The 56,822-nt window shown below is 71.2% G+C and carries 55 protein-coding genes (2 of these 55 cut by a window edge); 18 read left to right on the top strand and 37 right to left on the bottom strand.

From position 1 onward, the window contains the following. The 3 genes from ACFQ46_RS23230 to ACFQ46_RS23220 all read right to left on the bottom strand — a co-directional run. On the bottom strand, positions 1–722 hold the 5' portion of the coding sequence (locus ACFQ46_RS23230) for a hypothetical protein (RefSeq protein ID WP_380262520.1). It extends 166 nt beyond the left edge of the window; only the first 722 of its 888 coding nucleotides appear in the window; its start codon is at positions 720–722; the stop codon falls past the left edge of the window. Between the two features lie 94 nt (positions 723–816). Then, positions 817–1,443, bottom strand: coding sequence for a DedA family protein (locus tag ACFQ46_RS23225; protein WP_380262518.1), 627 nt, complete (start codon positions 1,441–1,443; stop codon positions 817–819). After that, positions 1,440–2,279, bottom strand: coding sequence for a hypothetical protein (locus ACFQ46_RS23220; protein ID WP_380262516.1), 840 nt, complete (start codon positions 2,277–2,279; stop codon positions 1,440–1,442). The genes ACFQ46_RS23225 and ACFQ46_RS23220 overlap by 4 nt, the downstream gene beginning before the upstream one ends. Positions 2,280–2,391: 112 nt before the next feature. On the opposite strand from ACFQ46_RS23220, the gene ACFQ46_RS23215 reads away from it, so the two are divergent. Beyond that, positions 2,392–3,870 carry an ATP-binding protein gene (locus tag ACFQ46_RS23215; RefSeq protein WP_380262514.1) on the top strand — a complete coding sequence of 493 codons (1,479 nt, stop codon included), beginning with the start codon at positions 2,392–2,394 and terminating at the stop codon, positions 3,868–3,870. Here ACFQ46_RS23215 and ACFQ46_RS23210 read toward each other — a convergent pair. From ACFQ46_RS23210 to flgB, 17 genes are all read right to left on the bottom strand, one after another. Beyond that, positions 3,860–4,519, bottom strand: coding sequence for a response regulator transcription factor (locus ACFQ46_RS23210; RefSeq protein WP_380262716.1), 660 nt, complete (start codon positions 4,517–4,519; stop codon positions 3,860–3,862). The genes ACFQ46_RS23215 and ACFQ46_RS23210 overlap by 11 nt on opposite strands. Before the next feature lie 143 nt (positions 4,520–4,662). Next, the gene (fliL, locus tag ACFQ46_RS23205; protein WP_380262512.1) at positions 4,663–5,175 is read right to left on the bottom strand and encodes a flagellar basal body-associated protein FliL; all 513 of its coding nucleotides are present in this window, start codon (positions 5,173–5,175) and stop codon (positions 4,663–4,665) included. 33 nt (positions 5,176–5,208) lie between these two features. Then, positions 5,209–6,225, bottom strand: a complete 1,017-nt coding sequence (locus ACFQ46_RS23200) for a flagellar motor protein MotB (protein ID WP_380262510.1) — start codon at positions 6,223–6,225, stop codon at positions 5,209–5,211. Further along, the gene (locus ACFQ46_RS23195; protein WP_380262508.1) at positions 6,225–6,998 is read right to left on the bottom strand and encodes a motility protein A; all 774 of its coding nucleotides are present in this window, start codon (positions 6,996–6,998) and stop codon (positions 6,225–6,227) included. Before ACFQ46_RS23195 ends, ACFQ46_RS23200 begins: the two co-directional genes overlap by 1 nt. 3 nt (positions 6,999–7,001) lie before the next feature. Further along, positions 7,002–7,313: a flagellar FlbD family protein gene (locus ACFQ46_RS23190; protein WP_380262506.1), complete on the bottom strand. Its 312-nt coding sequence runs from the start codon at positions 7,311–7,313 to the stop codon at positions 7,002–7,004. 212 nt (positions 7,314–7,525) lie between these two features. Continuing rightward, a complete protein-coding gene (locus ACFQ46_RS23185; RefSeq protein ID WP_380262504.1) occupies positions 7,526–8,947 on the bottom strand; it encodes a flagellar hook protein FlgE in 1,422 nt (473 codons plus the stop codon). Positions 8,948–9,003: 56 nt separating this feature from the next. Then, a complete protein-coding gene (locus tag ACFQ46_RS23180) occupies positions 9,004–9,756 on the bottom strand; it encodes a flagellar hook capping FlgD N-terminal domain-containing protein (protein WP_380262502.1) in 753 nt (250 codons plus the stop codon). 88 nt (positions 9,757–9,844) lie between these two features. Further along, on the bottom strand, positions 9,845–11,752 hold the full coding sequence (locus ACFQ46_RS23175) for a flagellar hook-length control protein FliK (RefSeq protein ID WP_380262500.1): 1,908 nt from the start codon (positions 11,750–11,752) through the stop codon (positions 9,845–9,847). Next, positions 11,749–12,825: a transglycosylase SLT domain-containing protein gene (locus tag ACFQ46_RS23170; RefSeq protein ID WP_380262498.1), complete on the bottom strand. Its 1,077-nt coding sequence runs from the start codon at positions 12,823–12,825 to the stop codon at positions 11,749–11,751. Before ACFQ46_RS23170 ends, ACFQ46_RS23175 begins: the two co-directional genes overlap by 4 nt. Further along, positions 12,822–13,274: a hypothetical protein gene (locus ACFQ46_RS23165; RefSeq protein ID WP_328291720.1), complete on the bottom strand. Its 453-nt coding sequence runs from the start codon at positions 13,272–13,274 to the stop codon at positions 12,822–12,824. Before ACFQ46_RS23165 ends, ACFQ46_RS23170 begins: the two co-directional genes overlap by 4 nt. Next, positions 13,271–14,632, bottom strand: a complete 1,362-nt coding sequence (locus ACFQ46_RS23160) for a FliI/YscN family ATPase (RefSeq protein WP_380262496.1) — start codon at positions 14,630–14,632, stop codon at positions 13,271–13,273. The genes ACFQ46_RS23165 and ACFQ46_RS23160 overlap by 4 nt, the downstream gene beginning before the upstream one ends. After that, positions 14,629–15,384 carry a FliH/SctL family protein gene (locus ACFQ46_RS23155; protein ID WP_380262494.1) on the bottom strand — a complete coding sequence of 252 codons (756 nt, stop codon included), beginning with the start codon at positions 15,382–15,384 and terminating at the stop codon, positions 14,629–14,631. The genes ACFQ46_RS23160 and ACFQ46_RS23155 overlap by 4 nt, the downstream gene beginning before the upstream one ends. Then, positions 15,368–16,393: a flagellar motor switch protein FliG gene (gene fliG / locus ACFQ46_RS23150; protein ID WP_380262492.1), complete on the bottom strand. Its 1,026-nt coding sequence runs from the start codon at positions 16,391–16,393 to the stop codon at positions 15,368–15,370. Before fliG ends, ACFQ46_RS23155 begins: the two co-directional genes overlap by 17 nt. A gap of 3 nt (positions 16,394–16,396) precedes the next feature. Beyond that, entirely contained in the window at positions 16,397–18,007 is a 1,611-nt protein-coding gene (gene fliF / locus ACFQ46_RS23145; protein WP_380262490.1) for a flagellar basal-body MS-ring/collar protein FliF, read from the bottom strand. After that, on the bottom strand, positions 18,007–18,456 hold the full coding sequence (gene fliE / locus ACFQ46_RS23140; protein ID WP_380161808.1) for a flagellar hook-basal body complex protein FliE: 450 nt from the start codon (positions 18,454–18,456) through the stop codon (positions 18,007–18,009). The genes fliF and fliE overlap by 1 nt, the downstream gene beginning before the upstream one ends. 2 nt (positions 18,457–18,458) lie before the next feature. Beyond that, the gene (gene flgC, locus ACFQ46_RS23135; protein WP_380262488.1) at positions 18,459–18,854 is read right to left on the bottom strand and encodes a flagellar basal body rod protein FlgC; all 396 of its coding nucleotides are present in this window, start codon (positions 18,852–18,854) and stop codon (positions 18,459–18,461) included. A 49-nt stretch (positions 18,855–18,903) separates the two neighbouring features. Then, positions 18,904–19,254 carry a flagellar basal body rod protein FlgB gene (flgB, locus tag ACFQ46_RS23130; protein WP_328291727.1) on the bottom strand — a complete coding sequence of 117 codons (351 nt, stop codon included), beginning with the start codon at positions 19,252–19,254 and terminating at the stop codon, positions 18,904–18,906. 433 nt (positions 19,255–19,687) lie between these two features. Here flgB and ACFQ46_RS23125 point away from each other — a divergent pair, with 433 nt between their 5' ends. Together ACFQ46_RS23125 and ACFQ46_RS23120 are read left to right on the top strand one after the other, a co-directional pair. Further along, a complete protein-coding gene (locus ACFQ46_RS23125) occupies positions 19,688–21,853 on the top strand; it encodes a hypothetical protein (RefSeq protein WP_380262486.1) in 2,166 nt (721 codons plus the stop codon). Beyond that, positions 21,850–22,434, top strand: coding sequence for a hypothetical protein (locus ACFQ46_RS23120; RefSeq protein WP_380262484.1), 585 nt, complete (start codon positions 21,850–21,852; stop codon positions 22,432–22,434). The genes ACFQ46_RS23125 and ACFQ46_RS23120 overlap by 4 nt, the downstream gene beginning before the upstream one ends. A 62-nt stretch (positions 22,435–22,496) precedes the next feature. On the opposite strand, the gene ACFQ46_RS23115 is transcribed toward ACFQ46_RS23120, so the two are convergent. Together ACFQ46_RS23115 and ACFQ46_RS23110 are read right to left on the bottom strand one after the other, a co-directional pair. Then, entirely contained in the window at positions 22,497–23,426 is a 930-nt protein-coding gene (locus ACFQ46_RS23115) for a M56 family metallopeptidase (protein WP_380262482.1), read from the bottom strand. A 21-nt stretch (positions 23,427–23,447) separates the two neighbouring features. Continuing rightward, a complete protein-coding gene (locus ACFQ46_RS23110; RefSeq protein WP_380161805.1) occupies positions 23,448–23,843 on the bottom strand; it encodes a BlaI/MecI/CopY family transcriptional regulator in 396 nt (131 codons plus the stop codon). Positions 23,844–23,956: 113 nt separating this feature from the next. Between ACFQ46_RS23110 and ACFQ46_RS23105 the strand changes: the two genes are divergently transcribed. The 5 genes from ACFQ46_RS23105 to ACFQ46_RS23085 all read left to right on the top strand — a co-directional run bounded on the left by ACFQ46_RS23105 (position 23,957) and on the right by ACFQ46_RS23085 (position 31,257). Continuing rightward, positions 23,957–25,399, top strand: a complete 1,443-nt coding sequence (locus ACFQ46_RS23105) for a cytochrome ubiquinol oxidase subunit I (protein WP_380262480.1) — start codon at positions 23,957–23,959, stop codon at positions 25,397–25,399. A gap of 10 nt (positions 25,400–25,409) precedes the next feature. Beyond that, positions 25,410–26,435 (top strand): cytochrome d ubiquinol oxidase subunit II, encoded by a 1,026-nt coding sequence (gene cydB, locus ACFQ46_RS23100; protein ID WP_380262478.1) that lies wholly within the window; start codon positions 25,410–25,412, stop codon positions 26,433–26,435. Continuing rightward, a complete protein-coding gene (gene cydD / locus ACFQ46_RS23095) occupies positions 26,432–29,752 on the top strand; it encodes a thiol reductant ABC exporter subunit CydD (RefSeq protein ID WP_380262476.1) in 3,321 nt (1,106 codons plus the stop codon). Before cydB ends, cydD begins: the two co-directional genes overlap by 4 nt. Before the next feature lie 89 nt (positions 29,753–29,841). Then, positions 29,842–30,561: a hypothetical protein gene (locus ACFQ46_RS23090; RefSeq protein WP_380262474.1), complete on the top strand. Its 720-nt coding sequence runs from the start codon at positions 29,842–29,844 to the stop codon at positions 30,559–30,561. Between the two features lie 9 nt (positions 30,562–30,570). After that, positions 30,571–31,257 (top strand): M15 family metallopeptidase, encoded by a 687-nt coding sequence (locus tag ACFQ46_RS23085; protein ID WP_380262472.1) that lies wholly within the window; start codon positions 30,571–30,573, stop codon positions 31,255–31,257. Positions 31,258–31,259: 2 nt separating this feature from the next. Here the strand turns inward: ACFQ46_RS23085 and ACFQ46_RS23080 are convergent, their stop codons facing one another. Next, positions 31,260–31,826 (bottom strand): Uma2 family endonuclease, encoded by a 567-nt coding sequence (locus ACFQ46_RS23080; RefSeq protein ID WP_380262470.1) that lies wholly within the window; start codon positions 31,824–31,826, stop codon positions 31,260–31,262. Positions 31,827–31,914: 88 nt separating this feature from the next. After that, complete coding sequence (locus ACFQ46_RS23075) at positions 31,915–32,466, bottom strand: hypothetical protein (RefSeq protein WP_380262469.1); 552 nt, start codon at positions 32,464–32,466, stop codon at positions 31,915–31,917. A gap of 188 nt (positions 32,467–32,654) precedes the next feature. Between ACFQ46_RS23075 and ACFQ46_RS23070 the strand changes: the two genes are divergently transcribed. Then, positions 32,655–34,769: an EAL domain-containing protein gene (locus tag ACFQ46_RS23070; RefSeq protein ID WP_380262467.1), complete on the top strand. Its 2,115-nt coding sequence runs from the start codon at positions 32,655–32,657 to the stop codon at positions 34,767–34,769. On the opposite strand, the gene ACFQ46_RS23065 is transcribed toward ACFQ46_RS23070, so the two are convergent. The 9 genes from ACFQ46_RS23065 to ACFQ46_RS23025 form a co-directional block, all read right to left on the bottom strand. Next, entirely contained in the window at positions 34,755–35,285 is a 531-nt protein-coding gene (locus ACFQ46_RS23065) for a hypothetical protein (protein ID WP_380262465.1), read from the bottom strand. The genes ACFQ46_RS23070 and ACFQ46_RS23065 overlap by 15 nt on opposite strands. A gap of 294 nt (positions 35,286–35,579) precedes the next feature. Continuing rightward, the gene (locus ACFQ46_RS23060) at positions 35,580–35,825 is read right to left on the bottom strand and encodes a hypothetical protein (RefSeq protein WP_380262463.1); all 246 of its coding nucleotides are present in this window, start codon (positions 35,823–35,825) and stop codon (positions 35,580–35,582) included. A 235-nt stretch (positions 35,826–36,060) separates the two neighbouring features. Continuing rightward, the gene (locus tag ACFQ46_RS23055; protein WP_380262461.1) at positions 36,061–38,940 is read right to left on the bottom strand and encodes a S8 family serine peptidase; all 2,880 of its coding nucleotides are present in this window, start codon (positions 38,938–38,940) and stop codon (positions 36,061–36,063) included. Between the two features lie 634 nt (positions 38,941–39,574). Continuing rightward, a complete protein-coding gene (locus tag ACFQ46_RS23050) occupies positions 39,575–39,934 on the bottom strand; it encodes a hypothetical protein (RefSeq protein WP_380262459.1) in 360 nt (119 codons plus the stop codon). 32 nt (positions 39,935–39,966) lie between these two features. Further along, positions 39,967–40,395: a flagellar export chaperone FliS gene (gene fliS, locus ACFQ46_RS23045; RefSeq protein ID WP_380262457.1), complete on the bottom strand. Its 429-nt coding sequence runs from the start codon at positions 40,393–40,395 to the stop codon at positions 39,967–39,969. 139 nt (positions 40,396–40,534) lie between these two features. Further along, positions 40,535–42,109, bottom strand: coding sequence for a flagellar filament capping protein FliD (gene fliD, locus ACFQ46_RS23040; protein ID WP_380262455.1), 1,575 nt, complete (start codon positions 42,107–42,109; stop codon positions 40,535–40,537). A gap of 124 nt (positions 42,110–42,233) precedes the next feature. Beyond that, entirely contained in the window at positions 42,234–43,721 is a 1,488-nt protein-coding gene (locus tag ACFQ46_RS23035) for a flagellin (RefSeq protein WP_380262453.1), read from the bottom strand. Between the two features lie 323 nt (positions 43,722–44,044). Beyond that, on the bottom strand, positions 44,045–45,580 hold the full coding sequence (locus ACFQ46_RS23030; RefSeq protein WP_380262451.1) for a glycosyltransferase family 2 protein: 1,536 nt from the start codon (positions 45,578–45,580) through the stop codon (positions 44,045–44,047). Positions 45,581–45,954: 374 nt separating this feature from the next. Next, positions 45,955–46,851 (bottom strand): sigma-70 family RNA polymerase sigma factor, encoded by an 897-nt coding sequence (locus ACFQ46_RS23025; RefSeq protein WP_380262449.1) that lies wholly within the window; start codon positions 46,849–46,851, stop codon positions 45,955–45,957. 242 nt (positions 46,852–47,093) lie between these two features. On the opposite strand from ACFQ46_RS23025, the gene ACFQ46_RS23020 reads away from it, so the two are divergent. After that, positions 47,094–47,438: a hypothetical protein gene (locus ACFQ46_RS23020; protein ID WP_380262447.1), complete on the top strand. Its 345-nt coding sequence runs from the start codon at positions 47,094–47,096 to the stop codon at positions 47,436–47,438. On the opposite strand, the gene ACFQ46_RS23015 is transcribed toward ACFQ46_RS23020, so the two are convergent. After that, complete coding sequence (locus ACFQ46_RS23015; RefSeq protein WP_380262445.1) at positions 47,439–47,969, bottom strand: Uma2 family endonuclease; 531 nt, start codon at positions 47,967–47,969, stop codon at positions 47,439–47,441. A gap of 132 nt (positions 47,970–48,101) precedes the next feature. Between ACFQ46_RS23015 and flgN the strand changes: the two genes are divergently transcribed. From flgN to ACFQ46_RS22975, 8 genes are all read left to right on the top strand, one after another. Beyond that, positions 48,102–48,593: a flagellar export chaperone FlgN gene (gene flgN / locus ACFQ46_RS23010; RefSeq protein WP_380262443.1), complete on the top strand. Its 492-nt coding sequence runs from the start codon at positions 48,102–48,104 to the stop codon at positions 48,591–48,593. A 13-nt stretch (positions 48,594–48,606) separates the two neighbouring features. Beyond that, entirely contained in the window at positions 48,607–49,989 is a 1,383-nt protein-coding gene (gene flgK, locus ACFQ46_RS23005; protein WP_380262441.1) for a flagellar hook-associated protein FlgK, read from the top strand. Between the two features lie 37 nt (positions 49,990–50,026). Then, a complete protein-coding gene (locus ACFQ46_RS23000) occupies positions 50,027–50,929 on the top strand; it encodes a flagellin (RefSeq protein ID WP_380262439.1) in 903 nt (300 codons plus the stop codon). A 75-nt stretch (positions 50,930–51,004) separates the two neighbouring features. Next, positions 51,005–51,406, top strand: coding sequence for a flagellar assembly protein FliW (locus ACFQ46_RS22995; RefSeq protein ID WP_380262437.1), 402 nt, complete (start codon positions 51,005–51,007; stop codon positions 51,404–51,406). Between the two features lie 196 nt (positions 51,407–51,602). Continuing rightward, positions 51,603–52,013: a flagellar assembly protein FliW gene (locus tag ACFQ46_RS22990; protein WP_380262435.1), complete on the top strand. Its 411-nt coding sequence runs from the start codon at positions 51,603–51,605 to the stop codon at positions 52,011–52,013. Between the two features lie 95 nt (positions 52,014–52,108). Further along, the gene (locus ACFQ46_RS22985; protein WP_380262433.1) at positions 52,109–52,624 is read left to right on the top strand and encodes a YbhB/YbcL family Raf kinase inhibitor-like protein; all 516 of its coding nucleotides are present in this window, start codon (positions 52,109–52,111) and stop codon (positions 52,622–52,624) included. Next, positions 52,621–53,169 (top strand): YbaK/EbsC family protein, encoded by a 549-nt coding sequence (locus ACFQ46_RS22980; RefSeq protein WP_380262431.1) that lies wholly within the window; start codon positions 52,621–52,623, stop codon positions 53,167–53,169. Before ACFQ46_RS22985 ends, ACFQ46_RS22980 begins: the two co-directional genes overlap by 4 nt. After that, complete coding sequence (locus tag ACFQ46_RS22975) at positions 53,166–53,531, top strand: SRPBCC family protein (RefSeq protein WP_380262429.1); 366 nt, start codon at positions 53,166–53,168, stop codon at positions 53,529–53,531. The genes ACFQ46_RS22980 and ACFQ46_RS22975 overlap by 4 nt, the downstream gene beginning before the upstream one ends. On the opposite strand, the gene ACFQ46_RS22970 is transcribed toward ACFQ46_RS22975, so the two are convergent. The 3 genes in view from ACFQ46_RS22970 to ACFQ46_RS22960 are tightly spaced (at most 26 nt apart) and all read right to left on the bottom strand, a layout consistent with a single transcriptional unit that may run on beyond the window. Continuing rightward, a complete protein-coding gene (locus ACFQ46_RS22970; RefSeq protein WP_380262427.1) occupies positions 53,490–54,449 on the bottom strand; it encodes an NAD(P)H-dependent glycerol-3-phosphate dehydrogenase in 960 nt (319 codons plus the stop codon). The genes ACFQ46_RS22975 and ACFQ46_RS22970 overlap by 42 nt on opposite strands. A 10-nt stretch (positions 54,450–54,459) precedes the next feature. Continuing rightward, entirely contained in the window at positions 54,460–55,278 is an 819-nt protein-coding gene (locus ACFQ46_RS22965) for a TrmH family RNA methyltransferase (RefSeq protein ID WP_380262425.1), read from the bottom strand. A gap of 26 nt (positions 55,279–55,304) precedes the next feature. Continuing rightward, positions 55,305–56,822 carry the 3' portion of a methyl-accepting chemotaxis protein gene (locus ACFQ46_RS22960; RefSeq protein ID WP_380262423.1) on the bottom strand. The gene runs 54 nt beyond the window's last position, so only the last 1,518 of its 1,572 coding nucleotides appear in the window; its start codon lies off the right edge, out of view; the stop codon is at positions 55,305–55,307.

Raw genomic sequence — 56,822 nt, 5'->3', positions numbered from 1 at the left:
ATCACGACGAGGGCGACGAGCGTCACCGGGCCGTCCCCGAAGCCGACACCCCCACCGACGGAGGGTTCCTTCGCCAGCCAGTCCGCGAAGGAAGCCCCCAGCGGGCGGGTCAGCACGTAGGCCACCCAGAACGTCGCGACCGGGTTCGCTCCGAGTCGCCACGCCACGAGGGGAACCGCGATGGCGACCGCGAACAGCAACCCCGAGGGCAGGAAGCCGAGGTGCATCGTCAACCCGGTCAGGTCCCCGACCGCCGTCCCCAGCGCGAAGGTCGCGACGACGGTGGCCCAGTAGAACCGCTCCCGGCGGGCCGTCGTGATGCTGTGGATGTCGAGGGTGCCCTCGCTGCGCCGCCACCAGGCGAACAGGACGATCACGACGACCCCGTAGAACGCCGAGGTCACGTAGTACGACAGTCCGGTCACCACGTGCAGCACGTCGGCGACGATCGTCCCGAAGACGGCGATCATCGCGACGGCGAACCAGTAGCGGAGCGGCTGGTAGCGCGTCGCGCGCAACTGCCACCACAGGGCGAGGGCGAACCCCCCGACGCCGACCACCCCGCCGAGGACCAGGTTCGTCGTGCCGAGGAAGTCCGAGGCCGCCTCCCCCATGCCGGTGGTGAGCACCTTCACCACCCAGAAGAGGACGGTGATCTCGGGAACCTTCGCCGCGACCGGGGGACGCGCGCGGGGGAGCAGCTTCAGGGGCGTGCGGGCCATGGGGCGTCGTCTCCAGACGTCGGGGTGGGGCGCGGCGGCGTTCGGGGGTCTCCCCCATGCTGCCTGCGAGTCGCTGAACCGCGGCTGAGAGCGGTCAGCGGCGGGAGGTGGTTCCTCGCCGCGACCTCAGCAGCTCCACCAGCACCGGCAGCAGCGAGACCACCACGACGACGGCGATGATCGGCAGCAGGTAGGCGTCGATCCCGGGGATCTGCCCACCGAGCACGTGTCCGGCGAGGGTGACCCCGAGGGCCCAGAGGAGCCCCCCGACGCACTGCCACAGGGTGAAGGTGCGGGCCGGGACGCCCACCGTCCCCGCGAGGGGGTTCATCAGCGTCCGGACCACCGGGATGAACCGCGCGAGGACGATCGCCTTGCCGTGCCCGTAGCGTTCCAGGACGGCGCGGGCGCGCTGCACCCCCGCGTGGCGGCGCCGGTGCTCAGGACGCTCCAGCAGCGCCGGACCCGCGGCCCGGCCGATGAGGTATCCGACCTCCGCCCCCAGCAGGGCCCCGCCGGCCGCGGCCAGGAGCACCGGGACCAGGGACAGGTGGACCGAGGAGCTGACACCCGTCGCCGTGAGCAGCCCGGCCGTGAAGAGGAGCGAATCACCGGGCAGGAAGAACCCCACGAGCAACCCGGTCTCGGCGAAGAGGATCACGAAGACACCCAGGGTCCCGAAGGACGACAGCAGGTGCTGGGGGTCCAGCAGCGCGCTCACGACGGCATCGACGACGACGAGGCGGCCGGGACGCCGCGACGGTCGGGGGCGTCGACCCGGCTGAGGCTGAGGTGCGCCACCACCGCCAGGATCGCCGCGAGGAAGAGGACGCTGGTCACCGTGGTCCCCAGCCCCAGACCGCCGTCGGCCCGGTCCTGCGACAGCAGGTCACCCAGGGACGCGCCCAGCGGGCGGGTCAGGACGTAGGCCGCCCAGAACGTCCCGACGGCGTTCAGGTGCAGCCCGAAGCGCAGCACGGCCACCACGGCGATCGCGACGGCGAACAGGACGACGGAGGCGAGGTACCCGATGCCGGTCGTCTCGGCCACGAAGTCGCCCGCGGCGGTGCCCAGGGCGAAGGTGAAGAGGACGGCGAGCCAGTAGGAGGCTTCCCGCCGGGGGCTGTCGATCGCGTGGATGGACAGCGTGCCCTCGACCCGGTGCCACGTCAGGAACGTCGCGGTCAGCAGGACCGCGAAGACGATCGTGGAGGCCAGGAGCGGCACCCCGAGGCCGTCGGTGAGGTTGTCGGTGAGCAATGTCCCCACCACGCTGATCAGGACCACGGCCAACCAGTAGACCGGGGGCCGGTAGCCGCGGCGGTGGAACTGCGCCACGAGCACGACCGCGAGCAGCACCGTCATGACGATGCTGCTCGCGGTGAGACCGAAGCCGAGGGTCTCGTCGAGGTAGTCCGCCGCGGTCTCCCCCACCGTGGTGGCCAGCACCTTGACGATCCAGAAGAACGCGGTGACCTCGGGAACCTTGTTCGCCGCCGTGCGCAGGGCGGCACCGGCGCCGCCCCGGGGTCCCTGGCGAGCAGGAGTCTCTGTCACGACCCCAGCGTGGCGAAGGCATGCTGAACCTCTGCTGAGCGGCCCGGTGCGCACGGTGGTGCGCGACGATCGGAGCCGGGACAGGCCGTTCCAGGTGAGAGAGGTGGATCCAGTGCTCGCAACCCCCCGTCGGGTGCTCGGCAGGGTTCTCGACTGGTGGCGGGCGGCCGGGGTGCAGATCCGCTCCACGATCGCCGCCACCGTCCTGCAGGCCGTGGTCGTCGCCGCCGCCGGTGCCGTGCTGCTGCTGGCCGTCAGCAACAACCTGGACAACAGCATCGACGCCGGCAACCTCGCCACCGCGCAGGGGGTCTCGGCCCTGGTGGACGGGGACATCGCGAGTTCCACCGCCGTCGCCACGACCGAATCCCCGAACCGCGAGGACCTGCGCGACGCCATCTCCGCCGCCGCCCGGCGACGGGCGGTGGTCCAGGTCCTCAACGCCGACGGCACCGTCATCGCCGCCAGCGACGACCTGCGTGGTTTCACCCCGCTCGCCCGGGAACTGCCGGCCCCGGGGAGGACCCTGATGCTCGAGAGGGCCCTGCCCTTCGACGACGACCCGTACCGGTTCACGGCGCTGGGCGGCGAGGTCGACGGCACCCGGTTCACCGTGCTCATCGGGCAGTCGCTGGGCACGGGCGAGGACACCCTGCACGCCGCGGAGGTCGCCCTGACCGTCGCCGGCCCGCTGCTGCTGCTGGCCGTGGCCGGGGCCACGTACCTGTTCATCGGGCGGTCGCTGCGTCCCGTCAGCGAGATCCGCACGACCGTCGAGGGGATCAGCCTGCGCGACCTCTCGGAACGGGTTCCCGTCCCGCCGGGCGACGACGAGGTGTCCCAACTCGCCCGGACGATGAACGCGGTGCTCGCCGACCTCGACCGGGCGACGACGGCGCAGCGGCAGTTCGTCTCCGACGCCAGACACGAGCTGCGCAGTCCGGTCGCCACCCTGCGGGCCGCCGCCGACATCGCCCTCACCGTCCCCGACCGCGCCGACCGCGGGGACCTCGCCGTCCTCGTGCGGGGTGAGGCGCAACGACTGGACCGGCTCGTGTCCGACCTGCTGCTGCTGGCCCGGGTCGACGAGCGCAGCCGCGGTTCCGCGGGTACCCCACAGCGCGACGAGGTCGACCTCGACGATCTGGTGACCGCCGAGGCCCGCCGGTTGCGGACGGCCACGACGCTCGACGTCGCCGTGCACCGCGAACCGGCCCGGGTCCTGGGCGACGGGCACGCGCTGTCGCGGGTGCTGCGCAACCTGACCGACAACGCCGCCCGGCACGCCGTCTCGACGGTGTCCATCACCTTGCGCCGCAACGGCTCCACGGCCGTCCTGGACGTGGTCAACGACGGCCCGTCGATCCCCGGTCCGGACCGCGAACGCGTGTTCGACCGGTTCGTGCGCCTGGAGGAGAGTCGTGCCCGCGACCTCGGTGGCACCGGCCTGGGGCTGGCCATCGTCCGCGAGATCGTCCTGGCCCACGGCGGGAACGTCCGCGTCCTCGACCCCGACGACGGTCCGGGGACGTGCTTCCGGATCGAACTCCCGATCTCGGAGTTCCCGGACACCCCGGAACTCACGGAGTGACGAAGCGGTACCCCGAACCCCGGATGGTCTCGATGAACTCGCGACCGACCTTGCGGCGCAGGTACCCGACGTAGACCTCGACGAGGTTCTCGTCGCCGTCGTAGAACTCGTCCCAGACGTTCTCGAGGATGTTCGTCTTGGTCAGGACGTCGCCGGCGTGGCGCATGAAGTGGTGCAGCACCTGGAACTCCCGCGCGGTGAGGCGGACCTCCTCGCCGCGCAGGTGGACCCGCTGCTGGGCGGGGTCGAGGGCGAGTTCCCCCGCGCTCAGCGTCGCGGGTCGCTCGGGCGCACCGCGCCGGACCAGCGAACGCAACCGGGCGACGAGGACCTCGAAGGAGAAGGGTTTGCGCAGGTAGTCGTCGGCGCCGAGGTCGAACGCGTCGGTCTCGTCGTACTCCCCGTCCTTGGCGGTCAGCACGAGGATCGGGGTCCAGACCTCGCGCTCCCGCAGCGTCCGGCAGACCTCGTAGCCGTTGAGCACCGGCAGCATGATGTCCAGGACGACGACGTCGAACGACCCCTCGGTGGCCCGTTCCAACCCGGAACCCCCGTCGTGGACGACCTCGACGCTGAACCCGACCCCGGTCAGCCCGGACGACAGCGTCGCGGCGAGCGTGACCTCGTCGTCGACCAGCAGCACCCGCACCGTCATCCCCCCTGGACCCGTGGTCACGCGAGTTTGCCACGACTCCTCCCGCCGTACCGTCCCGACCACGAGAGAGGGGTGAGCGGGGACGCGGAGAGGCCCCGGGCACGGGTACCCGGGGCCTTCCTGGTGGAGGGTTCAGCTCACTGCATGACGAAGGAGGTCAGGTAGATGCCCATGACCCCCTCGACCTCCTCGCCCTTCTCGTCGTGCGTCTTGTACGCCTCGATGACCTTCTCCTGCAGCTCGTCCTTGAAGTGGTTGCGCTGCTCGGCGTTCTCCAGCTCGGTCATCGACACGTTGGAGAACTCGGCGATGATCAGGTCGTAGGCCTTGGAGCCGTCGAGGGCGGTGCTGCCGCCCCCGTGGCCGCCACCGCCGGCGGCCAGGACGCCCTGCAGCGCGACGCCGATCTTCAGGTAGTGACCGTCGGCGAGGTTCACGCTGATCGGGTCGAGCGCGGTGACGTCACCCGGGGTGAGGGTCGGCGTCGGGGTCGCCTCCGCCGCGGAGGCGCTGTCGCTCTTGGTGAGCATGAAGACACCGCCGCCCACGCCGCCGGCGAGCAGCACGGCCGCGCCCGCGGCGATGATGATCATCTTCTTCTTGCCGCCGGGCTTGGCCTCGCCGTCGCCCTTGGTCTTGTCCTTGGCCATGGGGAACTCCGTTCGGTCGTGTTCGTCAGGGGGTCAGTGAGCGACGTTCGCGGCGAGGTTCGGCGCGATGCCGGTGGCGAGGTCGGTGGTGGAGGTGACGCTCGAGGTGTTCTCGGCACCCGCGGTGTCGGTGGTGTCGGTGAGCTCCTTGGGTCCGGACCCGGTGTCGGTCTGGGCGGCGACCTCGGGCAGGAGGGCCTTGACGGCGTCCGAGCTCGGGGAGGCGATGACCAGGTCGACGCGACGGTTGCCCGTCAGGGCCTTGGGGTCTTCGTTGGGGTACAGCGGACGGCTGTCGGCGTACCCGGTGCCCGAGAGGTGGTCGCCGGGGATGCCGGCGGCGATGAACCGCTGGACGACCGTCATGGCGCGGGCTGCGGACAGGTCCCAGTTGTCGCGGTAGCGGGTGGAACCCTTCAGCGGCAGGGAGTTCGTGTGCCCCTGCACCGCGACGTCGTTGGGCAGCTGCGCCAGGATCGGCGCGATGACGTCCAGCACCTCCCGGCCCTTCTCCTCGACCTCGGCGGAGGCGTTGGCGAAGAACACGTTGTCGGCGACCAGACCGACGATGAGCCCGTCGGAGGTGATCCGGTAGGTCACCTGGTCCTGGTCGTCCTTCGCGGTGAGGGCGTCGTTGATCTGCTTCTCGATCTCGCGGTAGTCCTGGACCTCCTCCTTGGCGTCCTGGAGGTCCGACTGCGTCTGGGCGGTCTGCTGACGCTGCAGGACCTGCTTCACCTCGGAGGAGATGCTCTGCTGCAACGGCTGACCGGTCGAGTTCGGGCTGATGTCGATGGGCATGTCGCCGTTGGCCGCGTCCATGATCCCGGAGTTCCCGGAGACCGCCTGGTTGGAGGCGGCGGTCCCCTTGGTGAGACCGTCCTTGAACTGCGCGAACTTCAGCTGGTCGACCTGGCTGAGGGCGAAGAGGACGATGAAGAGGGCCATCAGCACGGTGAGCATGTCGGCGTAGGCCACCAGCCACCGTTCGTGGTTGGCGTGCTCCTCGTGCTCCTCGTGCTTGTGACGCCGCTTGTGCGCCGCCGACATCAGGCCGCCTTCTTGTCCGGAACCGCGGTGCCCGGGGGCAGCAGGCTCTCGAGCTTCTTCGCGACCGAGCGGGGGTTGGAGCCCGCCTGGATGGCGAGGATGCCCTCGACGACCAGTTCCATCTGCGCGGTCTCGATGGCGGAGAGGCGGGTCAGGCGGCTCTGCAGGGGCAGGTAGAGGATGTTCGCGCTGGCGACACCCCAGAAGGTCGCGACGAACGCGCCGGCGATGAGCGGCCCGAGGGCCGCCGCGTCGGTCAGGTTCGCGAGGACGACGGTGAGGGAGATGACGGTGCCGCAGATGCCGACGCTGGGGGCGTAGCCACCCATGTCACCGAAGATCTTGGCGGCCTGCTTGTCCGCGGCCTTCTTCGCCTGGATCTGGGCGCTGAGGATCTCGTAGAGCTCGTCGGGGTCGGTGCCGTCGATCGCGGTCTGCAGGCCGTCGCGGAGGAACTCGTCGTCCACTTCCTTGATGGCGTCCTCGAGGGCCAGGAGGCCCTCACGGCGCGCACGCTCGGCCATGCTGACGATGACGCCGACCGTGGCGCCGGAGTCCTTGGGCTTGCCCAGGAAGGCCCGCTGCAGGGACTTGAAGGCCCCGATGCCGTCCTTCAGCGTCCCGCCCATGAAGCCGACGCCGAGCGTCCCGATGATGACGATGACGAGCGGGCCGGGCAGCAGGAGGTCCGTGGGCGAACCACCTTCGTGGTTCTGCGTCCAGAGGATGGCGGCGACGGTGACGATGAGACCGCCGATGGTTGCGAAGTCCATGGCTCAGGGCCTCCTGCGGTGCAGCGGGACCGGGGCCGGCAGGTCGCCGTCCGTGTCGCGGTGGGTGGATTCGGTGGTGTGGTGCGGGAGCTCCAGGACGTCGGCCGTGCCCGTCTCCTCCAGGGAGTGCGCGGTCGCGACGACCCGCGCGCGGAACGCCATGACGCGCTCGATGATCTCGGCCAGCGGTTCGGTGACGACGAACTTGGCGCCGTCCACGAGCGTGATGACCGTGTCAGGGGTTGCATCGACACGCTGGATCAGGTCGGGGTTCACAGCGAACACCGATCCGTTGAGGCGAGTCACGAGGATCACAGGGTTTCCATCCTTGGCGGTGGAGTGGGGCGCCCGTCCGTGGGCTGGTTCATCCAGTCCATCGGCGTGCACGTGGTGGATCTGAGAGAGGGTTGCGCGGTACACCCGTTCGTGCTAATGGCCCGCACATCGTCACTGGCTGCAACCAAAACACCCTCCTGGAGCGTTGCTCCAGGAGGGTGTTCGGCAGTTCTACTGCTGCGCTTGACCTATCAGCGCTTCAGGTTGACCAGGTCCTGCAGGATCTCGTCGGAGGCCGTGATGACCTTCGAGTTCGCCTGGAAACCGCGCTGGGCGAGGATCAGGTTGGTGAACTCGCTCGAGAGGTCGACGTTCGACATCTCCAGCGAGCCGGCCAGGATGGCGCCGCGGCCGCCGCCACCGGCGATGCCGAAGACGGGCTGTCCGGAGTTGGTCGAGATGCTGTAGAGGGAGTTCCCCTCCTTGCGCAGACCGGCGGCGTTGTTGAACGACGCGATGGCGATCTGCCCCAGGGTCTGCTTGTACCCGTTGGAGTAGTTGCCGGTGATCACACCGTCGGTGCCGAAAGCGAACCCGGTGAGGGTACCGATCGGGGCGCCGTCGGCGACGGGGTTGACGGAGCTGGTGCCCGTGGTGCCGACGAAGCTGGTCAGCCCCGAGAGGTCCAGGGCCATCGAGTACCCCGCGTTCGTGCCGAACGGCGCGATGGTGGCCGTCATGTTGTTCGCGGCGTTCGCCTTGCCGTCCGGGTCGAAGTTGACCGTGGTCTTGCCGCCGAGGTTCACGGCCTTCCCGTTGGAGTCCTTGCCCGCGATCTTCCAGTCGTTGCTCGGCTGGTACTTCGCGGCGACGGCGGGGGTACCCGGGATCGCGGCGACGTCGTCGGCGTTGCCAGCGATGGTGTCGGGTCCGGCGTTCCCCGGTGTACCGGCCCCGGCTGCGACCGGCGGTGTGTACTTCACCTGGTTGGTGAAGGTCATGAAGACGGTGGTCGCAACGCCCTGGGCGTCGTAGCTCGTGAACGACGAAGTGACCGTGGTGCCGTCGATGGTGTAGTCACCGTTGGCGTCAGCGGTCTTGCCGGTCAGGTCCGGGGTCGTCGTCGGCGCCTTGTACGTGCGGTCGATGTTCCCCTTGAACTGCGCCTTCGTCGTCTCGACCGCCGGCATCACGGTGTCGGAGGGGATGACGAGCTTGCCGATCTGCCCGTTCGTGTTCACATCGCCGGTCGCGTCGGCCTTCCAGCCCATGACGTAGCCGCCGTCGTTCGTGACGACGGAGCCGTTGGCGTCGAGGGTGAAGGAGCCGTTGCGCGAGTAGAAGGTCCCGTCGCCCTGCTGGATGGCGAACATGCCGTCGCCCTGCAGCATCAGGTCCGTCGCCTTGCCGGTCGCCTGCGCGGAACCCTGGGTCATGTTCTGGGTGATCGCGTCGACGCGGACACCGAGGCCGACCTGGGCGGGGTTGGTACCTGCGGCGGCGTCGGTCGGGGCACCGGCGGCCTTGGTGAGCTGGGACAGCGTGTCGGCGAAGACGACGCTGGAGCTCTTGAAACCGGCGGTGTTGACGTTGGCGATGTTGTTGCCGACGACGTCCATCATCGTCTGGTGGGAACGGAGGCCGCTGACACCGGAGAACATGGAGCGAAGCATGCTTCAGACCTTTCGAGGGGCTGACGGGGAACTGTGGTGGGACGAGTGGGAGCGGGTCAGGCAGGGGTCGTCGGGCTCGACGAGCCCGACGGGGTGCTCCCGGTGGAGCCGGACACGGGGGTGTTCCCCGTCGTGGGGCTCGAAGTCGATCCGGTGACCGGGGTCGACGTGGGCGGAGTCGCGGTGGTGCTCGGGGCGGTCGGGCTCGTGGTGGGCGGGGTCGTGGTGGCCGAACCCTCTGCGGCTTTGGCGTCGGCCGCTGCCTTCGCGTCCGCCGCCGCCTTGGCCGCCGCAGCGGCAGCAGCGGCCATGGCCGCTGCCTCACCGATGCCCGAGACCTTGGAGAGGACGACGTTGGTCCCGTCCACGTTGAGGACCGGTTCGCCGTTGGTGCCGCCGACCGAACCCTGCGTGAACGAGACCGACTTGACCTCACCGCTCTTCAGCGTGCCGTCCGGGGCGGTGTAGGACACCGTCTGCCCGACCATGGTGCTGGCCTGCAGCTTGTTCTGCGCCGCGACCATCGTGCTGGACTGGGTCGCGACGTCCTGCATGGCTTCCAGCGCCGAGAACTGGGCGGTCTGGGCCATGAAGGCCGTGGTGTCCGCCGGCTTCGACGGGTCCTGGTAGCGGAGCTGGGCGACGAGGAGCTTGAGGAACATGTCCTTGTCGTCCTTGGTCTTCGCCTTCGCCACAGCGGAGGTGTCCGTGGCCTTCGCGTTCTTGTTCGCCGCGGCCGCCGTCATCGCGTCGGAGTTGGCGATCAGGGACGTGTAGGCGTTGGAACCGCTTGCCGCGTCGATGGTCATGCCTACTCCTTCGGTCGAACGGGTGACGTCCTTTAACCCAGGTGAGGGATCCACAGCGTCCTGGCAGGTGAATCCCGCGCTGAACGCTTCAGATGCTGAGGTCGAGGCGCCCGTCGGCGGCCGCGGCGGCGGTACGGGCCGCACGACGTTCGTCGGCGGCCGCGGCGAACAGGGACCCACCCGAGGAGCGGCCGGACCCGGACTGCTGCCCCTGCTGCCCGCTGGAGGAACCCTGCTGTCCCGCACCGAACTGCGCGTCGGCGGAACGGCCCTGCGGCGAACCGGAGCCGGTGCTGACGTCGACGGTGGTCTGGGTGAACCCGGAGCCCGACAGTTCCCGCTGCAGGTCACCGACGGCGGCCTTCAGGGCGTGGCGGGCGGCCTCGGAGGCACCGGCGAGGGAGACGTGCAGCGCTCCCCCGCTGACCTCGGCGGTGATCTTCACCGGCCCCAGGCCCTCCGGGCTGACCTCGACGGTCATCTTGTGCACGGCGTCGGCCTCGGGGAGGTCCTCGAGGCGGCCGGCCACCCCGTGCGCGAACGCGGCCGGGTTGGTCAGCGGCAGCGGGACGGGTGGGGTCGAGGCCGCGGCGACCGTCGGGGCGGCGGTGGCCGCGGTGCCGGTGGGCGTCGGGACGGCCGTCGCCACCGCGGTGGCGCTCGGGTCGACGGCCTGCGGGAGCGGCCTCGCCGCAGCGGCGGTCACCGGAGCGGCGATCGGCTGGGCGACGGTCGGGCTCGCGGCCATCACGACGGGCTGCGGCACGGGTGCCTCTCCCGCGGCGGCGCGCGGTGCCGACGCGACGACCTGGGGGGCGGGCTGCTGCTGCCCGGTCTGACCCTGCTGCTGGCCGGGCTGACCGCTGGTGTCGGCGCCCGACTGGCCGGTGGCGACGGTCGGGACGGCCACGGCGGGCGCCCCGGAGGTCGGGGCGGTCGGCGCCGGAGCGTCGGTCGCGACGGGTTTCGCGGTACCAGCGGTGGCGACGGCCGGGAGGGTCTGCGCCACCGCGGTGGCGGCTGCAAGCGGCTGCGTCGCAATGGAGGTGATCGCCTGGCCGGCGTTCTGCGCGGTGGGCTGGTCGGTCAGCACGGCGTTCTTCACGACGTTCTGCGGCAACCCGGTGACGGCGGTCTGCACGGGAGCGGGCACCACGGGCGGGGTCACCGGCGCCGCGGACGTCGAGGTGACGGTGGCAGCGGTGAGCGCCGCGTCGCCCGGGGTGGCGGGGGCGGCGGCTGCGGCCTGCGTGGGGACGGGCACCGCGACGGGGGTGGCGGTCTGAGCCGGCACGGCCTGGGCGGCGACGGGGGTGGTGGGGACGGCGACAGGAGCCGGAGCCGTGGTGACCGACGGGGTCGACGTCGGGAGCTGCGCTGAGGTGGGGGTGGTCTCCCCCACAACGAGGGCGACGACGGGTGTCGCGGCGGGCACGGGCTGCGCGGTGGCCCCGTCGGTGGCGGTGACGGTGGCCTGGGTGGCGGGCTGGGTCGTCGCCTCGGTCCTGGGGGTGAGCACGGCGCGCAAGGCGGCGGGCAGACCCAGCAGGGACGGGTCGACGGGGATGGTCGGGACGGTGACCTGGTCGGTGTCCGCGCTCGCGTCCTCGGTCGCGTCCGTGGCCTCGTCGGTGGCCTCGGGGCGTTCCCCCGTGGCGGCGTCCTTCTTGCCCGTCTTCGCGGGGTTCTTGTGTCCGGGTTCCGGACGCTCGGGGCGTTCGGTGCGCTCGGACCCCTTGGTGATGCGGTCGTCGGCGGGGCGGTCGGTGCGGGTGTCCTCGCCGGTCGAGGTGCGCTCGGGGGAGGTCCGCGCGTAGTCGTCCCGGGCGTCCCGGGAGTCACGGGCGTCCCGCTGGTCACGGGCGGTGGTGCGCAGGTCCTGCACGGCCTGCCCGAAGGAGTCCGCGAAGCTGGAGTCCGACGAGGACGAACGGGAGGGTTCGCGCGGCGCGCCGGTCGGGAAGGGCAGTGTCGTCACGGACAGGTTGTTGCTCACGCGGCACTCCCGAGGTCGGCGGTGATCTTCTTGACGTAGTTCTGGGTCTCCGTGAACGGCGGGATGCCGCCGTACTTGCTGACGTTGCCCGGGCCGGCGTTGTAGGCGGCGAGCGCCAGCGACACGGAGCCGAACTTCGTGAGGTTCTGCCCGAGGTACTTCCCGGCCGCGTCGATGGAGGCGAACGGGTCCTTCGGGTCGATGCCGAAGCTCTTGGCCGTGGCGGGCATGAACTGCATGAGACCCGTTGCTCCGGCACCGCTCCTGGCGTTGGCGTTGAACCCGGACTCCTGCTTGGCGACCGCCTTGAGCAGCCCGCTGGGCAGGCCGTACTTCGCTTCCGCCGCGGTGAAGGCGGCTTCGTACGGGGCGGACTTCGACGCGGTCGACGACGAGCTCGAGAGCGAGGCGGGGCGCACGTAGCTGGAGGTGTCGGGGGTGGCCACGCCGGAGAGCAGCGTGGCGGCGGCGACGCCGATCCCGGCCGCGGTGGTGGCGGCGGTCGTCCCGAGGCGGCGGATGGTCATGGGGGTCTCCCAGACCTTGGAGATCTTCACGACGTCACCCGTCTTCGGCGCGTGCAGCATCTTGCCGTCGCCGACGTAGATCCCGATGTGGTGGCCGTTCTCGAGGACGACGAGGTCGCCCGGCTTGGCTGCGGCCAGCGAGGGCACCTCGGTGCCGACGGTGGCCTGCTGGGCCGCGGTGCGCGGCAGGTTGACGCCGATCTGCTGGGCGGCGTACTGGATCAGGCCGGAGCAGTCGAACCCGGAGGGCGTGGTGCCGCCCCACTTGTAGGCGGTGCCGGTGTACTGCTTGGCCGCGGCGAGGAGCTTCTCCCCCGTGTCGCCGGAGCTGAGGGTGCGCAGTCCGCGGCTGACGACGCCCGAGGCGCGTGAGCCGGAGGTGGAGAGCAGGTCGGCGAAGTCGGACGACACCGAGGACGAGGCGGAGGAGGCGGTGGAGGAGACCGACGACGCGGCCTTGGTGGCCTGCACGGCAACGGTTCCGGAGAACTGCGCGATGCGGGCCTCGATGTCGGAGATGCGGGCCTGGATCTCGGCGACGCTCATTCGGAATCCCCTTCCCGGGCGGCGCGGCGACGTGCCTTCGCGGCGAACTCGGCGACGGTGCGGTCGTCGAGGGACTTCTGGTCGGCGTGCAGCGCGGCCTGTTCCTGGGCGATCTCGTGGCGTTCGACGATGCGTTCCAGGGACCGTTCGGCGCGGCGGGCGCGGGCCCACGCGGCCTGCTTCTCCCCCAGGTCGATCTCGGCGCGGGCGACGAGGGCCCGGGTGTTGTCGAGGTCGGAGACGAGGGCGGCGCGGCGGGCGACGGCGGCGGTCCAGGCGGCCATCGTCTCGTCGGAGAGGTGGGCCTCGCCGAGTTCGTGGCGGACGCGGGCGGCTCGCTTCTGCTCGTTGCGCAGCACGGCGTTGGCGGCGGCCACGTCGATCTTGATCTGTTCCTGCTGCACCTTGCGCAGCTTGAGCAGCGCCATGATCGCCTTGGTGGCACTCACTGCAGTCCTCCGAAGGTCGAGACGAGTTGCTGCAGCTGCGCCCACGCCTGGGGGGCGGGGGTGATGTCGTGGATGTCCTGGCGCAGGAACGCGTTGATCGCGGGCAGCTGGGCCACCGCCGCGTCGACCTCGGGGTTCGCGCCGGGCTGGTAGGCGCCGACGTCGATGAGTTCCTTGGCGTCGCGGTGGGCGGCCAGCACCCGGCGCAGGGCCGTCGCGGCGGCCTTCTGCTCGGGGGTGGTGACGCGGCCGGCCACGCGGGACACCGACTCGAGGACGTCGATGGTCGGGAAGTGACCGGCCGTCGCGAGCCGGCGGTCCAGCACGACGTGACCGTCGAGGATGGACCGGGCGCTGTCGGCGATGGGTTCGTTGTGGTCGTCGCCGTCGACCAGGACGGTGTAGATCCCGGTGATGGACCCGGTCACGCCGGGGCCGGCGCGTTCCAGCAGGCGCGGCATGAGGGCGAAGACGCTGGGCGGGTAGCCCCGGGTCGCGGGCGGTTCGCCGACGGAGAGGCCGATCTCCCGCTGGGCCATGGCGACGCGGGTGAGGGAGTCCATCATGAGGACGCAGTCGGCGCCCATGTCGCGGAACGACTCCGAGACCGCGGTCGCGGTGAGGGCGGCGCGCAGGCGCAGCACGGGGGCCTCGTCGGAGGTGGCGATGACGACGACGGAGCGGGCGAGGCCTTCGGGGCCGAGGTCGTCCTCGAGGAACTCGCGGACCTCTCGGCCACGTTCACCGACCAGCGCCAGGACGGAGACGTCCGCGGAGGTGCCGCGGGCGATCATCGAGAGCAGCGAGGACTTGCCGACGCCGGAACCGGCGAAGATGCCGAAGCGCTGACCGCGACCGGCAGGCACGAGGGTGTCGAGGGCGCGCACCCCCAGGGACAGGGGTGCGTCGACGCGGCCGCGGGTCATGGCCGGCGGCGGGGTGGCGTGCAGCGGTGCGCGGGGCGCGGCGTGCAGCGGCGGGCCGCCGTCGAGGGGGTTGCCGAGCGCGTCGACGACGCGACCGAGCAGGGCCGCGCCGACGGGGACGTCGGAGGGGCGGCGGGTGGCGGTGGCGGGGGCACCGGCGGCGAGGCCGGTGAGGTGGCCCAGCGGCAGGCAGCGGAGCTTCCCGCCCTCCGCGGCGACCACTTCGGCGGGGATGGAGTGCGTGGCGTCACCGAGGCGGATGGTCTCGCCGACGGCGGCTTCCAGACCGGCGACCTCGACGGAGAGCCCGACGATGGCCGAGACCCGGCCGCGGATCTCCGGGGCGGCGGCGCTGACGGCCCGCGCGACCTGCGGCGCGAGGATCTCGCGCACGCCGGCCGCGAGGCGGTCCGACACCAGGGAGGCGGTCATGCCAGGACTCCGGCAGGCCCTTCGTCACCCACGAGTGCGGCCAGGGCCCGGGAGACGCTGGCTCGCAGGCCGGCGTCCACCTCGGTGTCACCCTGGCGCGCGACGGCGTCACCCGGTTGGACGGTGGGGTCTGACTGGTAGCTCACGAGGTCTGCATCGGCCAGAGCGTGGCGACCCTTGAGGCTGTCACCCATCAGGGCGCTCAAGTCGGCGGGGTTGACGCGCACGGTGACGGGTTTCTCGCCCTCCAGCGGCCGCAGCGACCGCAGGACGGCCTCCTGGACCGGGGAGTCCATGGCGCTGACCTCCCGGTCCAGGACGGCCCCCGCGAGCTCCAGGGCGAGCTCGAGGACGGTGTCGGCAAGCGCCCCGATGGAGGGTTCCCGTTCGGCCCGCAACGCCTCCCCGGCCGCGAAGAGCGCCTCCTCGGCCCGGTTGCGGGACGCGCGGCGTTCCTCGCGTTCCGCGCGGGCCGCCGCGTGGGCGGCCTCACGCTGGGCGTCGAGCTCGGCGGCGGCCTTCTCCGCCGCCTGGCGCATGCCCGCGGCCCAGCCGGCCGCGTAGCCCTGGGTGCGGGCCTGTTCGCGGACCTGGCGGGCGGTGTCGCTGTCCTCGCGGTCGCCCAGGTCGAGGCCGGTGAAGGCGCGCTCGAACCCGGGGGCGGCGGCCGGGGCCGCCACGAACACCCGCGGTTCGCGGGTGGTCGTGGGGGTGGTGTTCGCGACCTGGAAGGTGTTACGCGACGAAGTCATCGTCACCACCGCGCGTCAGCACGATCTGACCCGACTCCTCGAGCTGGCGGATGATCGCGACGACCTTCTGCTGGGACTCCTCGACCGCGGACATGCGGACCGGGCCCATGAGCTCGATCTCGTCGATGAGGTTCTCCCGGGCACGTTCGGAGACGTTCTTGAGGATCTTGTCCCGGACGGTCTCGGTGACGCCCTTGAGCGCCGTGGCGAGGTCGGCGGTCTCGACGCCGCGCAGCACGAGCTGGATGGCGCGGTCGTCGAGGGTCGTGATGTCCTCGAAGACGAACATGAGCGCGCGGATCTCCTCGGCCAGGGCGGAGTTCTTGGTCGCCAGGCCTTCCAGGATCGAGCGTTCGGTGCCGCGGTCGGCGCGGTTGATGATGTCGACCAGGGGCTGGACGCCGCCGACGGCGGAGTTCGTCTTCGCCTGCAGCACGGTGGAGGTGCGGCGCTGGACGACGTCCTCGACGAGGCGGACGTACTCGGAGCTGGTCGCCTCCATGGTGGCGATGCGCAGCGCGATGTCGGCCTGCATGTCCGCGCTCAGCCCGCCGAGGATCATCGAGGCCTGGTCGGGGCGCAGGTGCGCCACGACCAGGGCGATGGTCTGGGGGTGCTCACCGGTGAGGAAGGTGAGGATCTGCTGCGGGTCGGCCTGGTGCAGGAACTGGAAGGGCTGCACCACGGCCGCCTCGGCGACGCGGCCGAGGACCTCCGCGGCCCCTTCCGCACCCAGGGCGCCCTCGAGGAGGGACTGGGCGAAGTCGAGGCCACCGAGCCCGCCGCGCAGCGGCGAGGAGATCATCCCGTGGAACTCCTCCAGGACGATGCCGGCGATCTCCGGGGAGACCGCGCGGAGCCGGAGGATCTCCGCGGTGAGTTCTTCGATCTCAGCGGGTCGCAGGTGGGACAGCACCTTGGCGGCGTTGTCCTGTCCGACCTGCAGGAGCAGGACGGCGGCCTTCTGTGCCCCGGACATGGGGGCGACCTCGAGCTCGGTGGACGACACGGGTCAGGACCTCCGATCGGCGAGCCAGCCGCGGAGCAGTTCCGCGACTTCCTCGGGCTGGCGGGAGACGAGTTCGACGACCTCGGTGCGGCGGGCGGCCGCGGCCTCCAGGGCCGGGTCCACCGGTGCTGCTTCGAGCGCCACCGGCCTTTCGACAGCCGGCGCGATTTCCTTGAGCTCTCCGGTGATGTCACCGAGCTGGAGGGGGTCGACGTCCAGGACGTCCACCGTCTCCACCTTGCGGCGGCGGAAGGCCACCAGGATCACGATCAGCATGATCAGGACCAGGAGCCCGAGGGCGGCGGTCTTGGCGTAGCCGATGTAGGCGTTCTGCTGGTCGGCCTTCTCCGCCTCGGCCAGCTGGGCCTGGGCGTCGGTGGCGGCGGAGTCGTCGAAGGCCGTCTTGACGACCGAGACGCTGTCGCCGCGGGTGGCGTCGATCCCCGCCGCCTGGTTGACGATCTGGGTGATCTGGTTGACGTCGGCGGCGCCGGCGACACCCTTCGCGCCGGCGTTGACGACGACCGAGACCGTCTGCTTCTCCAGCTTGCCGGGCGCCTGCTTGGTGATGGTGTCGAGCTGGTTGGTCGGGAGGTTGCTGGTGTCGCTGCCCTTGTCGTAGGTGCCGCCCTGACCGGCCGCCGCGGAGGGCACGGCGATGTTGTCGGGGCCGAGGACCCCGGTGGCGGCGCTGCCGCTGGTACCGGTGACCTTCTCCGTGGCCTTCGTCGACGCCGAGGGGCTGATGCCCGGCGTCTGGGAGTACGTGCGCGAGGTCTCGGTCTTGTCGTCGTAGTTCAGCGTCGCGTTGACGTTGGCCTTGACGTTGCCGGCGCCGTAGATGCCTTCGAGGTAGCTCTGCAGCTTGGCCGTCGCGGCGCTGTTGTAGTCGCTGGTCTTCTCGTTCTGCGCGCTGGAGCCGGTGCCGTCGGTGGAGAGGGTGTTGCCCTTGTCGTCGACCACGGAGACGTTCTTCACGTCCATGCCCGGGACGCCACCGGCGACCAGGTTGACGATCGAGGTGACGTTGTCGTTGGACAGCGTCTTGCCTGCGCGCAGCTTGACCAGGACCGAGGCGGTCACCGGGTCCTGCTCGTCGAGGAACACGTCCTTCGGCGGGATGGCCAGGTTCACCACGGCGGAGTCGATGCCGTCGATGGAGCCGATGGTCTTCTCCAGCGTCTTCTTCAGGTCCTGCTGGTAGGCCTGCTGCTGGACGAACTCCGAGGCGGTGACGCCCTGCTGGGAGAGCAGGGAGGAACCGGAGCTGGAGTCGGTCTCGGCGGGCAACCCCGCACCGGCCATCGCCAGGCGCTCGCTGTCGACGACGTCGGCGGGGACGGCGATCGTCGCGCCGTTGTCGCTGAGCTGGTACTTCACCCCGTCGGCGGTGAGCTTGTCGACGATGGCGCTCGCGTCGGTCCCCGAGAGGTTCGAGAACATCGGCGTGTAGGAGGGCGTGGAGGCCCAGCGGGAGAAGAAGACCGCTCCCCCGATGAGTGCGGCGATCACCGCGATGACGACGGCCTTCTGGCCGGTCGAGAAGGTCCGGAATCCGGAGACGAAGTTCTGGGCGTTCTCGACGATCGCCGCGCTTCCCTTGGCCTTGGCCATCAGACCTGCATCCTCATGATCTCGTTGAAGGCATCGACTGCCTTGTTGCGGATGGCGACGGTGAGCTGGGTGGCCAGCTGGGCCTCGTTGCTGGCGATCATGTAGTCGTGGACGTTGGTGAGGTCACCGGTGGCGGCCTTCACCGCCAGGTCGTCCGACGTGGACTGCAGGCCCTGCAGCTTGTCGATGCCGCCGGAGAGGAGGGACGCGAAGTCGGTTCCCGAGGTCCCGTCGACGGAGGTGTCGGTGCCCACGCCGCTGATCCCGAGGGCGGAGGGGGTTCCGGTGACCGAGCCGGTGTAGCTGGTCCCGGTGCCGCCCCCGATCGAGGAGGTCATCTGCGCGTTGTCGGTGTCGGCGATCCCCTGGCCGTAGCCGGTGGCGAGGGTTCCCAGGGTGCCGGCGATGTCGGTGGAGGACCCGATCGCGCCGATCGATTCGATGCTCACGGTCAGCCCTTCCCGAGTTGCAGGGCGGCCGTGTAGGCCTCCTTGGCCGTCGTGATGGTCTGCAGGTTCGCCTGGTAGGCGCGCTGGGCCATCATCAGGCTCGTCATCTGCGAGCTCATGTCGATGTCGGGGTACTTCACGTACCCCTGGGCGTCGGCGAGGGGGTTGGTCGGGTCGTACTCCATCCGTCCCGCGGCGCTGCCGGTGACGATGCCGGCGACCTGGGTGCCCTTGCCGTCCGCGGCCTCGGTGGCGACGACGTACTTGGCCTCGTAGGCGGGGTCGGACGTCCTGGTCGCGGTGTTGATGTTCGCCAGGTTGTCGCTGACGGCGTCCATCCACTTGCGGTTGACGGTGACGCCGGTGCCGGCGATGCCGATCGCGTCGAAGATGCTCATGGGGTTTCGCTCCGGATGTCAGGGGACGGGGGTCAGGGGGTGTTCCCCGTCATTGGCTGCTCATCGCGGTGCGCAGCAGCGAGTACTTGGAGTTCAGTGCCGAGAGCACCGTCTGGTAGCTGAGGTTCGTGGAGATGTTGGAGATCGTCTCCTCGTCGAGGTTGACGTTGTTGCCGTCCTCACGAGTCGGCTCCAGGGACTTCTGCGTGACGATGCCCGAGCTCTGCGCCGAGGACGCGTCGCCGCTGGCGACCGCGCTCTGCAGCTCGCTCTCGAAGGACACCTTGTTCGCCAGGTACTTCGGCGTGTTGATGTTGGCGATGTTGTCGGCGATGGCCCGCTGCCGCGCCTGCAGACCGTTCAACGCTGTGTGCAGCGCGACGCTGGTGAGATCGGACACGAGGCCACCCTCCGTAGGTGATTGCTGGCTCTTGCGTTTGCGAGGTGTTGTGCGAGGTGTTCGGGTGCTCCCTGAGGGACCGTTGCGGTCCCCGGGGCCTGCACACTCCTTCGGCCCATCCAGGCGGGGTCTTGAGCCCGGACGAGTGCCCAACCGGTGCGTTTCGCCACCGATCACCAGTGGCTCCGCCGAACGGGATCGCCCCGTTCACCCGTTCGGCGGCTGACACGGACGGGCCGGCACCCTGAGTGACCGGGACACCCTGCCGGGTGCTCCTTCTCGTACCCGTCGTCACCGGTTCGGGCGCAGCCGAGCAGGGGGACCCGGTCGGGCGGGAGGTTCACCGCCCACTCACGGTGCGACCGGACGGGTGTCACCCGATCGGCCGATCCAGCGGCTCAAGTCCGCGCCGACTCCCGCCGAGGCAGTGGCCATGACCACAGCGGACGAGAGCACTCCAGCGGGAACCGCCGCCCCTGCGGAGGGCTACGACTCGATCGAGCGTTCCCCTGCAGCGCAGGCCGAGGCGGGCGAGCAACGTTTCAGCGACCCCGAACTCGGTGGGCTCGCCGTCGAGGCGGACGGGCTCGCCGCCGCCGAACCCGCGCAGCACCGCGCGACCGCTCTCGCCTCGCTGAGCACGGCCCTGCGCACCGCCGCCACGGGAGGTGACGGACACCTCGGCCGCTGGGCCGACGCGGACCTCTTCGAGGTCCTCGACGTCGACGCCGCCGTCGCCCCGCTGGACCAGCGCCGCAGCGTCCTGCGCTCCGGTTCGCTGCGCACCATCCTCGTCTTCGCCCCGGTCATGGTGACCTGGGTCGGTCTGCTCTTCGCCGGCCGCGCCTACGGCGGGATGAGCGCCGACGGTGAGGCCGCCGACGGGGAGTCGTTCCTGCAGCTGTGGCTCGACGGTTTCGGCGGGCGCACGTTCTTCTCCCTGGACCGCGTCGCGGAGATGGCCGTCCTGCTGATCGCCGGCGCCATCGCGATCAGCGTCGCCACCGACCGCCGTCAGCGCACCGACGAGGTCCAGGCCGCGAGCGCGGACGAGTCCCACCGTCAACTCCTGCGCGGTTTCGCCGCACGCGCCACGGTGGCCCTCGCCCCGCACCGCGCCAACGCCGCCGAACAGCTCGGCGCGCACTTCGAACGCGGGCTGACGGAGCTGGGTCGCCTCGTGGCGGAGACGATCCGCCTGCACGCCGACACCTCCGCCCTCGTCGCGACCGTCCGCACCTCCAGCGAGACCGCCATCGTCGCCGCGAACGCCGCGAACACCGGCGGCGCCGACGTGGCCCGCGCCGCGCTGGAACTGCAGGGCGCCGTCACCGCGGCGGTCAGCAGTCACGGCGAACTGATCGCAGCGGATCGCGAGCAGCACACCCGCACGCTGGCGGAGTCGACGCAGACGCTGGTCCACCACCTCAGCCAGGTCCGGGAGGGCACCGCCGAGGCGCTGCGCGAGGGCCTGCAGGGACGTGACCGCGTCCTCTCCGCCGTCGAGGGCGTCAGCGCCTCCGTCGAGCTGCTCTCCAGCGCCACCCGGGAGTCGATGGCCGAGCTGGCCACCTCCGCCTCCGCGATGACCCGGCACAGCGCCGACTTCGGCGAGAAGGTCACCGGCCACGTCGCCGCGCTCTCGAGCACGGCGAAGGAATCGGTGGAGACGATGCACCTCGCGGTCGTGGAGAGCGTCGAGAAGGTCACCCGGATGACCGGCGAGGCGTTCAGCGAGCACGTCTCGGCCTCCGCCGAGCACGCCGCGCAGACGATGGAGACGCTGCGTCGCGACGTCGAGCGCACCTCCTCCGCCGCGGAGTCCGCGCTCTCCACCGCGAGCCACGTGCTGGCCACCGCGGCCGAGTCCGCCGACCGCCGGGTGCGTCACGAGGAGCGACTCGCGGACCTGCTCACCACCCAGAACGAGGTCCTGGACTCCTGGCGCGGGATCGAGAACCGCCTCGTGGAGGCCGCGCACGACATGCGCTCGGTCCCGCGCTGGATGGAGAAGGTGCAGCACGAGCACGCCGACGCGACGGGCCGGGCCCTGCGCAGCATCGGTGCGACCCTGCGCGACGACGTCTCCGGCGCCGTCACCGAGACCCTCGCGATGGCCCAGGACGACCACGTCCGTCAGGTCAACCGCGCCTACCGCGACGCCAGCCGTCAGCTGACCCACGACCTGACCCAGACCCTCGGGTCGGGTCTCGGGACCGTCGTCGACCAGGTGATGGACCGCCTCTCCGACCAGGTCGAGGCCCTGCCCGAGCGGATCGCCTCCGCGACCGCCCGTCAGCAGCGCCAGCACACCCCCATGCAGCCCCCGGTGCAGCCCGCTCCCGAGCGTCGCCCGGTGCAGGCGCACCGTCCGGTCGTGCGTCAGGAACCCCGTCCGGAACCCCGTCAGGAACCGCGTCAGGAACCCCGTCCCGAGCCGCGCGTCGAGCGCGCACCCCAGCCCCGGGTCGAGCCGCGGGTCGAGGAGCGCCGCCCGGTCCGGGCGGCCGAGCCCGAGGTCGAGGAGCAGTTCGTGGCGGTCGCGCCCCGCACGCTGCAGGCCCTCGCGGCCCGCCGCTACTCCCGGGCCGGCCAGTGAGGCGCCACGGCCGCGGCGCGCTGCGCCCGCGGAACAAGGAGAACGCCGCCATCGGCCTCGCGGGCTGGGTGTTCGCCGACGCCCTCCTGGCCCTCACGATCATCGGTCTCGCCGCCGGAGGTGCCGTGCACGCCGGGGTCGGGGAGGCCACGGCCGTCGCGGCCACGGTGGCACCCACCGCCACCCCGACCGCGGTGCCCACGCCGGTCCCCACGGTCACCGTGACCGCCGCACCGCTCCCGGTGGACGTGCCCACGATGCCGGCCGGCGTCGCCCAGGCCCCCGTGGTGCTGGACGTCAACGTCGGCGGGGCCGACGACGAGGCGATCCGCGCCTCGGTGGCCGGGGCCGTCGGCGACCTCGCCGCCCAGGGACGCCGCGCCGCGTTCGTGCTCACCTTCGGCACCGCCGGCACCCCCGGTGCGGGCACCGCGCTGGCCCGCCGGGTCAACGCCCAGCTCGACGTCGCCGCCCCGAACGTGTTCACCGGATCGGGCAAGCGCGACTTCTGGCGGGCCGTGAACGCCGACGCTCCCCAGGCCGGGGTCGTCCAGCTGGAGCTCTACCTCATCCAGCAGTGACCCGCTGAACCGAGAAGCCGTGATCATGCAGGGAATCCCTGCATGATCACGGCTTTTCGGCGTCAGTGGGTGAGGGCGCGGTAGCTGGTCAGCAACCAGGGCACGGCGACGGCCAGCGTGGGGCCGCCGAGCACGAGCGCCGCGACGACGTAGGTCGCCAGCGAGAGTCCGCGGGTCGCGGGCCGGGCGGCGAGTCGCCGCACCCGGGCCAGCGCGGCCGAGCCGAGCGGCATCTCCGAGGCCCCGTCCGGCTGGCCCGCGAGCGCCACCAGCGCGCGGGCCAGGGGCAGCGACCCGGTGTGGCGGCGGGCGGAGTCGTCGGCGAGCATCTCCACGAGCAGTCGCACGGAGTCGAGCGCGGCCTGGCTGGAGACGAAGCGCGGGAACGCGGCGTGCAGGGCGGTGAAGCCCTCGAGGACGAGGTCGTGGCGGGCGCGCAGGTGGGCCCGTTCGTGGGCCAGGACCGCGCGCACCTCCTCCGGAGTGAGGCAGTTCAGCATGGCGTCGGAGACGACGACGCGGGAGCGCACCCCGGGGACGCAGTAGGCGACGCGGCCGGGTCCGGTGAGCACCCGCACCCCGGCCTGGGAGAGCAGGGCGGCGTCGATCTCGCCGGTGGACTCCTTGCGGTGCAACAGGTCCACCATGTCACGGTGGCGGTTGCGGCGCCGTCGGGTGCGGATGCCCACGAGGGTCGCGACGACCCAGAACCGCACGGTGACGATGGCCACGAGCGTGGAGGTGAGTCCGATGAGGGTCGTCTGGACGGGGCCGTGGCGCTCGAGGAAGGGGAAGCCGGGCTCCTCGGTGAAGAGCAGCGAGAGCGAGGCGAGGCCGGCGCCGAGGGTGGCGAGGACGGCGCCGAGGGCGATCGCCTGCCACAGCACCAGGGCGGCCCGGGGCACCTGCCAGGTCCAGCGGGCACGGGCCAGCAGCGCCGGCGCCGGACCCGCCAGGAGCAGCGCCAGCGCTGCGAACCAGACGGCGGTCACGCCACGAACCTACGGGGTCGCCTAGGCGGTGGTGGTCGCGTCCCCGGACTGGTCGGTCCCCGCCATCGCGTCCAGGGCCTCGCGCAGCGCGGCGGCCTCGGCGGGCGAGACGCCGCCGATGAAGTGGACGAGCGCGGCCTGGCGGTCGTCGACGGAGGGCACTCCCCCGAGGGCGTCGAGCATGAGGTCGGCGACCATCTGCTCGCGGGTGGCGGCGGGGGTGTAGCGGAAGGCGCGACCCTCGCGCTCCTGGCGCACGACGTGCTTCTTGGCGAGGCGGTCGAGCACGGTCATGACCGTCGTGTAGGCGATCTTGCGGTGCTCGGCGAGCTGCTCGTGGACCTCGCGGACCGTGAGGGGCGTACCGGCCGCCCACAGCCGGTCCATGACGTCGCGTTCGAGTTCTCCCAGGGCCACGAGGTGGATGTTACGTCAACCACACCGCCGAACGCGAGCCGTCGTACTACCGGTTGAAGTACTACAGTTAGTCGTAGTACGACAGGACGTCGTAGGAAGGCCAGGAACCAGCCGTGAGCATCGAATCGCTGACCCGTCTGCAGTTCGCCGTGACGACGCTGTACCACTACCTCTTCGTACCGCTCTCGATCAGCCTCGCGCTCTTCACCGCGATCCTGCAGACCGCGCACCTGCGCGTCGAGGCGAGGACCGGGAGCGACCGCTACGGCCGGCTCTCGCTGCTGACCGGCAAGCTCATGATGATCACCTTCGCCGTGGGCGTCGTGACCGGTCTGGTCCAGGAGTTCCAGTTCGGCCTCTCCTGGAGCGCGTTCGCCCGCTTCTACGGCGACGTGTTCGGGCCCACCCTGGCCATCGAGGGGATGCTCGCCTTCTTCCTCGAGGCGACCTTCATCGGCCTGTGGTGGTTCGGCCGCGACCGGCTGCCCAAGCTCGTGCACCTCGCGACGATCTGGGTCGTCGCCATCGGCACCGCCATCTCCGCCTTCGTCATCCTCGCGGCGAACTCCTTCATGCAGAACCCCGTCGCCTACAGCATCGACGCGACGACCGGCCGCGCGCGGCTCGGCAGCTTCGAGGACCTGCTGACCAACGAGCTGAACCTCGCCGCCTTCCCCCACACCTACGCCGGTGCCGTCATGGCCGGCGGCGCGCTCGTCATGGCCGTCGGGGTCTGGCACCTGCTGCGCGGGGGCCACGACGTGACCTCCGAGGAGTTCGCCGCGTTCCGCACGCTGTCCCGCTTCGGCGCCTGGTTCACCCTCGTCGCCGGCGCCGGGGTCGCCCTCAGCGGCGACGCCCTCGGCAAGGTCATCACCGCCGTCCAGCCGATGAAGATGGCTGCGGCGGAAGGGCTCTACCGGACCACGACGGGCGCGCCGTTCTCGATCTTCTCCTACGCCCCGCTCGGCTCCGACCGCCCGACCTTCGCCCTCGAGGTCCCCGGTTTCCTCTCCTTCCTGGCCAAGGGGTCCTTCTCCTCGACGGTCCTCGGCCTCAAGGACCTGCAGGACTCCTACTCCGCGCAGTTCGGTGCGGGCGACTACGTCCCCTGGGTACCCGTGGCGTTCTGGAGCTTCCGCCTGATGATCGGCGTCGGGATGACCGCCGCGATGATCGCCCTGGTCCACCTGTGGGTCACCCGGAAGTCGGTCGTCCTGAACCCCGACCCGCGCCTGGCCCGCGGGATCCTCTGGACCCTGCCGGTCCTGCCGCTGATGCCGCTGTTCGCGAACTCCTTCGGCTGGATCTTCACCGAGACCGCCCGCCAGCCGTGGCTGGTGTTCGGGTTGTTCAAGACCGCAGACGGCGTCTCCCCCGGGCTGACCTGGGCCGAGGTCGCCACCAGCCTGGTCGCCTTCACCGTCGTCTACGGCGCGCTGGCCTGGGCCTGGACCCTGCTGGTGACCCGCCTCGTGCGCAAGGGGCTCCCGTCGATGCCGGTGCCCCAGGCGCAGGACGAAGAAGCGGTCGAGCCCTACGCCGTGAGCTACTGAGGAGCGAGTGATGGACCTCCCCGTCATCTGGTTCGGCATCGCCGTCCTGGCCTGGGTGCTCTTCTTCGTCCTGGAGGGGTTCGACTTCGGCGTCGGGTTCCTCGGACCGCTGCTGGGACGCACCGACGCCGAACGCGGCGCCGCGATCCGGACCGTCGGCCCCGTCTGGGACGGCAACGAGGTGTGGCTGGTCGCCGCGATCGGCGTCACCTTCGCCGCCTTCCCCGACTGGTACGCCGCCCTCCTCTCCGGCCTCTACCTGCCGATGATCGCGATCCTGCTGCTGCTGGCCGTGCGCGGTGTCGCCATCGAGTTCCGCGGCAAGCACGACACCGCGAGCTGGCACCTGCGCTGCGACGCGTTCCTCGCCACCTCCTCGCTGCTGCTGGCCGCGACGTGGGGCGCGGTCCTCGGCGCGCTCGTCGTCGGCCTCGCCCTCGACCCCGGCGGGAACGTGCGGGGCGCCGGGCTGGGCCGCTCCCTGGCCCCCGTTCTCGGGCCCTGGGCCGTGCTCGGCGGGTTCGCCGGCGTGCTGCTGACCACCGTGCACGGGGCGACGTTCCTGGCCCTGCGCACCACCGGCCCCGTGCGCGCCCGGGCCCGACGCCTCACCGTCGCCACCGCCCCCGCGCTGGCCGTCATCGCCCTCGCCCTGTTCATCGCCGCCGGGCACGCCGCCGTCGCCGGCGCGCTGGCCTTGCTGGCGGTCGCCGCGGTCGCCGCCTGGCGGCGCGCGGAGGTGCTGGCCTTCGCGGCGACGTCGCTCGCGGTCGCGGGTAGCGTCGTGGCGGTGTTCACCGCCCACCTCGGCTCCACCTGGGTGCTCCTGCCCAGCACGCTGTCGAGCGCGAACGACGTGACCCTGCGGGGTGCGGCGGCCTCCGAGGGGGCACTGCACCTCATCACCGTCGCCGGGGTGATCGTCCTGCCCGCGGTCATCGCCTACCAGGTCTGGTCCTACGTCGTGTTCCGCAAGCGGGTCCACACCGGGTTCTCGACGACGTCCCGCCCGCGTCGGGTGCCCGTGACCCGGTGAGCCCGCGATCCAGAGGCCCCGTCGACCCCCGGCTCCTCCGCCACGTCCGCCCGGCCCGGACCGGGATCGCCGCGATCGGCGTCGTCGAGGCCGTCTCCGCGGGACTGCTCCTCGCCCAGGCCCTCGCCCTGACCGACCTCGTCGTGGCGCTGTGGCGGGGAGCCCCGGCCTCCGAGGCCCTCGCGGTGCTGGTCGCCGCGGTCGCCGGGCGGGTCGTGACCGGTTGGGCCGCAGCCCGTCTGGCCCAGCGGACGGCGAGTGCCGTCCGCAGCGACCTGCGCGAGCAGGTGCTGGCCCGCACGCTGGCGCTGGGCCCCGTGTGGGTCGAGCGGTTCGGGCGGGCCCGGCTCTCCGCGGTGCTGACCCAGGGCCTGCCCGCCCTCGACGCCTGGTTCACCCGCTACCTCCCGGCCCTGGTGCCGGGGGTGCTGCTGCCGCCGCTGGTGCTGGTGGTCCTGGCGTTCTCCGACCTGGAGTCGGCGATCACCGTCGCCGTGACGCTGCCGCTGATCCCGGTGTTCGCGATCCTGCTGGGCCGCGCGGCCCAGTCCCGCGCGGACCGGCAGTGGTCGGCGCAGCGGACGCTGGCCGCGCACTTCCTCGACACCGTCCGCGGACTGCCGACCCTGCGCGCGCACCGCCGCGCGCAGCGTCAGGTCGGCGCCGTCGCCGCCGTCACCGACGCCCACCGCCGGGCGACGATGTCGGTGCTGCGCATCGCCTTCCTCTCCTCCACCGCCCTCGACCTCGTCGGGACGCTGTCGGTCGGCCTCGTCGCCGTGACCGCCGGGATGCGCCTGGCCGGCGGGACCCTCGACCTGCACACCGCCCTGCTGGTGATCCTGCTGGCGCCGGAGGCCTACCGGCCGCTGCGCGAGGTGGGCGCCCGCTTCCACGACTCCGCCGACGCCGCCGCGGTCGTCGACGACGTCGACCAGGTGCTCACCGCGCCCCTGCCGGTTCCCGGTTCGGGCCCCGACGCAGGCTCCGCCGAGGGGATCCGGCTGCGCGGGATCACGGTGCGGCGCGCCGACTCCACCCCCGTCCTGGACGGGGTCGACCTCGACGCCGTCCCGGGTGAGCTGCACGCCCTCGCCGGCCCCTCGGGGGCGGGCAAGACGACCCTGGCCCGGGTCGCGGCCGGTGTCCTGGTCCCCGACGCGGGCACCGTCGAGCACACCCTCGACGGGGTCGCGCACCTCCCCCAACGGCCGGCCTTCCCCTACGCGAGCACGGTCGGGGACGCCGTCCGTGCTGGTCGTGATGTCTCCGACGACGACGTCCGCCACGCCCTCGACCTCGCCGCCGCGTCCGAGCTGAGCCTCGACACCCCGCTCGGGGAGAACGCCGCGGGGCTCTCCGCGGGCCAGCGCCAGCGGGTCGCCCTGGCCCGCACCTTCCTCGCGGTCCGGTGCGGTGCACGGGTCCTCGTCCTCGACGAGCCGACCGCCCACCTGGACCCGGTGAGCGAAGCCGTGGTCGTGGAGTCCCTGCGCTCCTTCGCCCACGACGAGGGCTGCACCGTCCTCGTCGTCGCCCACCGCCCCGCCCTCCTCGCCGCTGCGGACCGCACGACCACCCTCACCCGTCCCGTCCCCGCCGTCCCCGCGGAAACAACACTTTCCGCCCCCCGCACGGCCCCCTCGACGGCGGAAAGTGGTGTTTCCGCCGGGGACCGGGGACCGCGTCGGGGGGCCGGGGCGCTGGCGGTGGTGGCGGGCGTGGCCGCCGTCCTGGCCGCGGCGACCCTGACCGCCGCCGCGACGTGGCTCATCGTCCGGGCCGCGGACCGTCCGCCCGTGCTGACGTTGTCGGTGGCGGCCGTCGTCGTGCGCGCCAGCGCCACCGCGCGGCCCCTGCTGGTCTACGTCGAGCGGCTGCTGAGCCACGACGCCGCCTTCGCCCGGTTGGCGCGCTGGCGCTCCGACGTGATCGCCGCCCTCATCCCGCGCCTGCCAGGACCCTTGTCCCGCAAGCGGTCCGGACGGTCCGGGGAACTGCTCGTGCAGCTCGTCGAGGACGTCGACGCCCGGGTCGACGGGCTGCTGCGCTTCCGCCACCCGGTCACCGTGACGCTCGTCGCGCTCACCCTCGCCCTGCTCGCCGCGACGCTGGTGAACCCCTGGTTCGCGCTCGCCGCGCTGCCGGGTCTGGCGGTCCTGGTGCTCGCCGCCCCCGCCGTGGCGGGGTTCGCCGAACGCCGCGACCACGACCACCGCGCCGACGTCGGAGCCCTGGCGGCCGCGACGGTGGAGACGCTCGACGCGGTCGAGGACCTGCGCACCCTCGGCGCCGTCGACCCGCTGGACACCCTGCGCCGCAGGCAGTCCGCGCTGACCCGAGCCGAGACCCGGCAGTCCCGCGCCGCGGCCGCGACGGCCGCCCTGGCCGCGCTGGGAACCGGCGCCGGTGTCGTCGCGCTCGCCGTGACGGCCTCGCTGCTGCCCCACGCCGGGAACCCCGCGTGGATCGCCGCGGTCGTCCTCGCCGGGGTGACTGTCGCCGACACGGCCCGCGGCCTGCCCGACGCCGCCCGTGCCCGGGAGCGGGCCCGCGCGGCCCGACGCCGCAGCGAGACTCTGCTGGCCACCCCCCTCGCCGCGAGCGAACCCGTGGCGCCGCAGCCGTTGGGTGCACCCCAGCGGGTGGTCGTGCGGCTGCGTGGGGTCGTCGCCGGCTGGGAGGAGGACTGCCTGCGCGGCGTGGACCTCGACCTGGTCGCCGGTGACGTCGTCGCCGTCCGCGGCGCGTCGGGGTCGGGCAAGTCCACCCTCGCCGCGGTGCTGCAGCGCTTCCTCGACCCCCGCGCCGGGAGCGCGACCCTGGACGGCGTCGAGCTGCGCACGCTGACCGGCGACGACGTCCGTTCCGTCGTCGGCCGCGTCGGCGACGACGAGCACGTCTTCGCGACGTCGCTGCGCGAGAACCTGCTGCTCGCCGCCCCCGGGTCCGACGACGACGCGCTGCGCGCCGCCCTGCGCCGCGTCCGCCTCGAGGAGTGGTTCGCCGCCCTGCCCCGGGGACTGGACTCCCGCCTGGGCGACGGTGGGGAGCCGATGTCCGGCGGGGAACGGCGGCGGCTCGCGATGGCCCGCGCCCTGCTCGGCGACGTCCGGGTCCTGGTCCTCGACGAACCCTCCGAGGGCCTCGACGAGGAGACCGGTGCGCGGCTGCTCGCGGACCTCCTCAACGCCCGGGGCGGGCAGGCCGTGCTGCTGCTGGCCCACCGCACCGAGGGCGTGGACCGGGCCGACCGGGTGCTCGACCTGGTCGACGGGAAGCTGGTCGAGGCTCCGGTCCTCACCCGATCGGTCTAGTCACAACTGTCCACCGTTGGTTCATCCGTGGTTAACCTTGGCCCCCGCTCCGCACCGACTGGCGCAAGCCTGACCGGAGGGTCAACCCCGTGCTCGAAGTCTCCGTACGCCCCCGCCACCTGCTCATCACCCTGCTCGTCGTCATCACCCTGCTGAGTGCCGCGAGCTACGCGTTCCTCGTCGCCACCGCCGGGCTCGGCATCGACGCCGGACCGGTCGTCTCGGCCCGCAAGTTCGTCGACGTCAACGCCGAGACGAACCTCCCGTCCTGGTTCTCCGCGGTGCTGCTCACCGTCGTCGGGTTGGTGACCTTCGAGTTCGGCCGGCAGAAGTTCGTGGCGAAGGCGCGCTGGGCCTGGCACTGGATGATCCTCGGCGTCGGGTTCTGCTACCTCTCCCTCGACGAACTCGTCGCCCTGCACGAACGTCTCGTCGAGCCGATGACCGCGATCGTCGGGGACAGCGGGGTCTTCAAGTACGCCTGGGTCGCGGCCGCGCTGCCCGTCGTCGTGGTCGTCGCGTTGTTCTACGTCCGGTTCCTGCTGGCCCTGCCGCGCCGCGCCGCGGCGTTCGCCCTCCTCGGCGGCGTGCTCTACGTCGGCGGGTCCGTGGGCCTCGAGATGGTCGCGAACGTGTTGAGCGACAAGGGTTTCGACGAGGCCGGCCTGTTCCTCGGCACGCTGCAGGCCGTCGAGGAGGCCTGCGAGATGGTCGGCCCGGCGATCTTCCTGGCCGTCGTCGTCTCGCTGCAGCAGCGCGAACGCGCCGTCGACGTGTCCGTACCGCGGGTCAGCGTCACCAGCCGCTAACGTGTCGTGATGGGTCGCTCACTGATCTGCCTGCTCGTCGTGCCGCTGCTCGCCGGGTGCGCGGCGGTGAGCACCACGACGCCATCGGCGTCGAGCGCCCTCGTGACCCGGGGGACCCGGGTGACGAGCTCACCGATGCTGCCGGCCTACACCGCCGTGATCTCCCCCGTCGGTGACCTCTCCGCCTCGTGGCGGGCCGGGTGTCCGGTCGCCCCGGCAGACCTGCGTGTGGTGACGGTGACGGTGATCGGCTTCGACGGGAAGCCCGGGACGGGACGCATCGTCGTGGCCGCCGACGTGGCCCAGGCGACCGCCGACGTCTTCGGCTCCCTCTACGCGATGCGCTACCCCGTCGCCCGGATGGAACCCGTGGAGGCGTTCGGCGGTTCCGACGACGCCTCGATGGCCGCCGACAACACCTCAGCCTTCAACTGCCGGGCCACGACCGGCGGGACGGGGTTCTCCGAGCACTCCTACGGCACCGCGATCGACCTGAACCCGGTCGAGAACCCCTACGTGAAGGGTTCCACCGTCCTGCCCGAGGCGGGCCGGGCCTTCGTCGAGCGGAAGCCCGCGCCCGGCGTGGTCGTCGCGGGGGACGCCGTCGTGCGGGCCTTCGCCGACCGGGGGTTCTCCTGGGGCGGGGACTGGAACTCCCTGAAGGACTACCAGCACTTCTCGATCTCGGGCGACTGAGGTCAGCCCAGCAGCTCGGCGACGTTCAGCCGGACCGTCGCGATCCCGAGATCCAGCTGGGGCGTCTCGTCCCGGCCGTGGACCGCGGTCGGCACGAACAACCCGTCGAGCGACGCGTACGTCGTGAGGGTCTCGACGAGAGGGTCGAGGATCCAGTAGCGCGGGAGCCCCGCCGCGGCGTACTTGGCCATCTTCTTCAGCAGGTCGTCGCTGCGGTTGGAGGAGAGGATCTCGACGACCAGGGCCGGTGTTCCGGTGAAGCGTTCCTCGGATCCAGCCTCTGCCGCCGCGCGATCGAACACGATGACGTCGGGGACGAACTCGTCACGACCCGGCTTCCAGGCCCACGCGAAGACCGTGTCGTGCGTCACGGGCAGAACCGCTTCGAACGCCGCGACGAGACGTTGCGACGCCTTCTGGTGCTGCTTCGTCGGGCCGGGACTCACGACGAGGTGACCGTCGACGTACTCGGTACGTGGGTCCTCCGGGAGGGCTGCGTACTCCTCCCAGGTGAGGACCTGCCCCACGCTGAACCGCAGCTCGGCCACCTGCTCGGTCGTGCGGAACACCTCCTCCGGGTCTCGGCTCAACCTAACCCCGGAACGCGTCGGCGGGGCCGCGCACCACACCCGACCCCGCCACGCACTCCCCCGAAGATCAGACCCGGTCGAAGACCCCGCGCTGACGCGGCACGTTCGCCGTCGTCGCCACCGGCTGGGACACCGTCAGCAGCGAGCTCGGCACCTCGGCCAGCTCACCGCAGAACGAGGCGCCCGCCAGGGCCTTGTGCAGCAGCCGGGCCGAGCGGTGCGTCCCCCGCACGACGTCGTCGACGCGCACCGACATCGCGGGGACGTCGGTCGCCGCGTGCAGCAGCGCGCGCAACGCCTCGGGCGAGGACGTGACCCGCTCACCGGCGAGGACGCAGAGCGCCCAGTCGGCCCCGACGTGCGCGAGCGCCGCCTGCTGGGCCTTCTCGCGGTCGTCGGCCCAGAAGCCGGAGACGACCGTCACCGCGGGGTGCAGCGTCGCGTCGAAGGCCGCGCTCCCCGGGGCGAGGTGGTCGGCGGTGTCGTAGACGACGACCTCGTCGGCGACGCTCACGAGACCCCGCAGGTCGTGCTCCAGCGCCGGCGCGAGGGTCGCCGTGTCGGTGGTGCCCTGCAGCACGAGGCACGCCGCGAGGGTGGTGCGAGAGGTGCTGGCCATGATCGTCTCCGTCGGTCGTCTGCGTCGTCCTGCCCGGGCGCCTGTCCTCACCCTCGTACGAGCATCGGCAGGAACCCCCCAAACGTTTCGCACGTCACAACCTGTTTACACAGCGTTGACATTCGAACGGTTCACCCGCGAGGTGACCACGGCTCAAGCACGGGCCCCGAACAGCCGATCACCCCCGGGTGTCCGCCGTTCCCGCCGCCCCCGCCGTCGACTTCCTCGGCGTCGCGAACCGGACCCTCGCCGACCTCGCCCAGCGCGTCGGCCTCCCTAGCTGGTGGATCGGACGCACCGAAGGCCCCGACCAGGTCATCCTCGCGGTCACCGACCCGCTCTTCGGCCTCACCCCCGGCGACGCCCTGTCCTGGGCCGACACCCACTGCCGCCGGGTCGTCGAGGACGGCGTCGACCCCGTCCTCGCCGGGCTGAGCAGCGTGCCCGTCTCGCTGGCTCCCCGCGCCGTCGGCCGGGAGCTCGGTGCGGTCTCCCTCATCACCGTCCCGCTGACCGGGCCCGACGGCACGGTCCTCGCCACGCTCTGCGGGGTCGGCGGCGGCAACGGGGCCCACCTGCACGACCTCGTCCCCAGCGTCCGACTGCAGGGAGACCTCCTGGGCGCGCTGCTGGCGGCGGAACTGGAACTCACGGAACGTTCCCGCGCGGCCGAGCGCAGCGCGCAGTCCGAGCACGCCGACGAGGTCACCGGCGTCGCGCCGCCCGAGACGTGGCAGACCGCCCTGATCGCCGAGGAGGCCCGGGCCGCGCGGCACGCGGCGCCGGTGTCCCTCGTGCTCATCGAGCTGCCCGACCTCGTCGACGTCAACCGTCGCCTCGGTTTCACCGCCGGGGACGGGCTGCTGCACCGCACGGCGTCCACCGTCGGCGCCCGGTTGCGCAGCGGTGACCTGCTCGCCCGCATCGCCGGGGACCGGTTCGGCGTCCTGCTGCCCGGGTCCGGGCTGGAGGGCTCGCGCGCCTTCGTCGAGCGCATCCGCACGGCCCTGGCGGCCGACGGCGTCTCCGTTCGCATCGGTGCCGCGACGCGCGACCGCGCCCAGGGGCTGCTCGCGACGTGGGCGCGGGCCGAGGACGCCATCGCCGCGGACACCGCCTCCCGCGTCACTTCCACGCCGCCCCCGCCCGCGCGGACGACGTCCGGCAGCGACAGCACCCTCGACGCGCTGCTCGACCTCGCCCGACGCCAGATCGGGGCCGAGTTCGCGTTCATCTCCACCCTCGAAGGGGACCGGCGCTACATCCGCAACGCGGTCTCCCCCTTCCCGACCTCGCTGACCCCGGGCACCGACGTCACGGGACGGCGATCGCTGTGCGACCGCGTCCTCTCCGACGACGCCGCGCTGGTGGCCACCGACACCTCCGCACCGGAGTTCGAGGCCCACCGCGACCACCTGCTCCGCGAGGGTTCCTACGTCGGCATCCCGCTGCACCGCCGTGACGGTTCCCTCTACGGGACGCTGTGCACCGTCTCCCGGGCCCCGGACCACAGCCTGCGACCCCGTGACGCCGAGATCCTGCGGGCCGTCACCGGCGCGGTGATGGAACTCGTCGAGGAGGAGGACCGCTCCCGCCGGGCGCGACGCGGCAAGCTCGCTCGCCTCGACGACCTCGACGCCGCCGGCGGACCCGTCGTCGTCTACCAGCCCGTCGTCGACCTCGCCACGGGCGAAGCCGTCGGCGTGGAGGCCCTCAGCCGCTTCCCCCACGGAACCCCGACCCCCGACCGCTGGTTCGCGGACGCGACCGAGGTCGGCTGCGGGGAGGAACTCGAACTCAGCGCCCTCGACAACGCCCTGCACGGGCTCCCGGTGCTGCCCGGGTTCCTGGCGCTGAACCTCTCCCCCGCGACCATCACCACCCCCGGCCTCCTGCGCCGCCTCGAGCGGCTGCCGCTGGACCGGATCGTGCTGGAGATCACCGAGCACTCCGCCGTCGCCGACTACGCGTCCCTGCTCTCGACCCTGGAGCCGCTGCGCCGCCGAGGGTTGCGCATCGCCGTCGACGACACCGGCGCCGGCTACGCCTCGCTCTCCCACGTCCTCGCGATCCTGCCGGACTTCATCAAGCTCGACATCTCCCTCGTCCGCGACATCGACACCGACACCTCGCGGCGAGCGTTGGCCGCGGGGCTGGTGACGTTCGCGAGTGCGACGGACGCGCTGATCATCGCCGAGGGGATCGAGACGGCCGAGGAGCTCAGCGTGCTGCGGGAGTTGGGCGTGCAGTTGGGGCAGGGTTACCACCTCGCCCGGCCCGCCGCGTTGTCAGCCAGCAGCTAGTAGTTCCCCGCACAGCGCCCGCAGCGTCTTCAGGGCAGCGGGGTCGTGGCGACGGCCGGCGGTGTCGACGATCTCCTCGATCCCGGCGAGTTCGGTCAACGCTTCCGCTGGGCGACCGGTCTGCGCGAGGCCTTGTGCCCGCAACCAACGGCAGTAGTCCGCGCGGACACCGCTGTTCTGCAGTTGATCGGCCAGGACGAGCCCCAACTGCGCCTCGCCCCCACCCAGCAGGACGCGCGCCAGGTAGTCCGTCGCCTCGGTCCACAGCGGACCGGAGTCGACGAGTTCGCGGACGGACTGGAAGGCGTCGACGGCGTGCTGCGCGTTCCCGGCACCGATGGCCGAACGGCCGACGTTGAGGGCGGCGAGGGCGACCTCGTGCGGTTGCACGCCGGGGGTGAGGATGACGTCCTTCAACTCGAGGTGCGCGAGCCGGCCGTTCCGCTCGCCCCTGCGCTGCTGCGCGCCGACGTCGGCGTACCCGGAGTGGTCGATCGTGAGGAGTTCCGGCGGCACCAGCCGGAGACGCCCGGCGGACTCTTACCCGTGTTCCAAGCGCTCATGCACCCGGCCGACCCAGCGCGCACCTTCACGTCGGAAGAGCTTCACCGTCGTGTACTCGTAGCGACCGGCCGCGTCGACGGCGGGGTTGCGCACCAGGACGAGAAGTCTCTGGCCGGACACCCCAGCCAACCAGGACCTCAGCTCTGCGGGGTCCGCCCGGACCGTTTCGTCGGCGTCGACGCTGAGGATCCACTCCCCGGACGCGTGTTCGAGGGCGACGTTGCGTGCTGCGGCGAAGTCGTCCGCTCACGACCCTTCGACCACCACGGCGCCCGCCTCGAGGGCGAACGCCACGGTGCGATCCAAGGAACCGGTGTCGTGAACGATCACTTCGTCATCGAGTCCGTCCAGGCTCGCGAGTGTTCCTCTGATCCTCGGCTCCTCATCTCGGACGATGAGACAGGCAGTCAGTCGTGGAACATCCTCGCCCCCTAGCACCGTGCAACCGTAGCGCGCAGGAACCGGGCCGTCCTGTTCGTCGAGGTTCTTCACGGCGTCGGTACCGCGGGAACGCGTGCCGACCCGTCATCGCCGTACTGCGAGGTTCTCGACGAACCGGTCCGCTCGCGCCCTCCGCGTGGACGGTGGCCGACCGCGGGTGTGCCGAAGTTGACGCGCACCATGTCGCCAGTGGTAGGGCGACGAGCACCAAGACCGTGAAGAGTCGGACGAAACCGAGCCAACGCACCCGTTGCCGCGATCATCGACACCCGACGGTTGCTCGGCGTCAGAGCATCGCGCCCGCGCAACTCGTCTCGCACGCACCCGTCGCGAACACCCGTGCGGGGTTCCCGAGGTCGGTGCGGCGCACCAGCGTCAGAGTGCCGCGCGTGCGGGTGGCCGAGGGGGTTGGGCTCGACGTCGCCGACGGGGAACTGCCGGGCGTGGTCGGGGACGAGCTGCTCGCACTCGGTACCGGGGTGCTGCTGGTGGCGCTCGACGACGGGCTGGGCGAGGCAGGGGCCGAGGTCGGCGCCGTGGTCGGCGCGTTCCCGTCGGCGTCGACGTAGGTGAGCGCCTGCGGCAGGACGCTCGCGTTGTTCAGGTCGGCACTGCCGCGCTGGAACAGCGTGACGTCGTAGCGGCCGGCGATGCGGGCCGGAACCCGCACCTGGAGCTGCGTGGGGTAGGCGTTGACGATCTCCGCCGTCACCGCGTCCCCGATGCGAACCGCGCCGACCTGGTCGAGGTCGGTTCCCTGGATCGTGACCATCGTGCCGCCGGCGGTGGAGACCGTGGCCGGCGAGAGGGAGGTCACGACGAACCGGCCCGTGCCGGGGAACGTCGTCGTGGTCGGCGTGGAACTCGCCGAGGGGGCCGGGGTCGGCGCACCGGCGGTCGGGGCTGTCGTGGTCGGGGATGTGGTGGTCGGCGACGAGACCGACGGCGCGGGCGAGGTGGTCGACGGGTTCGCCGCCTCGGTGGTGCTCGACGGACTCACGCTCGGCGCACTGGTCGGTGCGGTGGTCGGCGCACTGGTCGGCGCAGTGGTCGGCTCCGGGGACGTCGTCACCGCTCCGGTCGGTTCCTGGGAGGGAGCGATCTCGGGGGCGCTCGGCGCTGAAGTGCTCGTCACGGTGCTCCCGGGCGTCGAGCTGGCGCTAGGGGTGCTCGGAGCCGGACTCGTCGTCGCGCTGCTCGTGGAGCTCGACGCGGACGGCGCGGACGGCGCCGCGCTGGTGGAGGGCGAGGCGGACGGAACGGTGGAGGGGGCGGTCGTGGGCGAGACCGTGGGGGTGGCGGCCGGGGTGTCCGAGACGATGAGTGGCGCAGCCCAGGGGCGGGTCAGCGCGTTCCCGTCCCGCACGAGCTGCGCAGTGACGACGTACTCACCGTTGGGCAGCTCGGTGTCCACCGTGAACGAGGAGTTCACGGCGGCACTACTTCCCAGGTCGACGGTGAACTCCCCACGGGAGTCGGTCGTGTACGGCGACTGGTCGACGGTCACCGGCACGCCGGTCACCCCCCACAGCTCGCCGTCCTCGCGGGCCAGGATCCCCACCTGCAGGGAGTAGTGGCCCGCGACGCTGCCGCCCTGGACGGTGACAACCGGATGCTGCTGGGCGCCGACGACGGTGCCCGCGCCGGCGAACCCGTAGTGGACGGTGGCGTCGGCCGCCAGGTGGGCCAGCGACATGCGTCCGCCGCTGACCGAGATGCTCTGCAGGTTCGACTGCGGGGTGACGTCGGCGAGGAGCGCGGCGCGCAGGGACCGCATGTCCGCCACCGGGTCCCCGGTGCGGGGCCGGACCGAGCGGTAGAGGGCGACTCCGGCCGCCACCTGGGGCGAGGCCAACGACGTACCGCTGACGAACATGTAGTTCCCGTCGTTCCACGGGACGACGATCCGGTCGCCCGGGGCGAAGACGTCGACGGAGGTGTGGCCGTAGGCCGACGTCGGCGCCTTCGCACCGCTCGCGGCGAGCGACCCGACGGTGACGACGTTCTCCTCCGTGAGGCTGGCGGGGTAGTAGAGCGACGTGTCACGGTCGAGGTTGTCGTTGCCGGCCGCCACGACGACGAGGACACCCTTGCTGCCGGCGTACTGGACCGCGGATCGCAGGGTCGCCAGGTCGGACCCGGTGGGCTGACCGCCCCACGAAGCGTTGATGACGTCCGCGCCGTGGTCGGCGGCGTAGCGGATGGCCTTGGCACCGAGGTTGATGTCCACGGTCTTACCGGTGCCGACGACCAAGGGCATGATCTTGGCGTCGGGGGCGATGCCGGCGTTCCCCTGGCCGTTGTCGCGGCGGGCGGCGGCCGCACCGGCGACGTTCGTGCCGTGGGCTCCACCGGGGCCGTTGTCGATGTCGCTGGAGTCGGTGGCGAAGTTCCACCCGTGGCAGTCGCCGGTGATCCCGTCGCCGTCGGTGTCGCTGCCGCAGCTCGGGTTCGTCCACAGGGCATCGGAGAGGTCGGGGTGGTCGGAGTCGTAGCCGGTGTCGACGACCGCGATGACGGTGCCCGCCCCGGTCGTGGAGTCCCAGCCCTCCGGGGCGTCGGTGTCCACCCCGGCGACCGCGGTGACCCCGGAGCTGTTGCTGCCGGTATTCTCCACGTTCCAGCCGTACGAGCTGAAGTACGGGTCGCTCGGCGTCTGCGCCGCGACGGTTCCGGTGGCCGACTCCTGGACGTCCGTGACGCCCGGAACCTGGCGCAGGGCCTGCTCGGAACCGCTGGTGGCCACCAGCGCCGTCCCGTCGGGAAGCAGCTGGGCCGAGCGGACCCCGGGCGACCCGTCCAGTGCGGCCAGCAGTTCCCGGTCGACCTCACCGGGGACGGCGTCCAGGACGGGGGCGCCCGGGCGGGAGACGACACGGGAGGACAACGGTGTGACGTACCAGGTGCGGCCGCCGACGAGGTCGAGGTGGCCAATCTGGCCCAGCTCTGCCGTCGCCGCGGCGAGCAACTGCGGGTCCACCGCGGGGAACCCCGTCACCCCGGCGGCGGGCGCCGAGGCGCGCACCACGTACCGCTGCAAGCCGTCACCGGGGCCGAAGTCGTTCGCGACGGCCACCGACGCGCCGGTGAAGAACGCCAGCGCACTGGCCCCTACGGCCAGGGCAGCCGTCCCGGCGACGGCCGGGATCCAACGTCGTCGTGCCATCTCGTCCACCTCGGTCGTCATCGCCTCGTACGTTCGTCGAGGAGAAGATCGGCTGAGGGTTGACTGTGGTCGATGGGCCAGAAGGGTTGCGCGATCAGGTGGTCTGAACGGAACCGTCAGGTCCCTGGTCCATCAGTCGGCAAAGTTTTCCGGAGATGCTGCAGGGAGGCGCCGTCGTGGTGCCGGCCGACGGTGTCCACCACGACGTGCAGACCGTGGAGCTCCACGAGTGCCTCACGCACCGATACCGTCTGCGCGATTCTGAGGGCCTGCAGACAGCAGCAGGACGATCCACGCCTGGCCTGACCTCGACACGACCTGAGCCGTTCGGTCGGTCGTCTCGGCCCACCAACGCCCGCTGAAAGTCACGCACGGCCGAGGTTCAGCAGGGAGCGTGGGGGGTCCTCGTAGGCGCGTTCACGGTCGGCGCTGAGCTCGGCGAGATCGCCGCGGTCACGCAGCCGTTGCGTTCACCCGTGGGGCGCACGTCGTCGAGTTCTCGGCGGGCGCCGTTGCCGTGCGCGAGTTCACGGCCATGTGCTCGTCGTTCGTCTCTGCCTCGGCGCAGAGAGCACGCGGCGGGGTCACGTCGGGAGTCCCCCGCAGGAGGTCGTGGGGCCGATGGGGGCGCCGCTCACATGGCCTGGTCGACGAAGACGGGCGGCGGCTCCGGGCGGTCCAGCTTAGTCATCGCCCGGAGCTGCGCCCGGGTCTGGACCAGGGCGTGGGCCAGGCGTTCGCTGACGTCCAGCTGGCGCTGGGCCAGCAGGCGCGCCCGGTCGGCCAACTCCGCGGGCAACGGAACCGGAAGACGGGGAACGACCCAGTCCCGTCCCCGCAACGGTAGGTCGTCGATCTCGGCGTCGTCGTGGTTCAGCTTCTCGATGAGGCGCTCCGTGGCGTCCACGTCGAGTTCGACGGCGTCGAGGGCACCGACCCAGGCGTCCCGCCACGATGCCTCACGGCTCGCCTCGGGGACGGGTGCGGTCGCCATCACCGGTTCTTCCGCCAGGTGCTGGACGGAGGTCACGCGAGGCCGTCGCCGGAGGATTGCGTCGGAGCTCCGGTTCCCTCGGCCGCCGCCTGCTGCCAGGCCTCGACCAGGGGCTCGACGATGTCCACGCGGCACGCCCTGGTCCGGGCGACGTCGCTGGAGACGTTGGCGGTGACGAGTTCTTTGAGCAGCCACGTGTAGAGCGCGCTGAGGTTCTTCGCGCCGTCCCAGACCTCGAGGTTCAGGTTGACCTGCAGCTCCTGCACGATGGCCTGAGCGTGAACGAGGTTGGTGTGCGCGGTGTCGCGATCTCCGGCCTCCTGGGCCTGTTCGGCGCGCTGGAGGTCCAGGTGCAGTCGCTCGTACATCATCACGAGCAGGGTGGTGGGGTTGGCCGTCTCGAGCCCGTCGCCCATGAAGCGGTTCGCGCCTGCGCGCCGGCCGTACGTCATCGAAGTCATGCGGGAGGTCCTCCACGGTTCGTCGGTGTGCTCATCCATCGGCGACAACACGGCTCAGACCAGCCATCGAGGGAGGCTGTTTCGCGCTACCGACAGCACGAAGGCCGGTCCCCGTGGGAACCGGCCTTCGCATCGGACGTCAGCTGCTGCTGCTGTTGAGACCCGCCAGTTGGCCGGACAACCAGGTGGACTGGTTCTTCAGCGTCCCGAGCGCGACCTCGAGACTGGCGTAGTACTTCGTGTACCGCTGCTGCTTCTGGGCCAGGCGGGTGTCCCAGTCGGCGATGCGGCTGGTCAGTTCGGTGATGGCCTTGTTCTGGCCGGTGATCGCCGAGGTGAGGATTCCGCTGGCCGTCGTCGGGGACGCCTTGACGTCTCCGATGGCCTGCACCGTGACCCGGCGCAGTCGTTCCACCAAGCCGTCCGAGGCGCTGGTGGTGGTTCCGTCGGGGTTCTTGACCGCCGTGCCCGCCGCCACCGAGGACACGAGCTGCTCGGTCGTGGCGGGGTTGCTCGCGTAGGTCGTGAGGAACTTCGCCTTGTCGAACGTGAGGTTCCCGTCCCGGGTGCTCTGGACCCCCAGGCTCGCTGCGGAGACACTGCCGGCCCCGAGGCCGGTCGTGACCGCCGAGATGATCTGGGACCGGAGGTTCTTCAGTGCACTGTCGCCGCGCAGGAGGCCGGCACCGCTGATGTTGCCGTCGGCACCGACGACGCCCGCCTTGGACTGACTGGCGAGCGCGCTCAGCGCAGCGTTGGCCGCGTCGACCAGACCCTGCACGGCCGTGGCGATGGCCCCGGGGTTGCTGGACACGGACACCGTCGCCGGGGCACCACCATTGGGCGTCACCTGTGAGACCGTCAACGATACACCGGACATGACGTCGGCGAAGGTGTTCGACGACGACGTCAAGGAGAATCCTGCCCCGGGACCCATCGTGATCTTCGCGTCGACGGGGGATGTGGCGGTAGTGAACGCGCCAGCGGGGGCCGCTGTCGAGTAGGTCTTGGTACTACCGAACGGATACCCCTTGGACCCACTTGGGTCGCTGACCGGCACGGTAGCTCCGGTGTCGGGATTGGCTCCGGTGGTGTGCGCGACGATCTTGAAGTCACCGGCGGTGAGTCCGGTTGTCGTCGAGGTGATCTGCAGACGGAACTTGTTCTCACCGACGCGGATGGCCACGGCGCTGACGCCGAGGGTACCCGCCTTGTTGATCGCGTCGACGACCTCGCTCAACTTGCCCGAGGCCGGCTGGATGGTCACGTACGACCCGTCACTGCGGACGATGTCGATGGGTACCGGAATCTGGCTGTCGTCCCGGGTGCCGCCGCTGCCAATGACGACACCGTCGCTGTTGACAGTGATGTCGGAGCCACTGACCACCGTCTTCCCGGTGGCGAGGGCGTTGACCGTCACGCTCAAGGAGCCGGGCGTGGCGGTCGGGCCGGCAGTGACGCTGATGGACGCGTCGCTGGACGTGGCCTGGGTGGACGACCAGGTGCCCGCGGACTGCAGCGCGTCGGCCGCGCCCTGCAACCCGACGATCTTGGCGTTGATCATCTGGTACGCCGACACCTTGGCGTTGTCGGTGGTGACGACCTTCTTCAGCGCGGTCTGCGGCGCCGCGTCGACGGCCATGAGCTTGGCGATGATGCTGGTGGTGTCGAGGCCGCTGACGAGTCCGTCGACGGCCGAGGATGAAACGGACATGGCGGCCCCTTCCTCGTTCGTTGATCTCCAGTGGAAACGGGTCAGGCGGAGGGCACCGCGAAAGAGGTGCCCTCCGCCCGATGAGGTCAGCTAGGGAACGTCAGCCGCCTCGGTGGTGAGTTGATCAGCCGCGCAGCAGGGTGAGGATGTTCTGCGTGGAGGAGTTGGCCTGCGCGAGCATGCTCGTGCCGGCCTGGGTGAGGATCTGGTTCTTGGTGAACTTCGTCATCTCAGCGGCCATGTCGGTGTCACGGATGGCCGACTCCGACGCGGTCACGTTCTCGATCGAGACGGCGAGGTTGCTGATGGCGTTCTCGAAGCGGTTCTGGACGGCACCGACGGTGGCGCGGGCGGAGTTGACGCCCTTGAGCGCGTTGTCCACCGCCTTGATCGCCGCGTTCGGGTCGGCGGTGAGGCTGACCGTGTCGAGACGCAGGCCCGTGGCGGAGAAGCCGGAGGGCGAGGCCAGGACGGGGTCCACACCGGCTGCGCCTGACGTCACGATGGCACCCAGCGGAGTAGCGGTGCCGTCGGTGACAACAAGCGGGCTGTTGGACGTGATGATGAGGGTACCGGTGGTGCCGCCGCTGAGGCTCGCCGTCGCCCCGGACCCGCTGAGCGCGCTGTTGATATCGTTCAGCGTGTCAGCTGCGGTGCCAGTGGTCCGGGTCAAGTTGACCGTGATCGCGTTTGCGGTGCCCACCTGCACGGAGAAGCTGGCAGCGGTGCCGTAGCTAGCGCCGATAGCGGTAGCAGTGGTCGCCACCGACTTGCCCCCCGCGATGGTACCGGTAGCGCCGGCCGCCGTCACAGTGTTGATGGTGGTGTTTCCACGGGCACCGACAGTCCCCGAAGTCACCGTCAGCGCACCGGCAGTGGTGGTGCCGAAGTTGAACTTCCCCGACACACCCGCGGCAGAAGCCGCGGTGGTCAGGGCGTTCTTCAAGTCCGTGGCAGAGGCCGTCGTCGCGGTGAGCGTCAGCACGACACTGTTGGTGCCGTCGGAAATGCTGATCCTGTCACCGCTGTTGTACGCGTAGCCGGTTGCGCTGGTCGAGGTGGCGACAAAGGTCTGCGCGGAACCGGACGTGGAGGGGACGGGCGTACCGAAGATGTTCGCCGTCAGGTCGACGTTGAGCTTGTCGTTGGTGGTGGCGTTGGCGCCGATCTGGAAGGTGCCGTTGTAGTTGCCGCTCAGGAGCTGCTGGCTGCCGAAGGAGGTGGTGCTGGAAATGCGGGTGAGCTCGTTGCTGAGCTGCTGGAACTCGGAGTTCGCGGCGGCCGTCGCGGTGGCGTCCTGCGAGCCGGAGTTGGAGGCCTGCACGGCGAGGTCACGCATGCGCTGCAGGATGCTGGTCTGGGTGCCGAGGGCGCCGTCCACGGTCTGGGCGACGTTGACGCCGTCCTGGGCGTTGCGAGAGGCCTGGGTCAGGCCGCCGATCTGCGAGCGCAGGCCCTCGGAGACGACCAGGCCGGCCGCGTCGTCCGCAGCCTTGTTGATGCGGTAACCGGAGGACAGCTTGGACAGCGAGGCGCCCATGGCCTTGTCCGACTTCTGCAGGCTGTTGTACGAGTTGAGAGCCGCAATGTTGTTGTTGACGCGAAGACCCATGGTGACGATTCCTCCGTGATGTGGGGTCGGATGTTGTTCCGTGTCTGCCTTCCGTGGCCTGACACTTCATTCATCGGCCGGCAGGCGCCGGACCTGAGCAGGTGTTCTCGTGGCAAACGGGTGACGCTTCAGCCGCATCAGCACCTCGACCCCCTGGAGTCCCTCCAGTCACACCGAGCCGTGGATTCCCGTACCGACGATGACCGCAGCCTCGATCGAGACCAGGACATCACCTGCGTCACCATTCAAACACGGAGAGTTGCGAGACGTCCTGGCGACGACCCAACTCGTGTCCCGACCAGCGACGGACCGGGCGAATGAGGTCAGGCGTCGGCAGAGACCATCGAGGCGAACTGGGGAGCCACTGAATGCAGCACGTCCAGGAGCGGAGCGGACACGTCGTCCGGGACCGCGGCCACCAGGTCGCTCAACTCCGTGAGGCAGTCCCGATCACCGAGCTCGAACAGCACCGCGCCGCTCACCACCCGGTCGGTCAACGGTCGCTCGTCGTCCGCGAAGATCAGCCGGAGAGGACAGTGCTCGGCGAGACCGCTCTCGCGCAACCGGACCGACCAGGTCACCGCCCGCTCGACGGGAAGGCCGGCCCCGTAGCGGCTGATCGCGGCGAGGACGAGGGTCGGGTTGCGCTCTGCGCACCACATCGCGTCGAGGAACGCCTCACCGAGGAGGGAGTACTCCGCGGCGATCTGACCGACGAAGCTCTTCACCAGGTCCTCTGGTACGGCGCGCGCCAGCAGGTCGAGCCCACCGGGCACCGAGTGGGCCACCGCGACGACGAAACCCGCCTCCAGGGTGGACTGTCCGCCGGCGACGTGCGGGATCAGGACATCCAGGGCGTCCTGGAACTTCTCCTGAGCCCACAGGCACTGGACCAGGTCGTCGACCGCACCGGATCGGCTGACCGCGATGCCCTCGAAGTTGACGTCGTCGGTGATGGTCTCGAGCAGGGATGCCGCCCGGTCGTAGTCACCGGCGGCCATCAGGAGTCGTCCCTCGATGGTCCGGCAGATCTGCTCCCCCTCCCCCGCCGTGCGGAGGAACGCCAGCCACTCGTGTCCGACGTCCAGATCACCGATCCTGATCGCACAGAACACCGCCGGATGGGCCGCCTGGAAGGCGAGCGCCCTGTCCACGGTGTCGCGGTCGATCTGGGCGAAGACGTCCAGCGCCTTCCGGTGGTCACCTGCCCCGAGCGCGGAGCGCCCGACGTCCACGTAGTGGGAGTCGAGCTCCTGCACCCCGTCCCGTCGGGCCTTCTCGAGCGCAGCCGAGGCGATGGCCAGGTTCCGTGCACCTTTGTTGCGCTCGACGATCCGTGTCGGGCTGTACCCGTGGTGCTCCAGGACGACAGCATCGGTCCGGGCGCGGTCGATGTCCCCCCAGCGGCCCACGACCTGCTCGTGCAGCGCACCCTCGTAACGGCCGAGGGAGCGCCGGAAAGCCCTGGTCGCCCGAAACGCGGCTGATCGCCCCACGGCGCCCCAACTGCCCGAGCGGATCTCGACCGAGAAGGCGTCGCACGTGGCGAGGCGCACCTCCCGCCGCCACCGTCGCGCGTCGCCCTGGACGATCTCGTCAGCGTCGACGACCATCACCCACTCGCCGCGGCAGTGCTCCAGGGCGCGGTTGCGAGCTGCGCCGAAGTCGTCGTCCCAGTACCCCTCGACGACTCGAGCACCCAGCTCGGACGCGAGCTCCCGCGTGCCGTCGGTGCTCCCGGTGTCGTAGACGACCACCTCGTCGACGAACGGCCCGATGGCGGCCAGGGACGCGGGAAGCATCTCCGCTTCGTCCTTGACGATGTAGCACCCGCTGATGAAGGGCGAACCGGTGGGCATGGGCATCTTCCTCGGGCTGGACGTCGGCACCTCCAGGAACGATGCGCGGTGCACACCGAACCCGTGACGCAGCAGACCGGCAGTTCGCCCCGTACCACGCCCGACCCGGACGCAGTTCTACGCTGCGGGGCGGCCGAGATCGTGCGCCACCGAGCCCACCGTAGGGCGGGGGGCGACGTGAGATCACCCGACGCGTGTCGCGCTAGTCGAGCCAGAGTGTCGATCCGGGACTCGCCCTTGCTCGTCTCTCCACGTCGCCACTCTGCGACGTGGGGTCAGAGCTCGGCGAGCCCGTTCCCTGCCGGGCCGCGGGCGCCGCGGCGTCGGCGGACGGAGCGCGCCCGTACCCACGCGCCATCCGGTACCGGGCGCGGTTAGGCGGTGCGAGCCACCGGCGCTGCGTACGACCCGAAGCTGCTCAGAGCCAGTCGCGAACGGAAGTCGCTCTGCGCTCCGACGGCCGCGTAGTAGGACTCCTTGCGCTTCACCGAAGCACCGGACCCGCCGACCTTGGCAACCATCTCGGGCGAGAGGTGGGTGTTCATCCCGTCCCGCAGCAGCACGAGGGCCTCGGCCCGCATCTGCGAGATGCGCGACTCCGACACCTCGAGCTCTTCGGCCAGCTCGGCCATCGGCCGCTCCTGGATGAAGTAGCCCTCGATGACGTGCTTGAGGCGCTCGGGCAGGACGAGGATCGCCGAGCGCAGGTAACCGAGGCGCTCGCGGTGCAGCAGCTCCTGCTCCGGGCCGGGCGTGTGGGTGGGGAGGTGGTCGTCGAGCGAGGCGCCGTCGGCAGTGAAGCCCTGCATCGACAGCACCATCGAGCGCTGCGCCTCGTCGCGGGTCTCCGCGAGCTCCTTCTCGGAGACCCCGAGGGAGGCGGCGAGCTCGGCGTTCTTCGGGGTGCGACCCAGCTCCGTCGTCAGCTTGTCCTCGGTCTGACTCAGCTTGCGCTGCCGGCTACGAACGCCGCGGGAGGCCCAATCGGCCCCGCGGAGGTCATCGAGGATCGCGCCGCGGATGCGGGTGTTCGCGTAGCGGTTGAAGGGGACCCCCGTGTTCGGGTCGTAGGCCTTCGACGCCTGGAACAGCGCCATCAGCCCGGCCGACGTGAGGTCGTCCCGACTCACGTGCGACGGCAGACGACCGATGAACTCAGAGGTGATGTAGCCGACGAGCGGCAGGTTCTTCTCCACGAGCGCGTGGCGCTCGGCGGCAGAAAGCTCGACCATGGGGAGCTCCCGGGTGGCGAAGGCGGTGTCTGCGGTCACACACCCCTTCTCGGCACACACCCCCCACGGACTTGAGCGCCGACCGGGTGACAGCTCCCTCCCGAACGCTGCGCCGAACGGGTCGCCGACGTCACCGCCCGTCCACGACCCGAGCGCCGGGGTGACAACATCCACGTTCGGAGCAACGCTGTTCAGCGCAGGGGTTGGAGCGGTCGAAGCTTGAGAAGAGCGTTGCGCCGCACCCTGTGTGGCGCGTGAGGTTCGTGGGGCTGGAGGTATTGGTGAAACCGCTGTGGCAGGTCGTGCGCGATCTGGAGTTCGCGTACAAGAAGGGGCGGCTCACCCCGTCGTACCTGGACCACTACGCCGACGTGAACGGTGAGCGCGTCGCGGCGCTCTACGCCCTGTGCGCGAAGAACTACCTGGAGGTCGAGCACGAGATCGGCCGCAACGACCACATCGCGGGCGAACGGGAGCACGGGATCGACCAGGCCGCAGTCAACCGCGCCATGGAGGAAGAGGCCCGCGTCCTGAACCAGGAGATGCGCGCAGCCCGGGAGGACGGCCGGCCCTACTACCTGCGGAAGCCGACGAAGAACGCCCAGTTCATCCGCAAGTCCGGCTGATCAACCCGGCCAGACCGACGTCGTGTCAACGGCGGCTAGCCACGAGTCCTCCGCCACGGTCTCGTCGTAGCGGTGCTCGGCAGTGAGGGCCAGCTTCGTGATCCGCCGCTCACCGACGTCGACGATCCAGTAGTGCGGGATGCGCCACTGCGCGTAGAGCTCCCGCTTGAGCAGGCGATCAGTGGACTTCGTGGCGGGGGACTCGACCTCGACGACGAGCAGCACGTCGGAGGGATCGAGGTAGGGACTGGGCTCGACCAGGACGGCGCCGTCGACGACGAGGACGTCGGGGACGAGGAGGCGGTCCTGTGCACCCCGCGGCAGGACGTTGGCGCCGGGAAGGGCGCACCACTCCGGCGGAGCGGCAACGCTGAGACAGCTGTACAGCTCGCCCACCACGTACTGGTGTCCGAGACCGGCCACGGGCGTCACGAGCAGTCCCCCGTCCAGGAGCTCGATGCGCGGCCCGTCCTCGTCCTGCGGCAGGTCCTCCAGGTGCAGCGGCAGCGACGTCCCGATCGACACCCGCACGTGACCACCTCCTCAGCGCCGATCGTATCCAGGCCACGGTCCCGTTCTCCCGTCCCGACCCTCAAGTCGTGCTACCTGCAGCCGATGGAGGGCTCGAGCACCACTTGACGACGGCATCGGGGAAGGACACGCATGGGACTGGCAGAGGTCTCCGGCATCCTCTGGAAGGAGCGGGAGCTGCTGGAGCTGCTCCTGTTCAAGCTGGAGGAGGAGCAGCTCGTGCTGGCCAGCGGCCGGACGCGCTGGTTGGCGCACGCCACCCGCGAGGTCGAGTTCGTCATGGAGCAGATCCGCTCCACGGAGCTCCTGCGCGCCGTCGAGGTCGACAATGTCGCCGCGGAGCTGGGTCTCGCGCCCGCCCCGAGCCTCGGTTCCATCGCCGACGCCGCACCCGACCCGTGGGGCGAGCTCTTCCGAGGTCACCGCGACGCGTTCCTGACGCTCACCGCGGAGATCCAGGACCTCGCCGACGCCAACCGCGACCTGCTGAACGCCGGCTCCCGCGCCCTGCGCGAGACCCTCCTCGGGCTGGACCAGCCCCTCGACACCTACACCGCGCAGGGCAAGAACACGGTCACGTCGACCGGTGGATCCCGCGCCCACTTCGTCGACGAAGCACTCTGAGAGGACCCTGACGATGAGCACCTTCTCCGGCATCAACACCGCGCGCCGTGCGCTCTCCGCCGCCCAGCTGGGCATGGAGACCACCGGTCAGAACATCGCGAACGTCAACACCGACGGGTACTCCCGCCAGCGTGTCGAGCAGTCCGCCAGCGTGCTGAACCAGACCGGTCAGTTCAGCCAGAAGTTCGTCCCGGGTGACGGCGTCGTCGTCACCGGGCTGACCCGCGTCTCCGACGCCCTGGCCACCGCCACCGCCCGCCAGGACTCCGCCGCCGCGCAGGAGCAGGCCACGGCCGCCACCATCTGGTCCGGGGTCGAGAACGCCGTCGGTGACACCGGTGCCTCCGGCCTGAGCAAGAACCTGGCCGACCTGTCCTCGGCGTGGAACGACCTCGCCTCCAAGAGCGGCACCGACGGACTCGCCGCCGCCCAGTCGCTGGTCGTCACCCGCAGCCAGACGGTCGTCACGCAGGTCGCGGGGATGAGCAGCCAGCTCGAGAGCCAGTACGACCAGCTGGGCCTGCAGGCCCAGACCCAGGTCAGCCAGGCCAACACCGTCGCCAAGAACATCGCCAAGCTGAACACCGGCATCCGCGAGACCGTGGCGAACGGGGCCTCGCCGAACGAGTTGATGGACCAGCGCGACCAGCTGCTGAGCCAGCTCTCGAACCTCACCGGTTCCCGCGTCGTCAACCGCGACAACGGCACCGTGGACGTCTTCGTGGGCAACGCCACCATCGTCACCGGCGACTTCTCCTACGACCTCGAGGTCCACGCCACCAACGGGGCGACCCCGCCCGTCACCGTCGACCCCGGCGCGGCGATCATCGGCAACCCCCTGGTCGCCACCATCGGCGGCCAGGTCGCCGGCCCGGTCACCGGTTCGCTCAAGGCAACCCTCGACGGCGTCAACAAGACCCTGGTCGATCAGAAGACCAACCTGGACACCTTCGCCCAGAGCCTGGCCGGAAAGGTCAACACCGCCTACGGTCAGCCGTTCTTCGCCAACAGCGACGGAACGACCCCGATCGTCGCCTCGAAGATCACGCTCGCCGCGACGGCGAACCCCCTCCGTGACAGCACCGCGATCACCGGCGACGGGTCCTCCGACCGCGTCTACGCCAAGGCCGTCTCCGGAGCGTTCGCCGACGTCAAGTCGACCTGGCGGACGAACGTGGCCAACCTCGCCGCGTCCACCCAGTCCGCCTCGAACCGCGCCGACCTCGCCTCGCAGGTGTCGCTGAAGTCCAGTGCGGTCGCTGAGGGCGTCTCCGGCGTGAACCTCGACGAGGAGATGACGAACCTCGTGGCCTACCAGCACGCGTACTCCGCGGCGGCCAAGGTCCTCACCACCATGGACGAGGCGCTCGACGCCCTCCTCAACATGGTCCGCTGACCCCACTGACGACAGGAGAACCACCATGCTCGGTCGCGTGACCCAGCGAAGCATCGCCAACAACGCCCTGGTCAACCTGCAGAACACGCAGGCCCGCACGGCGAAGCTGCAGGAGCAGATCACCAGCGGAACGTCCCTGTCCAAGGGCTCCGACGACTCGGTGCGCGCGTCGGCCGCGCTGCGCCTGAACGACCAGATCGCGGTCAACACCGAGAACGGGCGCAGCCTGAACGAGGCTCGCGGGTGGATGACGACGATGGAGCCTGCGCTCGACAGCACCGTCGACGCACTCCAGGACATCCGCGGTCGCATGGTGCAGGCCGGCAACGGCTCCCTCGACGCCACCGGGCGGGCCGCGCTGGCCAACGCCATCCGCGCCGGCCGCGACACGATCCTCGGCGACGCGAACACCCCGTACCAGGGGCGGGCGGTCTTCGCGGGAACCTCCGACAGTCCCGTCGCCTTCGACGCCACCTACGTGGGCAAGGACGACGGCGGCGTGGTGTCACGCACCATCTCTCCCGGCGTGACCATGACGGTCAACATCTCCGGCAAGGCCGTCTACGGCACGGGCGGATCGACCGCGACGCCCCCGGCGGCCCCGACCTCGGTGTTCGACGAACTGACCGCCCTGGCCGACGACATCCAGAACGGCACGTACTCCAACACCAGCGCGGTCAACCTGACGACCATCGACAAGCGCATCAACCTCGCCACCAACGCGATGGCCACGATCGGCGCGAAGACGAACCAGCTGGACCACGCCGAGGACGTCAACACGGAACAGCTGCAGTACCTGACCGCCCAGCTGGACGACGTCCAGGGTGTGGACCCGGCCAAGGCCTACCTCGAGTTCACCCAGCAGAACGTGGCCTACCAGGCGGCGCTGCAGGTGACGGCCAAGACGGTCCAGACCAGCCTGATGGACTTCCTCCGCTGACGCGGAACGCTCCGAACCGCAGTGCGAGAACGTTTCAACCCACCCCTCGTCCCCGGAGTTCCTAGAGTGACCCTCATGACCGACGCGCCCGTGCACGCCCCCACGATCGAGTTCGTCTCGCCCATCATGGGTTTCGCCGACCACACGTCGTTCCACCTCGTCCCGCTGGACGAGGAAGGGACGTTGTACTCGCTGCGTGCAGCCGACGGCACGGGCGTCCGTCTCGTCGTCGTCGTCCCGGGACGGTTCTTCCCCGGCTACGCACCGGAGATCGACGACGACACGGTCGCGAAGCTCGATCTGCGGGACGCCACGGAGGCGGCCGTCCTGAACGTGGTGAACGTCGGGAACGACCCGGCCAGCGCGACGGTCAACCTGCTCGCCCCCATCGTGATCAACCACCGCACGATGCAGGCCGCGCAGACCGTCCTCGTGGGCACGGACCTGCCGCTGCGGGCGCCTCTCCTGGCCGTCTGACCAGCAAGAACCCGCGAACGCCCCGCCGGCTCTCCGGCGGGGCGTTCGTGCGTTCCGGGGACGCCACGGATACCGAGACGGATTGCAACTTCTCCGCTACTGTCGGTAGTGGTCGAGACGCCGCCAGAACTCCTCGCGGCGACCAGGCGACGCCCGGGATCCGAACCCGGGGACCTGACAGATGAAGGGATCCGTTGTGAGCATCGCTTCCGACACCAAGCCGAAGATCGAGTTCGTCGCACCCCTCATGGGCTTCGACGAGCACACCGCGTTCGAGCTCGACGCCCTCGACGACGACGGCATGTTCTACACCATGCAGTCGACGTCGGACCCCAGCCTCCGACTGGTCCTCGCCGACCCGGCGCCCTTCTACCCCGACTACGACGCGGTCATCAACGACGAGACGGCCGCGGCCCTGGACATCCAGGACGAAGCCGACGGCGCCGTGCTCACCATCGTGAACATGTCGATGGGCATGGAGAAGGCGACGATCAACCTGTTCGCCCCGATCGTCGTCAACCCCAAGTCGCACAAGGCGTTGCAGACCCTGCAGTACGGCACCGAGGACGCGGCCCTGGACGCGCCCTTGAACCCGCGCTCGGCCTGAGCACCACCCCGCGACGGATCATCGCCTCCACGGTGTCGATCATCGGCACCGTGGAGTCGACGAGCCGAAACCGGCTCGCCTCGTAGAGTCGAGCCATGAACCTCGAACGACCGATCGCCCCGGAGCCGTACTCCCTGCTCCCCTCCGTCCCGGGCTTCGCCCTGCACTCCTCCGACGTCACGTCGGCCACGCAGCTGGACGAGCAGCACGCCAGCGGCAACGTCTCGCCGCAGCTGGACTGGGACGGTTTCCCGGACGGCACCAAGAGCTTCCTGGTCAACTGCTTCGACCCGGACGCCCCGACCCCGGCCGGCTTCTGGCACTGGACGATCGTCGACGTGCCATTTTCCGTGACGAGCCTGCCCACCGGCGCGGGGTCGCAGCCCGCTCCGCAGGGGGCGACCATGCTCAAGAACGACATGGGCACCGCCGACTTCACCGGCGCCGCTCCCCCGCCCGGTGACCACCCGCACCGCTACGTCTTCGCCGTGCACGCTCTCGACGTCGAGAGCCTCGGCCTCCCAGAGGGTGCGACGCCGACCGTCGCGGCCTTCATGTCCCTCGGTCACGTCCTGGCCCGCGCCACGCTCAGCCCGGTCTACTCCCGGTGAGCGTCCCGGCGGAGGCCCAGCGCGTCGCCGGGGACCTCGAACTCGTCCCAGCCGGCGAGAACGCCCACCTGGTAGCGGAGACCGTCCGGACGGTCCTCCCCGAGAGTTCCTGGACGCTGGAGATCGACTCCGACCTCGCTGACACCCAGGCCCTCGTCGACGCGGCGCACGTCCCCCTCGACGGGTCCGCGAACTGCGTCGTCGTCTCCGGCAAGCGCGACGGGGCGGAGCGGGTCGCGGCGTGCGTGGTCCTCGCGACCACCCGCGCCGACGTGAACGGCGCAGTCAAGCGACTCCTCGACGTCCGCAAGGCGTCGTTCCTGTCCATGGAGCGAGCCGTCGAGGAGTCGGGCATGGAGTACGGCGGCATCACGCCGCTCGGCCTGCCCGAGGGCTGGCGCGTCCTCGTGGACTCCGCCGTCGCGGCCAGCGACTGGGTCCTCATCGGTTCCGGGGTGCGGACGTCGAAGCTCGTCGTCCGCGGCGCTGACCTCGCCGCACTGCCGAACGCCGAGGTCCTCGACATCGCCCTGCCCGCCCGGTGATCGTGCGGGGGCCGAGGTCGGCCGCGGACGTCTGGGAGGACTACGCCCGGATCGAACGCTGGCCGACCTGGTCCCCGCAGATCACCTCGGTGACCGCGTCGGCGGACCGCATCGCCCCCGGGGTCACCGGCACCGTCCGCTCGGGTCCGTTGAGGATCCCTTTCACCGTCCTCGACGTCGACGAAGACGCCCGCACGTGGACGTGGCGCGCGGCAGGCATGACGCTGGACCACGGGGTCCTCGACCTCCCGGGCGGGTGCGGCACGACGCTGCGAGCTCCCGCCCCCTACCGGCCGGTCGCGTGGCCGGCGCTGTGGCGGCTAACTCACCGACAACAACCGGGACACCGTCTCCACCGGTGACCGCCGCCCCTCCAGCACCGCCACGACGTCCCGCACGAACGGGAGGTCCGGGTCCCGCCGCAGCAGCGCGGGCGCCGTGGCCACCCCCTCGGCGGTGCCACCGGCCCGCCCCATCGCCTCCGCCAGCGGCAGACCCTGCCCCAGCGCAACCCCCACCCGGTGGTTGCGGGACAACGTGGAGGTGCTGGTCGCCACCAGGTCCCCGGCGCCGGCCAGTCCCAGGAACGTCTCCAACCGCCCACCCAGGCGACTCCCGAGCGACGCGGTCTCGCTCAGCCCCAACGTCGTCACCGCGGCCCGGGCGTTCGCGCCCAGCCCGGCCCCCTCGACCATCCCGACGGCCAGCGCCACGACGTTCTTGAACGCGCCCGCTACGTCGACACCGATGACGTCGGTCAGCGGGTGGGCGTGGAAGGCGGGTGTGCTGCACCATCCCGCGACCTGCGCGGCGACGGCCGGATCGGCACAGGCCACGACCGTCGCGGCGGGCTGCCCGCGGGCGATCTCGAGGGCCAAGTTCGGTCCGGACAACGCGAGGACGTGCACCGGGTCCAGGACGTCGGCGACGACCTCGGAACCGAACAACCCGGTCGCCGTCTCGACACCCTTGGCGAGGTTCACGACGGGAACCCGAGGCAACTCCGGGGACCACTCGAGGAGCCGGGACCGCAACTGCTGCAACGGAACGGCCAGCACCACCAACGACGCCCCGGCGACGACCTCCGCGACGGAGGAACTCGCCCGGATCCGGGGGGACAACGCGATCCCCGGCAGGTACTCCTCGTTGGCCCCCGAGCCGCGGATCCGCTCGGCGAGTTCGGGCCGCCGGCACCACAACCCCACGCTGGTGGCGTTGGTCGCGAGGATCCCGGCGACGGTCGTCCCCCACGCTCCGGACCCGAGGACGGCGACATGCACCCGCGTCACGCTACGCCCGCCGCGTCTCCCACAACGCCACCGCGCTCGCGGCGGCCACGTTGAGGCTGTCCACCCGCGGATCCATCGGGATCCGCACCACCACGTCGGCCCCGGACACCGCCCGCCGGCTCAGCCCGTCGCCCTCCGTGCCCAGCAGCAGCGCCAACCGGTCCGGCGCGGCGAAGGAGCCGAGGTCGACGGAGTCGTCCGAGAGCGCCAGCGCGGCGACGGTGAACCCCGCCTCGCGCAGCAGCGTGAGGTCCCCCGGCCAGGAACCGGCCCGGGCCCAGGGCAGGTGCAGGACGGTGCCCATCGACACCCGCACGCTGCGCCGGTACAGCGGGTCGGCGCAGCGCGGACTGACGACCACCCCGTCGACGCCGAACGCGGCCACGGACCGGAAGATCGCGCCGATGTTGGTGTGGTCGACGATGTCCTCGAGCACCACGAGCCGCGACGGTCCGGGCGGCAGGGACGCCAGCAACGACGCCACCGACCGGACCGGGGGCCGCTGCATGGACGCGATGGCCCCGCGGTGCAGGTCCACCCCGGTCAGCTCGGCGAACGCCTCCACCGGGGCCACGAACACCGTCGCGTCCTCGGGCAGCACGTTCACGAGGTCGGAGTAGCGGGCCCGCGAGAGCAGGAACGAGCGCGGCACGTGCCCCGCGGCCAGCGCCCGGCGGATCACCTCGACGCCCTCGGCGAGGAACAGCCCCTCCGCCGGTTCGCGCCGCGCACGCAGCTGCACGTCCTTGAGGTGGGTGTAGTCACGCAGGAAGCCCACGTGCTGCGGATCGGTGAGGTCTTCCAACACGATCCGCGGCACGCGGGGCAAACTACCGGACGCAGTCCTCAGAGGCGGAAACGACCCACCAGCGCGCGGAGCTGCTCGGACACACCCGACACCTCGTCGGCGGCGGTCCGGGTCGCGACGACCGTGCGGTCCGTGGCGTCCGTCGCCGCCGACACCCCGTCGATGCCGGAGGTGATGCGCTCCGCGCCGTGGGCGGCGTCCCCGATGGAACGCGACATCTCCGACGTCGTCGCGGTCTGCTCCTCCACCGCGGACGCGATGGTCGTCTGCAGGTCGTTGATCCGCGCGATGACCTCGCTGATCGAGGAGATCGCGGTCACCGCACCGGTCGTGTCGGACTGGATTGTCGCGACCCGCTTGGAGATGTCCTCCGTCGCGCGGGCGGTCTGCTGGGCGAGTTCCTTGACCTCACCGGCGACGACGGCGAACCCCTTGCCCATCTCCCCCGCCCGGGCCGCCTCGATCGTCGCGTTGAGCGCCAGCAGGTTCGTCTGCTCGGCGATCGCGGTGATGACCTTCACGACGTTGCCGATCTCCGCGGAACTCTCTCCGAGGCGGGCGACGGTCGCGGTGGTGTCCTCGGCAACCTGGACCGCGTGCGCCGCAACGCCGGTGGCCTCCGCGGCGGAGGCGGAGATCTCGCGGATCGCCGCACCCATCTGCTCGGAACCGGCCGAGACGGCCTGCAGGTTCGTCGACACCGAGGAGATGTCACCGGACACCGAACGCACCTCCGACCCGGCCCGGTCGGAGGCCACGGCGGACTCCGACGACGCCTGGGCCAGGGCCCGCGAGGAACGTCCCAGGCTCTCCGCGCCGGCGGCGACGGAGGAGAACTCCTGACGCAGCCGGGCGATGGCGTGGTCGAGGGCGGCGGCCATGCGACCGAGCTCGTCGCCCCGCTGGATGCCGGAGGAGACGGTCAGGTCGCCCTGGTCGAGGGCCTCGGCGACCGCGGCGATGCGGTTGGCGTCGCCGCGCACCCGGCTCACCACGCGCGCCGTGACGGCGATGCAGACGGCGAACCCGCCCCCGAGCAGGAGCAGGGTGGTCAGCAACGCGGTGCGGGCCCGGTGCTGGCTCTCGGTCACGACCGCCTCGACGGAGGCGGAGGCGTGCTCGAGCAGGACCTTGGCGTCCTTGCGGAACGCCGTCTGCGCGGTGTTGTAGGCCGTGGCCGCCGCCGCACGACTCGCGTCGTCCTTCGCGGTGAGGAGCGTCCCGCCCTGCGTCGTCATCGTCGACAGCTGGGTCGCGAGGTCGGCGGACAGTTCGGCGTCGGGGCCGCTGGTGAGCCCCTGCAGCTTCGTCACGGCGTCGGCGCGGGCGGTGGTGGCCGTCTGCAGGTCCGTGGACAGCGCCGCGGCGCCGCCGGGCAGGAACTGGACGCTGAGGGCGAGCGTGCTGACCTGCTCGTTGAGCAGTTCCACCGAGTGGACGGTGTCCAGGCGGACGAGCGCGTCGTCACGCAGCCGCTGGAACTGGTCGGCCTGCCCCTGCGCGGTCACCGCTCCGGTCACCCCGAGGGCCAGGGCGACGACACCCATGCACCCTGC

It is taken from the genome of Kineococcus sp. GCM10028916 (assembly GCF_042674865.1).
Lineage (GTDB): Bacteria > Actinomycetota > Actinomycetes > Actinomycetales > Kineococcaceae > Kineococcus.
This window is presented reverse-complemented; position numbering and strand designations above follow the sequence as displayed.

Bases quoted from the DNA above. Each gene is read 5' to 3' on its own strand.
- ACFQ46_RS23075 (WP_380262469.1), bottom strand. From the start codon at position 32,466: ATGGCCAGCACCTCTCGCACCACCCTCGCGGCGTGCCTCGTGCTGCAG.
- ACFQ46_RS23035 (WP_380262453.1), bottom strand. From the start codon at position 43,721: ATGGGTCTTCGCGTCAACAACAACATTGCGGCTCTCAACTCGTACAAC.
- ACFQ46_RS23170 (WP_380262498.1), bottom strand. From the start codon at position 12,825: ATGAGCGTCGCCGAGATCCAGGCCCGCATCTCCGACATCGAGGCCCGC.
- ACFQ46_RS23125 (WP_380262486.1), top strand. From the start codon at position 19,688: ATGACCACAGCGGACGAGAGCACTCCAGCGGGAACCGCCGCCCCTGCG.
- flgK (WP_380262441.1), top strand. From the start codon at position 48,607: ATGAGCACCTTCTCCGGCATCAACACCGCGCGCCGTGCGCTCTCCGCC.
- ACFQ46_RS23160 (WP_380262496.1), bottom strand. From the start codon at position 14,632: ATGACCGCCTCCCTGGTGTCGGACCGCCTCGCGGCCGGCGTGCGCGAG.
- ACFQ46_RS23030 (WP_380262451.1), bottom strand. From the start codon at position 45,580: ATGCCCACCGGTTCGCCCTTCATCAGCGGGTGCTACATCGTCAAGGAC.
- cydB (WP_380262478.1), top strand. From the start codon at position 25,410: ATGGACCTCCCCGTCATCTGGTTCGGCATCGCCGTCCTGGCCTGGGTG.
- ACFQ46_RS22985 (WP_380262433.1), top strand. From the start codon at position 52,109: ATGAACCTCGAACGACCGATCGCCCCGGAGCCGTACTCCCTGCTCCCC.
- ACFQ46_RS23195 (WP_380262508.1), bottom strand. From the start codon at position 6,998: ATGGACTTCGCAACCATCGGCGGTCTCATCGTCACCGTCGCCGCCATC.
- ACFQ46_RS23085 (WP_380262472.1), top strand. From the start codon at position 30,571: ATGGGTCGCTCACTGATCTGCCTGCTCGTCGTGCCGCTGCTCGCCGGG.
- ACFQ46_RS23050 (WP_380262459.1), bottom strand. From the start codon at position 39,934: ATGGCGACCGCACCCGTCCCCGAGGCGAGCCGTGAGGCATCGTGGCGG.
- ACFQ46_RS23180 (WP_380262502.1), bottom strand. From the start codon at position 9,756: ATGACCATCGACGCGGCAAGCGGTTCCAACGCCTACACGTCCCTGATC.
- fliF (WP_380262490.1), bottom strand. From the start codon at position 18,007: ATGGCCAAGGCCAAGGGAAGCGCGGCGATCGTCGAGAACGCCCAGAAC.
- ACFQ46_RS22995 (WP_380262437.1), top strand. From the start codon at position 51,005: ATGACCGACGCGCCCGTGCACGCCCCCACGATCGAGTTCGTCTCGCCC.
- flgN (WP_380262443.1), top strand. From the start codon at position 48,102: ATGGGACTGGCAGAGGTCTCCGGCATCCTCTGGAAGGAGCGGGAGCTG.
- ACFQ46_RS23155 (WP_380262494.1), bottom strand. From the start codon at position 15,384: ATGACTTCGTCGCGTAACACCTTCCAGGTCGCGAACACCACCCCCACG.
- ACFQ46_RS23055 (WP_380262461.1), bottom strand. From the start codon at position 38,940: ATGGCACGACGACGTTGGATCCCGGCCGTCGCCGGGACGGCTGCCCTG.
- fliS (WP_380262457.1), bottom strand. From the start codon at position 40,395: ATGACTTCGATGACGTACGGCCGGCGCGCAGGCGCGAACCGCTTCATG.
- ACFQ46_RS23185 (WP_380262504.1), bottom strand. From the start codon at position 8,947: ATGCTTCGCTCCATGTTCTCCGGTGTCAGCGGCCTCCGTTCCCACCAG.
- ACFQ46_RS23200 (WP_380262510.1), bottom strand. From the start codon at position 6,225: ATGTCGGCGGCGCACAAGCGGCGTCACAAGCACGAGGAGCACGAGGAG.
- flgC (WP_380262488.1), bottom strand. From the start codon at position 18,854: ATGAGCATCTTCGACGCGATCGGCATCGCCGGCACCGGCGTCACCGTC.
- fliD (WP_380262455.1), bottom strand. From the start codon at position 42,109: ATGTCCGTTTCATCCTCGGCCGTCGACGGACTCGTCAGCGGCCTCGAC.
- fliL (WP_380262512.1), bottom strand. From the start codon at position 5,175: ATGGCCAAGGACAAGACCAAGGGCGACGGCGAGGCCAAGCCCGGCGGC.